Raw genomic sequence first — 56,220 nt, 5'->3', positions numbered from 1 at the left:
GTTCATCGACCGGGCGACCGGGCGCTTCGAACCGCTGTCGGTGCTCGCGCCGTGTCCCAACCTGACCGCCGCCCCGCTCGACTGGGACCGACTCGCCCCGGCCTACCTGCGCGAGGTGCTCGGAGTATTGGAGCAACGCGGCTACACCGGAATCACCGAACATTTCCGCGTCGACCACCTCGACACACCCGGCACCTGGGCCGCCCAGGGCATGATCGCGGGCACACCGTTCTCCCTCGCCCACGTATTCCGGCAAACCGGGCCCTTCCGGCCACGCAATCTGCCAAGGGGTGTGGACAACGTCGTTCTCGCAGGTTGCGGCACCACTCCGGGGGTGGGTGTGCCCACCACACTGCTGTCCGGCAAGCTGGCGGCGGCACGAATCACCGGCAGCCGGGCACACGCCGGTACCGACCACCGGGTTAGTGTTCCAACTTGAAGCCGTAAACTGACGGCCGACTTATCAGCTCGCGGTTGCGACCGCCGACCATCCGGGGGGACCGACCGAACATGCCGCCCTCCGAGACGACCGTAGGCACCATGGACAACACGCGCACACTCGAGCGCCAGCGTCACCTACCCGCCGGGAGCGACCCGGGCGTCCGGACCTGGCTGCGCACCGCAGGCGAGTTCGCCAGGAGCCCCGAAGGCCATGCGGCCCTGATGGGTTTCTTCGGCGCCATGATGATCACCTTCGGTGGCTTCGGCGCGGGGGCTGTTCGCAAGCGTGATCCGCTGCTCGAAGCGCTGCACCTGTCCTGGCTGCGGTTCGGCCACGGATACGTGCTGTCGACGATCGTGATCTGGATCGGCGTGCTGCTGATGATCACGGCGTGGGTGCGGCTCGGCCGCACCACCCTCGGCAAGGGCGGCTCGACGGTCACGCTCAACGAGTTGCGGGCGATCGTCGGAATCTGGATCACGCCCCTGCTGTTCGCGGCGCCGATGTTCAGCCGCGACTCCTACTCCTACCTCGCCCAGGGCGCCCTGTTGCGGGACGGTTTCGACCCCTATCAGGTGGGTCCCGTCGCCAATCCCGGTGTGCTGCTGGACAACGTGAGCCCGGTCTGGACCACCACCACCGCGCCCTACGGCCCCGTGTTCTTGTTGATGGGCCGTGCGATCACTTCGCTCACCGGCGACAATGTCATCGCCGGGACCATCGCGCTGCGCGTCGTCATGCTGCCCGGACTGGCGCTGATGATGTGGGCGGTGCCGTATCTGACCAAGCATCTGGGCGGCAAGCCGACGGTCGCGCTGTGGCTGGCCGTGCTCAACCCGCTGGTGCTGGTGCACCTGATCGGTGGCGTGCACAACGAGATGCTGATGGTCGGGCTGATGTGCGCCGGCGTCGCGCTCGTGCTCGAACGCCATCATGTGGCGGGCATCGTGGTGGTCGCCATCGGCGTCGCGATCAAGGCGACGGCAGGCGTGGCACTGCCGTTCCTGGTGTGGATCTGGATTCTGCACGAGAAGGAACGGCGAGCCGCCGAGCGCCGGGCCGCGGTGGATTCCGACGCCGCACTCGCCGAAGAACAGAAACACCCCGACGCTGCCAGACCGTCCGCGGATATGCCGCACCCGCTGTTCGTCTTCGCCAAGATCGCCGGTATCGGTGTCGGCGTGTTCGCGCTGGTGTTCGGCGCGGCGTCGGTGATCGCCGGGGTCGGCTTCGGCTGGGTCACCGCGTTGCAGGGTTCGAACAAGATCATCAACTGGCTGTCGCTGCCGACGATTCTCGCGCACATGGTCACCTGGGTGACCCCGCTCGATTTCAACTCCGTGCTGGATGTGACCCGCCTGCTGTGCCAGATCGCCATGGTCGCGTTGCTCGTCGCGACCTGGTGGCGGTTCCGGCACAGTGAGCGGGAGGCCGTGATGGGCATCATCATCGCGTTCGTCGCGATCGTGCTGCTCTCCCCCGCCGCGCTGCCCTGGTACTACTCGTGGCCGCTCGCGCTGGCCGCCGGGTTCGCGATGTCGACCCGCACGTTGATGTGGCTGGTCGGGATCTGCACGTGGCTGATGCTGGTGTTCCAGCCCGACGGGTCGATCGGCCTCTACAACTTCTGGCATGTCGCGCTGGCGACCTTCGCCGCCGTGGTCGCGGCGGTGTCGCTGCGCACCGTCGATCCGCTGCATCTGCGTTCGGCCGGTTCGAAGGCCGTTGCCACGGAATCGGCGCCGCCAGTTCGAGCATGAGCCGTCGCGCGCGGAGGCTTCGACGCGACACCGTGAACGTGCCCGGAGACGCCCGATCGCTGACCGGCGATCTGGACGCGGCCTACGCGAGTTGCCGGCGGATCGCCGCCGAGCACGGGCGCACCTACTACCTGGCCACCACACTGCTCTCACCGGAACGTCGGCGAGCGGTACACGCGCTGTACGCGTTCGCCCGGATGGTCGACGACATCGTCGACCACGCCGACAACCCCGCCCGCGTCCTCGACCCCCGCGACGGCGCCCAGCACAGCCGCATCGCTGGTCGACGCGCGCCTGCGCGGCTCACCGAAACCTCCCCCGCCCAGCACCTCGACCTCGTCGAGAAACAACTACGCCTCGCCCTCGAACACGGCGACCTCGACACCACCGACCCGCGCCGCCACCAGATCATCACCGCGGCCGCGGACACCATCACCCGCTACGACATCGCGCACACCCACCTCTGGACATTCCTCGACGCCATGCGCATGGACGTCCCCGGTACGGCCACCCACCGCACCCGCTACGCCACGATGAGCGAGCTCCGCGAGTACATGCGCGGGTCCGCCGCGGCCATCGGCCTGCAGCTGCTGCCGGTCCTCGGCACCGTCGTCTCCGTCACCGAGGCCGAACCGGCCGCCGCGGCCCTCGGCGAGGCCTTCCAGCTCACCAATTTCCTGCGCGATGTCGCCGAAGACCTCGACCGCGACCGGGTCTACCTGCCCGCCGACGAGCTGACGGCATTCGGCGTGGACGAAGCCCACCTGCGCGCCTGCCACCATCGGGGCCACACCGACGCGCCGCTGCGGCGCGCGCTGGCCCACCTGATCGCCGTCAACCGCGATATCTACCGGCAAGCCGTCCCCGGCATCGCCCTGCTCGCCCCCCGCGTGCGCCCGGCGATCACCACCGCCGCCATCCTCTACGCCGAAATCCTCGACCGCATCGAAGCGGCCGACTACCAGGTCTTCACCACCCGGGCCACGGTCCCTCGCCGTCGCCGAATCCTGGTCGCCGCCAAGGGTTTCACGACCCCCGGCGGCCACCGGTAGTCACTGCGGTTCGCTCGCGACGGCCGCAGCTCGAGCGCGATCCTCCGGTGTGACGATCAGAAGGGTTCGGCGTGCGCGCGGCGGACTACCTCGCGGGCCAACTGGCCGTGCAGAGCGTCCACGGGGCGACCGGGGAGGGAGGGGTCATCGGCGAAGAGCCAGCCGAGGATGTCCTCGTCGGTGTACTTGGCGTCGCGCATGACGGTGATCACGCCGGGAAGCATGCGGACGATCTCGTCCTCGGAATCGAAGAAGCGGGACGGAATGCCTACGACGCCGTCGCGGCGGACCGCGAGGATCTGGTGGTCACGCAGCAATTGGTGCACCGAGGTGACCGGGACGCCGAGTATTTCGGCCGCCTCGGGAAGCGAGACGATGGTTTCGGTGTCGGGCAGCACGTCGTTGCTGCAGGGGAAGGCACTCACTCACACAACGGTAGTACGTGTCGGCGCGCACGCATCGTCTGGCATGCCCACACCACCCGGTTACCATCGTGGTGGCCGCACACGGCGGCCGGTTGAATGCCGGAGGACATCACTTGATCGGCCAGATGCTGGAAGGGCGCTATCGCATCGATGCGCCGATCGCTCGCGGCGGGATGTCGATGGTTTTCCGCGGGACCGACACCCGGCTCGATCGCCCCGTGGCGATCAAGGTGATGGACCCGAAGTTCGCCGGTGACCCGCAGTTCCTCAGCCGTTTCGAGTTCGAGGCGCGGGCGGTGGCCAAGCTCAAGCATCCCTCGCTGGTCGCCGTGTACGACCAGGGCGTCGACGGCGAATACCCGTTCCTGATCATGGAGTTGGTCGAGGGCGGCACGCTGCGTGAGCTGCTGCGCGAACGCGGGCCGATGCCGCCACACGCTGTGCGCGCCGTGGCCGAGCCGGTGCTGCGCGCGATCGGCACCGCCCACGACGCGGGCCTGGTCCACCGCGATGTGAAGCCGGAGAATGTGCTGATCTCCGACGCGGGCGAGGTGAAGATCGCCGACTTCGGCCTGGTCCGCGCCGTGGCCGCGGCCAACACCACCTCCGCGAGCGTAATCCTCGGCACGGCCGCCTACCTCTCCCCCGAGCAGGTCACCACCGGCACCGCCGACGCCCGCAGCGACGTGTACTCCTTCGGCGTCCTGATCTTCGAACTGCTCACCGGACGCGTGCCGTTCACCGGCGACAACTCGCTGTCGGTGGCGTATCAGCGGGTCGAGAACGATGTGCCCGCGCCGAGCAACTTCATCGGCGGCGTACCGCCCGAATTCGACGCGTTGGTCGCCAAGGCCACCTCCCGCGACCCCGCGCAGCGCTTCGCCGACGCCAACGAGATGGCGGCGAAACTGCAGACGATCGCGATGGAGCTGAATCTGCCGCCGTACCGGGTGCCCGCACCGCGCGATTCGGCCGAACATCTCAGCGAGAGTTATCAGACCGGCGCCGCGCATCATCCCGGCGAGCGCCCGGCTACCCCGCCGGCGATGGCCGCGCACCGTTCCCCCGCGCCCGAACCGCACCACACCCGGGTGGTCACCGCACCGCGCCCGCGCCCGGAGGAGTACTCCCCCGCACCGGCGGCGAGCGCGTTCGGCGGTGGCGACGATCATTCTCGCCGAACGGGTTTGGTGTGGGTGGGCATCGTCACCGCACTGACCCTGCTGGTCGGTATCGGCGGCTGGTGGCTCGGCGTGGGTCGCTACGCCGCGGTGCCGCCGATCGCGGGCATGGACTCCGAGCGGGCCGTCGCGGTCCTGCAGGAAGCCGGTTTCGAGACGGAATTACGGCAGAAGGCCTCCGACACGGTCCCGGTGGGCGGGGTCGTCGGCTCCGATCCGTCTGCCGGGTCGCGGGTGACCAAGAGTTCCACGGTCGCGGTGCTGATCTCCAACGGCAAACCGCGGGTGCCCGATATCAAGCCCGGCGACCAGCTCAGCGCCACCAATCAGGCGATCCGCGATGCCGGTTTGCAGCCGATCGACAGCGGTGAGGCGGCCAGTACCGCACCGAAGGGTTCGCTGGCCAAGGTGGAGCCCGCGCCGGGCACGATCCTGCCGATGGGCGCGCAGGTGAAGGTGTACCGCAGCAAGGGTTCCCAGCCGGTGAACGTGCCCGATGTCCGCGGCAAAACCGCCGAGGAGGCAGCGAGTGCGCTGACCACCGCGGGCCTGGTCGTTCGCGAGACACGCGTGCAGTTCGACAAGAACGTCGAAGGCGACAAGGCGATCGCGACCGAGCCCGCCGTCGGCACCACCCTGCAATCGGGCGACACCGTGACGCTGATCGTGTCGAACGCGGTGAAGGTGCCCAATGTGATGGGTCAAAGCGTCGGCAACGCCCGTTCCAAACTGCAACAGCTCGGCCTGCGGGTAGAGGTCAAGTCCCTCACCGACTCCGACAGCTCCCTGGTCATCGGCCAGGTCCCGGGTTTCAACTCGAATGTGGAGGCGGGCAGCGTCGTGACGCTCACCGCCCTGCCTTGAAGGGGCAAGGATCCCGAGAAGGACAAAGAAAAACCCGGGCGCGGTCCTCGCTGACCGCCCCGGGTTCGTCCCGCTGATTCAGCGCAGCATTTCCGCGACCAGGAACGAGAGTTCCAGGGATTGCTGGGTGTTCAGGCGGGGGTCGCAGGCGGTTTCGTAGCGGCCGCCGAGGTCGAGATCGGAGATGTCCTGGGCGCCGCCGAGGCACTCGGTGACGTTCTCGCCGGTCAGCTCGATGTGCAGGCCGCCGGGGTGGGTGCCGAGGGCGTGGTGCACCTCGAAGAAGCCCTGGACCTCGTCGACGATGCGGTCGAAGTGGCGGGTCTTGAAACCGGTCGAGGACTCGTGGGTGTTGCCGTGCATGGGGTCGCACTGCCAGATGACCTGATGGCCGGTGGCCTGCACCTTCTCGATGATCGGCGGCAGCACATCGCGCACCTTGCCGTTGCCCATGCGGGCGACCAGGGTGAGCCGGCCCGGCTCGTTGTTCGGGTCGAGCCGCTCGACGTATTCCACGGCCAGGTCCGGCGTGGTGGTCGGCCCGATCTTGAGGCCGATCGGGTTCGCCAGCAGTTCGGCCAGCGCGATGTGGGCGCCGTCGAGCTGGCGGGTGCGCTCACCGATCCACAGGAAGTGCGCGGACAGGTCGTAGAGCAGCGGTTCGCCGGTCTCGGACTCGCTCAGCCGCAGCATCGCGCGCTCGTAGTCGAGGACGAGCGCCTCGTGCGAGGCGTAGATGCGCGCGGTCTTCAGGCTCGGGTCGTTGACCTGGCAGGCGGCCATGAAGCGCAGGCCGCGGTCGATCTCCTCGGCGAGGGTCTCGTAGCGCGCGCCCGCGGGCGACTGGGCCACGAAATCGCGGTTCCAGTCGTGCAGGCGGTGCAGGTCGGCGGTGCCCGCGCTGGTCAGTGCGCGGACCAGGTTCATCGCGGCGCTGGCATTGGCGTAGGCGCGGACCAGGCGTGACGGGTCGTGGCGGCGCAGCGCCTCGTCGGCGACGAGCGAGTTGACCATGTCGCCGCGGTAGGACGTCAGGCCGAGCGCGTCGGTGTCGGACGAGCGCGGCTTGGCGTACTGGCCCGCGATCCGCGCCACCTTCACCACCGGCATGCTCGCGCCGTAGGTGAGCACCACGGCCATCTGCAGCAGCGTGCGGATATTGCCGCGGATGTGGGGTTCGGTGTTGTCGGCGAAGGTCTCCGCGCAGTCACCGCCCTGCATGAGGAACGCCTCACCGCGCGCGACCGCGGCCAGCTGCGCCTTGAGGTCCTCCACCTCGGCGGGCAGGCAGATCGGTGGCACGCTCTCCAGCACGGTGCGCATGGTGGCGGCCTCGTCGGCGTCCCAGGACGGCTGCTGCAGAGCGGGCCTGGCCAGCGCGGCATCGAGGCGACCACGCAGCTCGTCGGGCAGCGGCGGCAGTTCCGGCAGGCGGTCAATGGGTACGTCGACGGTCCAGGTCACCAGATCAGAATACGACCCGCGCGCACGGGCGACTATCCGGCGTACCCGCGAAGCCGGCGCCGACCCGTGCGAAACACGCACAGGACGCCCACATAGGGTTTCGTCGACCCATCGTGGGGTCCATCGCCCGGCGCGCCGGAGCCCCACGAGCAACCCACCGGCACGAAGAGGCGATCTCCCTGCGATATTTCTACGATTCGGAATTCATCGAGGACGGCTCGACGATCGACCTGATCTCGATCGGCGTCGTCTGTGAGGACGGGCGCGAGTACTACGCGGTCTCCACCGAATTCGATGCGAAGCGGGCCGGGCCGTGGGTGCGCAGGCATGTGCTGCCGAAGCTGCCTGCCGCCGGGTCGCCGCTGTATCGCACCAGGGAACAGATCCGCGACGACCTGTTCAAGTTCTTCCTGCCCCGGCCCAGCGTGCAGCCGGAGCTGTGGGCCTGGGTCGGCGCGTACGACCACGTGGCGCTGTGCCAACTGTGGGGTGACATGACAGCGTTGCCCAAGGGCATGCCGCGTTACACCAACGAACTGCGCCAGCACTGGGCCGTCAACGGCAGCCCCGCCCTGCCGCCCATCCCCGATGACGCGCACGACGCACTCGCCGACGCCCGCCACAACCTGGCCAAGTTCGAGGCCATCGAGACATATCGGCGCACTCCGCGCCTGTAGAACACCGCGCCGGTAGGACAAAAGCGAAGGCCCCGAGTCGAATTCGACTCGGGGCCTTCGTTGTTCGCGCTGTTCGATCAGTGACCGAACGGCTCGCTGTTGTTCGCGATCGCCTGCTGCTCGGCGAGAACGGTGAGCATCCGGTGCTCCTCGTTCTCCTCGATCTCGGCCCAGGACTCGCCCTCGGCCTTGGGATCGGCCTTGAGGAAGCTACCGGTGCCGGGCTTGCCCGCCGAACCCAGCTTGTTCATCTTCTTGGGCACCGGAGCGCCCTGGTATTCCAGCGGGATGGCGTGGCCGTGTGCGTCGACCCCACCCAGCGGCTGGTGCACCTCGATGTACTCGCCGTGCGGCAGACGCTTGATCACACCGGTCTCGATGCCGTGCTCGAGCACCGCCCGGTCACTGCGCTGCAGACCGATGCAGAACCGGTAGGTGATGAAGTACGCGATCGGCGGCAGCAACAGCACGCCGATACGACCGATCCAGGTGGTCGCGTTCAGCGAGATGTCGAACTTCAGCGCGATGATGTCGTTGACACACGACAGCGTGAGCACCACGTAGAACGCGATGGACATCGCGCCGATCGCGGTACGCACCGGCACGTCGCGCGGACGCTGGAGCAGGTTGTGATGCGCCGAGTGGTCGTTGGTGAGGCGCTTCTCGATCCACGGGTAGGCGATCAGCAGCGTGAACACCAGACCCATGATGAGCGCGACCCAGAACACCGCCGGGATCGTGTACCGACCCAGGTAGAGCTCCCACGGCGGCATCAGACGCGCCATACCGTCGGTCCACATCATGTAGAAGTCGGGCTGCGAACCCGCCGACACCTGGGACGGGTTGTACGGACCGAGGTTCCAGATCGGGTTGATCTGCAGGACACCGCCCATGATGCCGACGATGCCGAGGGTGAACGCGAAGAACGCGCCCTGGTCGGCGGCGAACACCGGGATGATGCGCGCGCCGACGACGTTGTGCTCGGTGCGGGCCGGTCCGGGGAACTGGGTGTGCTTCTGGTACCAGACCAGCGCGACGTGCGCGCCGATCAGCGCCAGGATGATGCCGGGCAGCAGCAGCACGTGCGCGATGTAGAGGCGCGGGATGATGATGTCGCCGGGGAAGTCGCCGCCGAACATCAGCCAGTGCAGCCAGGTACCGACGACCGGGACACCGATGGTGATACCCGAGAACGCGGCGCGCAGACCCGTACCGGAGAGCAGATCGTCGGGCAGCGAGTAGCCGAAGAAGCCTTCGAACATCGCCAGGATCAGCAGCAGCGAGCCGATCACCCAGTTCGCCTCACGCGGCTTGCGGAACGCGCCGGTGAAGAAGATGCGGAACAGGTGGATGATGATCGACGCCGCGAACAGCAGAGCCGCCCAGTGGTGGATCTGCCGGACGAACAGACCGCCGCGCACCTCGAAGGAGATGTTCAGCGCGGTCTCGTAGGCCCGCGACATGCCGACGCCGCGCAGCGGCTGGTAGGCGCCGTCGTAGACCACGTGGGTCATCGACGGGTCGAAGAACAGCGTCAGGTACACACCCGACAGCAGCAGGATGATGAACGCGTAGAGCGCGATCTCACCCAGCAGGAACGACCAGTGGGTCGGGAAGACCTTGTTGATCGAACGCTTCATGAACGCGGCGGCGCGATACCGCTCGTCCATCTCATTTGCCTGATTGGCCACAACGCTCATGAACGACGCTCCCAGAAGGCCGGGCCGAGCGGCTCGATGAAGTCGCCCGCGGCGACCAGGAAGCCCTCGGAGTTGACGGTGATCGGCAGCTGAGGCAGTGCGCGGGCGGCAGGACCGAAGACCGGCTTTGCCCACTCGGTCGCGAGGAACTGCGACTGGTGGCAGGGGCACAGGATCCGGTTGGTCTGCTGCTCGAACAGCGAGGTGGGGCAGCCGAGATGGGTGCAGATCTTCGAGTAGGCGAAGTAGTCGCCGAAGTTGAAGCTCTCCTGGCCCTTGCGCTTGATCGCCTTCTCGGCGTCTTCGGTGCGCAGCCGGATCATCATGACCGCGTTGCGGATACCGCGCAGCGACTCGAGCGTGGCGTGCTCATCGCCGCGCCACTTCTCTTTCCACGGGAACACGGTTTCCATCGAGCCGGCGTCCAGGTCTTCGGGACGCACCAGCACGATGTCGCCGGGGCGGCCGGTGTCGCGGCGGATGTAGACGGTCTCGCCCGGGTAGTCCGGGGTCCAGCCCGAGACCCACAGCGGCGACTTGTCGCCCTTGGCCCACGGGTTCTTCACCATGCCGCCGACGAACACCAGCAGTGCGCCGATACCCAGCACACCGACACCGGCGCCCGCGGTACCGAGCATCATCTTGCGACGACCCAGGGTGGAGGTGTCGAGCGCGTCCTGCAGCTCGGCCGCCAGGGTGCGACGCTCGACCTCGTCCGAGGGGCCGTCGTGGCGCTGCTGGATCGAGATCTCGGCGGGGATGAACCGCTTGCGGATCAGCACCACCGCGACACCGATGACCAGCACCGAGATGCCGAAGGTCAGGCCGACGAGCGGGGTGAACAGCGAGTAGGCGCTGTGGCCCTCGTCGCCGTAGCCCTTCCACTCCCACGGCCAGAACAGGAAGACACCGATGAGCGCGGCGGCGGCGAGGCCGGAGATGGCGAACCAGAACGTGACCGCACGTTCGGCGCGCTTCTCGGCCTTGGTGCCCGGCACCGGCCACCGCTCGTTGCGGTAGACGACATCGACGTCGTCGCGATTGGTGCCGAGCTCGACCAGCTCGTCACGCGACATCGCGTCCAGTTCGTCTTCGGTGGGTTCGCGACCCATGTCGCTGTGCTCCTGTCCACTCATGATCGGGATCCGATCCACATCGCGGCGCCGACCACGGCGGTGATGCCGATGACCCAGATCGCCAAACCTTCGGTCGCCGGACCGAACCCGCCGAGATCCCAGCCGCCGGGTGACTTCTCCTCGGCCGAGTTCTTGACGTAGGCGACGATGTCGCGCTTCTCCTCCGACGTCAGCTGCCGGTCGGAGAACTTGGGCATGTTCTGCGGGCCGGTGACCATCGCCTGGTAGATCTGCTGCTCACTGGCCTCGGCCAGCGGCGGCGCGAACTTGCCACCGGAGAGCGCACCACCGCGACCGGTGAAGTTGTGGCAGGAGGCGCAGTTCATGCGGAACAGCTCCGAGCCACGGGCGATGTCGTCGCCGCGCAGCGACTCCTGGGCGATCTCGCCGTTGGCGTCGCGGATCACCGAGGGGCCACCGCCGTTGGCGGCGACGTACGCGCCCAGCGCGTCGGTCTGGTGCGCGTCGAACTTCTCCGGCTTGCGCAGCGCCTGGGCGCCGTTGGCGGCCATCGGCATGCGACCGGAGGAGACCTGGAAGTAGACCGCGGCCTCGCCGACACCGATCAGGCTCGGACCACGGTCGGCGACACCCTGCAGGTTCGCGCCGTGGCACGTGACGCAGGAGGTGTCGTAGAGCTGCTTGCCCTCGCGAATGAGCGCGGACTGGTCCTCGTGCGCGGTCGCGACCTGCGCCTGCGGGGTGAGCGCGGTAGCCAGGAAGCCGGCTCCGACCAAGCCGATCATCAGCGCGAGAGCACCCGCGATACGACGACGGGCGCGGCGCTGCTTACGCGCCTTGGCGGCCTGTGCGTCCTGCCCGGCGCCGGGGCCGGCGGGCTCTGGGGCCGACGGGGGAGATGAACTCATCTGTGTCCCTTTGGAGTAGACGGAACCGACTTGTGCAAATGCTGTGTGCGCCGCGCGCTATCGGACGAAGTAGATCGTGGCGAACAGCCCGATCCAGACGATGTCGACGAAGTGCCAGTAGTAGGACACCACGATCGCGGCGGTGGCCTGGGCGGGGGTGAACTTGCTCAGTGTGGTGCGGACGAGCAGGAACACGAACGCGATCAAACCGCCGATCACGTGCAGACCGTGGAAGCCGGTGGTGATGTAGAAAACCGAGCCGTACGAGCTGCCGGCGATCGAAGTTCCCTCCTCCACCAGGTGGTAGTACTCGTAGCCCTGCCCGGCGACGAAGAACGCGCCCATCAGCAGGGTGATCGTGTACCAGCGACGAAGGCCGAACACGTCGCCCTTCTCCGCGGCGAACACACCCATCTGGCAGGTGAACGAGGACGCGATCAGCACGGCCGTCACCGGAATCGCGAGCTTCATGTTCAGCTCGGTCGGCTCCGGGGGCCAGTTCCCGTGCGCCTGCGCGCGAGCAACGAAGTACATGGCGAACAGTCCGGCGAAGAACATCAGCTCGCTCGACAGCCAGATGATGGTTCCGACGCTGACCATGTTGGGCCGGTTCAGCGAATGCACACGCTGAGTAATGGCCGATCCTGGGGTGCCTACTGCGGTCGTCACGGGGTAAGTATGACTCTTCGTAGTACGACACATGTACCCGGGTACGAAAGTTTGTGGCGCAAGTCGGAAAACCCACGCACAGAGGGGGTCCACGACATCCGTCGGCGTGTTGGCGACGACCGCGCGACAACCCATTGTGACAGCGTTGGATGTGGATAGGCTGAGACGAGGAGGCGGCGATGGTCGTGGTGCGGATGTGGCGGCGGCTGTTCGGTGGGTCGGCGCGGGAGTTGGACCCAGGGCGCGACGATCTCGTGGTGGTCGCGTCGAGTTTCGACGATGTCGAGGCTTGTTCGACCGCGCTGGATCGGGCGAGCGAGCTGGATCGGGAGGCCGACGCGGTGTTGCGCCACCATCTGCGGCTACCCGCCGGGCAGATCGAGGCCGCGTGCGAGATCGCCGGGTACGACGGATACGCACGCGCCGAGGCCGACGGGCAGGCCGAGGACCTGGTCCCGATCATCCTGCAACGGGTGCAGCGGCTCGATCCGCTGACCTGCTCGCAGGAACGCTCGCGGATGGCCGGACTCGCCCAGCGCCACGACGGCGTCGCCGACGGTTGGGACGCGCTACAACCCCCGCGCACCGCCCCGTAAACTTTGCCCGACGGCGCAAAAGATCTTGCGCCACCTCCGCGCGCCCGATCTACAGTGGCGCAACGGTGTCGTCGAAGGAGAAGCAGAGCAGATGAGCGTGCGCAGCTGGGCCCAGGTGCTCGGAACCCTCGCCGACGGTGGCGACCTGGCCGCGGACGACACCACCTGGGTGATCGACGAGATCTTCACCGACAACGCCACCGCGGCCCAGATCGCGGCGTTCGGCGTCGCCATGAAGATCAAGGGCCCCACGCCGACCGAATTGGCGGGCATGGTGGCCGGGATGCTCGGGCACGCGCGGCTGGTCCACGTCGACGGCGACGCGGTCGACGTCGTCGGCACCGGCGGCGATCGTTCGGGGTCGGTGAACATCTCGACCATGTCCTCGGTGGTCGTCGCCGCGGCCGGGGTCCCCGTGGTCAAGCACGGGAACCGGGCGGCGTCGTCGAAGTCCGGTGGCGCCGATGTGCTCGAAGCGCTGGGCGTGAAGCTCGCGCTCGGACCCGAGTCGGTGGCGCGCTCGGTGCGCGAGGCGGGGATCGGGTTCTGTTTCGCGCCGCTGTTCCACTCCGGGCTGCGTTTCGCCGGGGCCGCGCGCAAGGAGATCGGCATTCCGACCGTGTTCAACGTGTTGGGGCCGCTGACCAATCCGGCGCAGCCGCGCGCCGGGCTGATCGGGTGTGCGTTCGCCGATCTCGCGCCCGTGATCGCGGGGGTGTTCGAGGCGCGTGGGTCGAGTGCGCTGGTAGTGCGTGGGCGTGACGGGCTCGACGAGATCACCACCTCGGATCTGACCGACGTGTGGGTGGTCAGTGGGGGTCGGATCCGTCAAACGCTGATCGATCCGACGCGGCTCGGCATCGCGAGGGTGGATCTGGACGACCTGCGTGGCGGGGATGCCGAGGTCAACGCCCAGGTCGCGCGCGATGTCTTCGCGGGGACGGCCGGACCTGTTCGTGACGCGGTGCTGTTGAACTCGGCCGCGGCGATCGTGGCCTACGACCTCTCGCGCGGGGTCGGCGATGTCGATCTCGACCTGGACGCGGCGCTGACCGACGGGCTCGAGCGCGCCGCCGCCGCGGTGGACAGCGGGGCGGCGGCGAAGCTGCTGCAGAGCTGGGCCGAACTCACCAGGACGCTCGACGAGAACTGACCCGCAAGGCTCACTCCCCCAGCGAGAATCCGGCTTCCACGTCGGCGCTGGAATAGGACTTGAAGGCGATGTGAGTGGTGGTGCGGACCACGCCCTCCACCTTGTCGATGCCCGCGGTGACCACTTCGGCGATGCGCGCGTGGTCGCGCACGCGCACGATCGCGATCAGGTCCACGTCACCGGCGCAGGAATACACCTCGGCGACTCCTTCGGTGTCGGCGAGGGCCTGCGCGGTCTCGGGGATGCGAGAGTTCTGCGCCTGGATCATCACGATCGCGGTAATCATGGGATCACTCTAGAACTTCGGGCCGCTCGGTGGCCGCTTTGAACCGTCGCATCAGGTCATAGCTCTTCACCCCGGGTGCCGTTTCCACCGAACTGGAGACGTCGACGCCGTAGGGCCGGTGCCGGGCGATGACATCGGCGACGTTGTCCGGGTCGAGGCCGCCCGCCAGCACCACCCGGCCCGGTTGCGCGCGGACCCAGTCGGGGAATTCCTCGAACACACCGGAGCCCGCGCTGGCGTCGTAGAAGAAGTATTCGCTGGTCTGCCCCGGTTGCGGCGGGGTCGAGGAGCAGAAGGCCAGGTTCGGCAGGTCGGTCCACTGGTAGAGCTGCACGACGTCGAAGGCGTCCACTACGCCGGCGACCTCGCTCGCCTCGAGGGCGACGGCGAAGGTGGTGATGCGGCCGCGCGCGTAGCCGGCGAGCGCGCGTGCCTGTTCGGGGGTGCGGTACCGCTTGCTCTTCGTCGTCACCATGACGCCGATCGCGGAGTACCCGAGCTCGATCGCCCAGTCGATCTGTTCCTCGGTGGTCAGACCGCACACCTTCACGAACATCCGCCGCTACTCCTTGTCCTCGGGCCCCGCCACGGGTGCACGGAGTCGACGTCCATGATCCAGGACCGTGCCGTCGATGCTGTGCCAGGCCCGCTTCGGTCGCCCGTCACCGCTCGGCCAGATACTGCTCCTGCTCGCTCCGGGTGGTCGCGGCCGTGCGCGCCAGCTGCGCCCAGCCCACCCACCGCGCGGCGCCGTGCAGCGGTTCGCGGTAGCCGTCGCTGGTCCGCACGATCCGGGCACCGGGTTTGGCGAGCCAGCGGGCGATGACCCCGACTTCCTCCGGGGGTGCACCACGCAGCGGCGGGATGTCGTCGTCGAGCTCGACGATCAGGCCGTCGATCGCGGCCATCGGCAGGTCGCTGTGAGTTCCGCCGCCTGAGGTCGAGGCGCCCAGATCGGGAATCACGGTTTCGGCCGCGGCGACTATCTGGTCGACGACCGCCATCGGCGGGGTGCCGCGTGCGGCGGTGCCCGCGGCGGCCAGACGGCCGTAGCGGATGACGGAGAATTCCCAGCCGCCCGCGCCGTCGGGCAGGGCGATGATCAGTTCGGCGAGGCGGGCGAGGGCCGCCAGGCGCTGGGTGCGGTACAGCTTGGTGACAACGGTGGCGGTGCGGTCGCGGAGGCGGGCCGCGGCTTCGAAATGCTGAGCGGCCGAATGGGTTTCGATGCGATCGATCATCGCGCGGAGCAGCGTGTCGGCGCGGCCGGTGAACAGGTTGCGGACCGCATCGACGGCCGGTGCGTAGCGCGTCGCGTCGAGGTCGCCGTCGTGGCGTGCGGCGGGGCAGCCGCCGACCACCGCGGGCGGGCAGGTGTGTTTCGCCGTGCGGGTGAGGCGGGTGGCGCAGGTGCGGATTCCGGCGAATTCGGCGATCGTCAACGCCACGTCGACGGCGTCGGTCCGGGAATTGAACGGCCCCATCGCGGTTCGGGTCGGGGTGCGCACCGCGGTCAAGCGGGGGAAGGCCTCCTCGCTCAGGGTGAGCCACCACCCTCGCTTGGGGAACTTCGAGCGGCGGTTGTACGGCGGCGCGTGCGCGGCGAGCAACCGTAGCTCGCGCACCCCGGCTTCGAGGCCGTGCGCGCACACCACGTGGTCGACCCGAATCGCCAGTGCCACCATCTCTTTCATCCGGCCACGGGTCTCCGAGCCGGTGAAGTAGTTGCGTACGCGACGGCGCAGATTCACCGCCGTCCCTATATAGAGGACTTCGTCCGACGGTCCACGGAAGAGATAGACGCCGGGCGCGGCAGGCAGATCGGTCGCGAAAGTGCGCTTGGCGCGCTGGGTTCCGGTGACGCCGGGCAGATAGTCGAGCAGCTCGGTCAGGCTGTGCACGCCCTGATTGCCGACCCGCCCGATCAACGCGTGCAGCACGTCGACGGTGGCGCGGGCGTCATCGAGCGCGCGGTGTGTCGGTGTCGTCGACGCACCGAGGATCTGTGCCAGCACTCCGAGCCGCGCCGACGGGGCCTCGTCGCGCGTGAGCACCCGCCGCGCCAGCTTCACGGTGCACAACACCTGCGGATTGGGCCACGCGATGTCCTGACGCGCCGCGGCCGCTTTGAGAAACGCGGTGTCGAAGCGCGCGTTGTGCGCCACCAGCACTGCCCCGGCGGCGAACTCGAAGAACCCCGGCAACACCCCCTCGATCCGCGGCGCCCCGTACACCATCGCCGTGGTGATCCCGGTGATCTGCACGATGGCTGGCGGAATCGCGTACCCCGGATTCACCAGCGTCGCGAACTCCCCCAGTACCTCGCCGCCGCGCACCTTCACTGCCCCGATCTCGGTGATCGCGTCCCGATCAGCGCTGGTCCCGGTCGTTTCGAGGTCGACGACGACGAAAGTGGTGGCATACAGCGGGGTATCGAGCTCATCGAAGGCCAACTGCCGCGCGGCAGCCGGGAGCGGAACGGGATCGGGCACGGCCAGCAGCGTAGGACGGGGGTCCGACAAGCTCGGGCCCGAACTCGGTGACCACCCAGCCGATCAATCGCCCGGCCTCAGCGGTGCCGGCGTGAGATACGGCCGCGGCGGCCAGGGATTTTCGGTAGGCCATCCGCCCGGCGGCGGCTTCGACGGAGTCGGCAGCGCCTCGGCGCAGCCCGGATCGAGGTGTAGCGCGCAGTCCGCTGACATCGGATCCAGTTCCACACATCGGTCCGCGGCCCGCAGGGCGCGATCACTGCGCGCGGCGGCGGCCTGCTCGGTGTCGGCCCGCTCCCTGAGCTGGTTCTCGGCCAGGACGATGATCTTCCACGCGAACAGGTTGTCCGGCTCGACGCGCAGCGCGGTGCGTGCGGCCTCGAGCGCGCGGGTCGGCTCGCCGTCCTGCGACCAGGCGTAGCCGAGAAACGCCCACGCCATCCCGTAGTCGGGTTCGGCGGCCACCAGCGGACCGAGCAGGTCACGCGCGGCGGCGTGGCGGCCGAGTTCGAACAGGATCTCGGCCTTCCGGAGCTCGTCGCTCATCGGTGACGAATCCGCTCAGCGCTTCCTGATCCCCTGCAGATGCCGTGCCAGGTCGTCGTAGCTGCCGTCGCCGTTGGCGAATTCGACCACATTGCGGGCGGATTCGAACCACGCCCCGGTGCTCGGGCGAGTGCGGGCCAGCGCTGCCTGAATGTCGGCCATGCCGACCGGGCGCACCTGCCCCGAGCGCATCGAGTCGGCCATCGCCAGCTGGGTGGCCGAGGTACAGACGTGGGCGAGGTCGGCGCCGGAGAATCCGCCGGTGTGGGCGGCGAGGGTGTTGAGGTCGATGCCCGCTACGGGGCGGTCGCGCAGATGGTAGTGCAGGATCGACTTGCGGGCGGCCGGGTCGGGCAGGCCGACGAAGATCATGCGGTCGAAACGGCCGGGCCTGCGCAGCGCGACATCCACATCCCACGGATGGTTGGTCGCACCGAGCACGAACACCCCTTCGTTGCTGTGGGTGGCCGAATCCAACTCGGTGAGCAGCTGGTTCACGACCGTGCGCATGGTCGACGACCCCTGCATCCCGCTGCGCTTGTGGCCGAGGGCGTCGACCTCGTCGAGGAACAGCACGCAGGGAGCGTTGCGCCGGGCCATCTCGAAGATGCTGTGCACGTTGCGTTCGCTGGCGCCGGTATAGATGTCGAGGATGTCGGTGATCTCGATCGGATAGAAGTTGGCACCGAGTTCGCCCGCCACCGCCGCGGCGATGAAGGTCTTGCCGCAGCCGGGCGGGCCGTAGAGGAGCAGGCCGCCACGCGCCGAGGTGCCGAACGCCTCGGCCAGCTCGGGATTGCGCAGCGGACCGAGCAGGGTCAGATCCAGTTGCTGCTTCACCTCGACCATCCCGCCGACGTCGGCCAGGCGCAGAGTCGGGCGTTCGACGGTGGCGGCATCGTCGTCGGTGACGAACTCGGTGGGGACGCCGTGCACGAACGCCGGTTCGATGATGTCGCCGACCTCGTTCTCGGCGGCGGCCCAGTCGAAGTCCGACTGCGCCGCGGCGGGTGCGGCGGCAGAGCTGGGCGCGGGGGTGGCCGTCTCAGGGACCGAGGCGGCGGGAGAACCACCCGACAACGCTGTGGTGCACCGCATCATCAGCCCCAGGACCTGGGCATTCCCCGGGTTCGTGGCCGAGCGCGGTCCCGCAGTGGGCCAGCGCGTCGGCATAACGTTCCCGCTCGATCAGCAGCTCGATGACGCACACGCGCAGCGCGAGCACCTCCGGACTGCGATCGAGCATCGTCAGCATGTCGGTCAAAACCTGGTCGTCGGCCACCCGCGCCCCCTTCGAACTGCGAACATTCGGCCGTACCCTAACCGCCACAACAGCTTTCCCGTCAAGCGGTGAGTGGGCGGATACCACGAGGGGACCCGTCCCGCGACCCGGCACAACACGGGGCCGCGATCTTCGGAGCCGACAATTCGGCGCGAGACTTTCGTTCTGATGCGAACAAAATGCCCAAGATCAAACTGAATTGTGACCGGGCTCACATATTTATGAAATTCACATGAGTCCCTCAGATTTCAACGGGTAATCAGCCTTACCGGTCTGCGCGCGCCGCGGCTTACGGCACGCCGCCCGCGAGGCGGACCGCCCGACATCCAGAGGAAGAGCGCCCCGAGCACGTGCGACCTGCGTGTTTACCGATTCGAGGCACGAAAATCACCGCCCGGACGCTATTGGCGACGCGCCGGTAGCACTCGAAAATCTCGGTCGACGCGACCTGGCGTTATCGTTTCGTGATCGGGTGTGACTCAGCTCGCACACATTCTTCGGTGATATCACCCGAAACCCCCTTTGGACCGATGTCCGACTTTACAAACCCCCGTGATGTCTTCGTAACCTTTTTGAGACCTCACGGAGTCCCGCCGATCGGAAACGGTCAGCGAGACGAAGCCCGCCGCGTCAAACGGACACGGCGTCGTGGGGCAGATTGGAAGTTCCGCATCATGGCGAACAACACCGTCAAGCGTCAGGCGCAGCGTGCCGTTGCCGTCGGAGCCGTCGGCGCTGCCACCATCGGCGCGTTCCTCCTGCCGGCCGCCCCGGCATCGGCCACGCCCGTGACCGTGCCCGGCATCGGCACCTTCGAGGTTCCGAACGAGATTCCGCTGCCCCAGGGCGTCCCCGGTATCGAGATCCCGGCCGCGCCGCAGGTTTTCACCGCACCGCGCGCCACCGCCGCCGACATCGCCCTCGATGCCGCGCTGAGCAAGATCGGCTCGCCCTACGTCTACGGCGCCGCGGGCCCGAACGCCTTCGACTGCTCGGGTCTGGTCCAGTGGGCCTACGCCCAGGCCGGCATGGACATTCCGCGCACCAGCGATGCCCAGCTGGGTGCGGGGACCCCGGTCTCGATCGATGCCCTGCAGCCCGGCGACATGGTGTCGTTCTACGGTGGCGGCCACTCCGGCCTGTACGCCGGCGACGGCAACGTCGTGCACGCCTCCACCGCGGGCACCCCCGTGCAGATCGCGTCGCTGTCGTCGATGCCGTTCGCGGGCGCTCGACGCTTCTGAGCGAATGCCGCGTGATGCGCAATTCGCGGGGAAGTGCGCACCGTCACGGCATTGATCGTCCGGGTACGTGCGCCGTCCACTGGGTTGGACGGCGCACGTACCTTTACTGGACACGACTGCATGCGGTTCCGTAACCTGATCGAGACCTTCTCGGCTGACGAGGAGATCGCGCTCAGGTAGTGCGCTGCATCGGCGGACAACGAGAGAACGGGGCACGGGCCACTGTGACTGCACACCACCGGAATTCGCACGTCACGCGTGGTTTCGCCGGAAGCCTGTCCGCCGCGATCCTGGTGTGCGCGATCTACACCGCCGGTCCCTCCGGTGCCGACCCCGTGGCCCTGCCGACCACCGCGACCGACGCGATCTCCCGGATGGTCGACCTCTCGCGCCAGTCCGAGCAGCTCAACCAGCTCGCCCTCACCGCGCAAGGCGATCTCGACGCCAAGCTCGCGCTGCAACGCGAAGCCGACGACAAGGTCGCCGCGACCTCCGCGGTCGTCGAGGCCGCCCGCGCCGAAGTGCGCAAGTTCCAGCCGATGATCGACCGCACCGCCGTGGCCGCCTATACCGGCGTGCGCACCAACAGCATGTTCGCCGTGCTGTCGAGCGGTTCACCGCAGCAGCTGCTGGACAAGATGTCGACACTGGACGTGCTCGCCCAGCAGACCACCGACACGGTCCGCCAGTTCAAGCAGGCCGCCGACGCCGCCACCGCGGCCGACACCGTGGCCCGCACCGCCGCCGAGGCCGCGCACGCCGCGACCACCGCCGCCGACGCGGTGCGCGCCGATGTCGAACGCAAACGCCAGGACCTCGCCGCGTCGACCACCTCGGTGGTCGAGGCGTGGAGCCAGCTCTCGGCTCGCGACAAGTCGACACTGGCCGGTTCACCGTTCCCCCCTGGCTTCGACCGTGATTCGCTCCTCGCGGGTCTGGTTCCCGGCAGCGGCACCAGCGCGCTGGCCGCCGCCCTCACCCGCGTCGGTGATCCGTACGTCTGGGGCGCCACCGGACCCGATCAGTTCGACTGCTCAGGGCTCGTGCAGTGGGCGTTCAAACAGGTCGGCAAGAACGTGCCGCGCACCAGTTCCCAGCAGGCGGGCTACGGCACGCCGGTGTCCAAGGACGAACTGCTGCCCGGCGACGTGATCCTGTTCTATCCCGACATCACCCACGTCGGCATCTACGCCGGCAACGGAATGATGGTGCACGCCTCCACGTTCGGTGTGCCGGTCGCTGTCGCGCCGATCAACACCACCCCGTACCACTCGGCCCGGCGATACTGAGCAAGACCGGTGACCGATCCGTCCCCCCGCTCGGGCCTGCGTTCGTGGTTCTCGTCGAACGGCCGCCTGGAATTCTGCATCACGCTCGCCTCGGTCACGCTGCTGACCGGGGCGTGCGTGGCACTGATCCTGGTGCCGCGCAACGCGGGTCCGTTGCAGCTGGCCACCGACGAGGCCGAAGTCCTCGACACCTCCGAGGGCATCGACAATCCGCGCTTGAGCCCGGTGCGCCGCGAGCTGCAACCGTACGGCCCGATCCTGGTGCGTGAAGTCGCCGACGGTGCCGCGGCCGAGGCGCTGCTGGTGGCCCACCCCAGCCATCGCGCCGACCTCGATGTCCTCGAACAACAACTGGGCCGAGCCATCTCGGATGTGAGCGCGGTGTGGGGCACCGAGTGGAATCGCGCGCCCGTGGTGGTCGTGGCGAGCACCCCGGCCGAATTCACCGCGCTGACCAGGTCCGCGGGCGCCACCGGCGCCGACGTGGCCGCCGTGTCGCTCACCGGCTCCTACACCCCGGGCACCCAGCCCACCGACCAGCGCATCGTGTTCAACCCCGACGCCCGCAGGCGGGTCGGCAACGAGGGCATGGCCACGCTGCTGCGCCACGAACTCACCCACCTCGCCACCCGCGCCGACACCACCGACGGCGCACCGTTGTGGATGTTGGAAGGATTCGCGGAGTACGTCGCTCAGCGTGATCAGCAGACCACCTTCTCCCAGATCGCGCCCACGCTGACCACCCGGTTGCGCGGCGGCGCCCTGCCCACCGAACTCGTCGCCGATACCGATTTCACCGGTGTCGACGCGGCCTACGCCTACGAAAGCGCGTGGAGCACCTGCGCCTTCCTCGCCGACCGCTACGGCACCACCGCCCTCACCACGTTGTACAAGCGCCTGGCCACCGGCCCGCAATCCCCCGCGGCCCAGGATGCGGCGTTCACCGCCGTGCTCGGGGCCTCGCGCGCCGAGGTGCTGGACGGGTGGCGGGCCTGGTTGCGCGGCCGCGCCGCATGACGGTCGCAGGCACAGGTACGCCTGACCACGTCCGCCCACCCCTCAGCCGACCGATTAGGTTGTTCTCTTATGGCCCGAACTCTGCTGGTGACCAACGATTTCCCGCCTCGGCCGGGCGGAATCCAGTCGTATCTGCAGGCGCTGTCGAATCAGCTGCCGCCCGAGGACCTGGTGGTGTACGCCCCGCGCTGGCGCGGTGACAGCCACGAGAAGTTCGACGCCGCGCAGAAGTTCCGGGTGGTGCGTCATCCCACGACGCTGATGCTGCCGACCCCCGCGGTCATCAAGCGGGCGGGTGCGCTGCTGCGTGAACACGACTGCGACACCGTGTGGTTCGGCGCGGCCGCTCCCCTGGCGGCGATGGCGCCGATGCTGCGGCGCGCGGGCGCGGAGCGCATCCTGGCCAGCACCCACGGTCACGAGGTCGGCTGGTCGATGCTGCCCGGTTCGCGCCAGGTGCTGCGGTCGATCGGCGAGCACACCGATGTGGTGACCTACGTCAGCAAGTACACCCGCGGCCGTTTCGCCTCGGCTTTCGGTCCGCACGCGGCACTCGAGCATCTACCGCCGGGCGTCGACCCCACCGAGTTCCGGCCCGACCCGGCCGCCAGGGAGGAGCTGCGCGCCCGCTACGGCCTCGGCGAGCGCCCGACGGTGCTGTGCCTGTCGCGGCTGGTCCCGCGCAAGGGTCAGGACATGCTCATCGTGGCGATGAACGAGATCCGCGAGCGCGTCGACGGCGCGGTGCTGGTGATCGCCGGCGGCGGACCGTACGAGACGCGTCTGCGCGCGCTGGCCGAGGCGCTCGGCGTGCAGGACAGCGTGGTGTTCACCGGGCGGGTGCCCTCGGGCGAGCTGGCCGCCCATCACACGATCGCCGATGTGTTCGCGATGCCGTGCCGCACGCGCGGGGCGGGCCTGGACGTCGAGGGTCTCGGGATCGTCTTCCTCGAGGCGTCCGCGACCGGGGTTCCGGTCGTGGCGGGTGATTCCGGCGGCGCCCCCGAAACGGTGCGCGAGGGCGAGACCGGCATCGTGGTGCACGGCCGGTCGGTCCCGCAGATCAGCGACGCCATCGTCGAGCTGCTCACCGACCGGGACAAGGCGGCCGAGATGGGCGCCGCGGGCCGGGCCTGGGTGGAGCGGAACTGGCATTGGGACCGTCAGGGCGCCCGCTTGCGGGAACTGCTGCGGTGACACCTTGCCCGGGCCCGGTGTGGCGTCCACTACGCTCAGCCGGGTGAGCAGTATCCAGGTCGCAGATCAGACCTTCCTCGCCGCACCCGGCACCGCGATCGCCGAGGTGCTGAGCGCCGCGAACAACTGGCGCCGCTGGTGGCCCGACCTGCGCCTCGACGTGCGCGAGGATCGCGGCGACAAAGGCATCCGCTGGACGGTGGCAGGCGCGCTGACCGGCACCATGGAGGTATGGCTCGAGGCCGTCCCCGAGGGCGCGATCCTGCACTACTTCCTGCACGCCGAGCCCACCGCGGCCGCATCGAAGTCGGCGCGCGCGCTGGCCGCGGCCAATCGGGCCCGCCGGGTGGCGGGTCGCGACATGGCCTTCGAACTCAAGGCACGACTCGAAGCCGGTCGCCCCGCGGGCGTCGCGCCCACCGCCTTCGTCTCAACCTGACGCACGTTCTCGGAGTTCAGCGCCGAGAACCGCGGCCCCGGCCGCCACGGACACAGAAAAGGGGTTTGGCTGCCATGGCCGACCGGACTCAGAGATCGATTCTCATCGACGCACCGTCGCAGCAGGTGATGGCCGTTATCGCGGATCTGGAGTCCTATCCGGAGTGGGTGGCCGCCGCGAAGTCGGTCGAAGTCATCGATCGCGACGCCGAAGGGCGCGCGGCCACAGCACGGTTCGTGCTCGACGCCGGCGTCGTCAAGGACACCTACGTGCTGTCCTACACCTGGCGCGCCGACGGCAGAGCGGTGAGCTGGCGGCTGCTCGAAGGTGACCTGCAGAAGGCCCAGGACGGCAGCTACGAACTCCGGGACCGACCGGGGGGTGGCACCGAGGTGGTCTACGAACTCACCGTCGACCTGAACATCCCGATGATCGGCATGTTCAAACGCAAAGCCGAGAAGGTCATCACCGACACCGCGCTCAACGAGCTCAAGAAGCGGGTCGAAGGCTGAGCGCCCCGGGCGGTACCCGCGTCGAACTGTTCGTCGGCAAGGGTGGTGTCGGGAAGACGACGCTGGCCTGCGCGACGAGCATGGCCTATGCCCGCTCGGGTCAGCGTGTGCTGATCGCCTCGCTGGATCAGGCCCATTCGCTCGGCGACGCGCTCGGTTTCCGTTTCCCGCACGATCCGGGCACCGTCGCCGGGGTGGCCAGGGTGGCGCCCGGCATCGAGGTGATCGAGATCGATTCCCTCGCGCTGCTCGAGGACCGTTTCCGCGATGTGGTGGCGATGCTGGCCACAGGCGGCGGCCACGATCACGGCTTCGACCTTGCCGCGCTGGACCCGGCCGAGCTCACCGGGCTGCCCGGTGTGCAGGAACTGTTGATGCTGGTCGAGATCGGCCAGTACGCCGAGGAGAACGACTGGGACGTCATCGTCGTCGATTGCCCGCCCTCGGCCGACATGTTGCGCATCGTCACCGCCCCCGACACGATGCTCAACTATCTCGAACGCCTCTGGCCCAAGCATGCCCGCACGATGAGCGCGATCGGACTGGATCTGCGCAAGGCGGTGCTCGCGGCCGCGGTCGAACGGGTCGTGGTCGCGGTGACCCAGGTCCGTGATCTCCTCGCCGACCGCACCCGCACCAGCACCCGCCTGATCACCGGACCCGAGCAGGTCGCTGTCGCCGAGGCGCGGCGGGTGCGTTCGGCGGCCGCGCTGCTCGGCCTGCGGATGGACGCGGTGGTGGTGAACAAGGTGCTGGCCCCGGTGCCGCCGCCGGGCGACAACGCCCACCCGGCCGTGCACTGGTACCTGAACCGCCGCGCCGAGCAACTCGAGGTGGTGGCCCGGCTGCACGAGCAACTCACCGATGTCCCGATCCTGATCGCCCAGCACGCCGGCGCCGAACCGGTGGGGGTGAATTCGCTGGCGGCCTTCTCGCATTCGGTCGACACGCTGCCCGCCCCGCACGCTGAGGGAGCGGATTCGGGCGAACCGATGGTTCGATGGGAGTCCGGCTCCGGTGTCGACTCCGTGTACGCGATGCGGATGCGGCTGCCGGTAGTCGATCCCGGCACCTTGCGGCTGGGCCGAGTGGAGGACGATCTGATCGTGGGAGCCGACGGGGTACGCACACGCGTACGGCTCGCGCCGGTGCTGCGACGCTGCACGGTGGCGGGCGCCGAACTCGACACCGGTCACCTCGTTGTCCGCTTCCGGCCCGATCCGCGGGTGTGGCCCGCCGATCCGAACTACACGAAGGCCACCGCAGATGAGCACTGACTCCCAGTCCGAGCGCCACGGCCACGACGGCTTCGCCGAGTTCACCGAGGAGCTGCGCCTACTCTCCGAAGTTCTCCTTGCCCGGGTCGAACCCGTGCTACGCCGCACCGCCGCCGACGGTCGAGCCGACCTGGGCGGTTGCGCCTGGTGCCCGGTCTGCGCGGCCGCGGCCCTGCTGCGCGGCGACCACCACGACGTCGTCGCGGCCCTCGCCGAACACGGCACGTCCATGGTGACGGTCCTGCGCGAAGCCCTCGCGGGCATTCCCGTCGAACCGGTCCTCCCGCCGGAATGGGCCGAGCACGCTGCGGGACACCCGAATTCGGCCGGCGACCACGCCGCCGCGCCCGAGCCCGCGGGGCAGCCCCCACGCCCGAACGGTGCCACGGGTCTGCAGGATTCGGGTTCCAGCCCGCGCTGGGGAGCCCCTCGCCCGGATCAGTCCAGCGCCCCGCGGACCACGCGCACACCGCACATCACCCCCGAACCGGACCGCGACGGCGCGAACGCGTCGGGCGCGGACGCTTTCGCCACCACCGCGCCGCCGGTGGCCGCCAACCCGAACCAGCGCCGCGCCGAGGACCGGTCGGCCACCGCCCGCGCGCCGCGCTCGCAATATGTCGACATTCCGGTGACGATCCGGGGATGACCAGCAGGATCGACCCTCAACACCTGCTCACCGTCGGCATCGATGTGGGCGGCACGAACATTCGCGCCTCGGTGGTCGACGCCGGCGGCGAGGTGCTCGACACCGTGCAGGCGCCCACCCCGCATTCGGCGCGCGCGCTCGAGGACGCGATCGATCGGTCGGTGCGCGAGCTGGCCCGACGGCATCCGATCGCTGCGGTCGGGCTGGCCGTCGCCGGTTTCATCTCGACCGATCAGTCGACGGTCCTGTTCGCCCCGCACCTGCCGTGGCAGAACGCCCCGGTCGCGCAACGGCTCACCGCGCGGCTGGGCCTGCCGGTGATCCTCGAGCACGACGCGAACGCCGCGGGCTGGGCCGAGTACCGCTTCGGCGCGGCGGCGGGCGGGCAGACGGTGGTGCTCGTCGCGATCGGCACCGGCATCGGCGCCGCGCTGCTCATCGACGGACAGCTCTACCGTGGCAGCCATGGCATCGCCCCCGAACTGGGCCACCTCCAGGTCGTCCCCGAGGGCCGTGCCTGTGCCTGCGGCAAACACGGCTGCTGGGAGCGCTACTGCAGCGGAACGGCACTGGCCGACACCGCCATCGAAATGCTCGCCACCGATCCCGTGCGTTCGGTGCTGGCCCGCGACGTGCTGCGCGACCCCGGCTCGCTCACCGGCCGCCGGGTCGCGGGCGCCGCGCAGGACGGCGATCCACTCGCGGTCCGGGTGATGGCCGACTTCGCCCGGTGGCTCGGGCTCGGCCTCGCCTTCGTCAGCGATCTGTTCGATCCCGACCTCGTGGTGATCGCGGGCGGAGTGAGCAGTTCGGCGCCGCTGTTCCTCGACGAGGCTCGCGAACACTACGCGGGCGCGGTCACCGGAGCCGGGCATCGGCCGCTGGCGCGCCTGCGCACCACCCAGCTCGGGGAGGCCGCCGGCATGATCGGCGCCGCGGAATTGGCCAGGGCGGCTGTCGATGCGCCGGTGGCCGGTCGCGCGGCGAGATAAGGGTCACAGCCATGTGCTCCAGCTACCAGCTCGGGTTGGTTGTGACCTGCGACCAGCGGTAAAGTCGTTGTCCGACGAGGCTCTACACGACCATTCACGGTCCCGGGGAAAGGACGCCATGTTCTACTGGCTGCTCAAGTTCGTTCTCGTGGGGCCGTTCATGCACGTGTACAACCGGCCCGAGGTCGAAGGGGTCGAGAACATTCCGACCGACGGCCCGGCCATCATGGCGGGCAATCACCTCTCCTTCTCGGACTGGCTGTTCGCTCCGCTGCTGAGCCCGCGCCGGATCAACTACCTGGCCAAGGCCGAGTACTTCACCACCCCCGGTTTCAAGGGTCGTCTGCAGAAGTTCTTCTTCAGCGGCACCGGCCAGTACCCGATCGACCGCAGCGGCGCCTCGGCCGCCGAGGACGCGCTCACCGCCGCCACCAAACTCCTCGACGAAGGTCGCCTCGTCGGCCTGTACCCCGAGGGCACCCGCTCCCCCGACGGCCGCCTCTACAAGGGCAAGACCGGTATGGCGCGCCTCGCGCTCGAGACCGGCGTCCCGGTGATCCCGGTCGCGGTGATCGGCACCGACAAGGTGAGCCCGCCCGGACCGTTCAAGTGGCGTCGCCAGAAGGTCACGCTGAAGTTCGGTGCGCCTCTTGATTTCTCGCGCTACGAGGGCATGAGCGGCAACCGCTTCGTCGAACGGGCCGTCACCGACGAGGTGATGTACGAGCTGATGCGGCTCACCGGCCAGGAATACGTCGACGTGTACGCGCACAGCCTCAAGAAGGGCGTCGCGCCCACCGACAACCAGATCGACGCCACCCGCATCCCCGAGACCAAGGCCGGCTGAGCCGAAACCTGGTGCGCCACACGATCAACCGGCGCACATCGACGCTGCGCGGATCGAGCCCCCACCCACGCGTCCGCCGTTGCCCGGACACCTTCGCGCCCGATTGGTAACCTTTGCCGGGCACGGGCGGGCGGCCACCACAGGTGGCGGGCGTCGGGGACAGCGAGGTAGACGATGGCCGGAGGCGAGTCCGACGAGGGTCGCGTCATGCCGTTCGTCCGGAGTACGACCCCTCGTGACGGCAATCCCCCCACCGGCCGGGTAGTACGCAGCGCGCGCTTGGCCGCGGTACCGGTGGCCTACGCGGGCCGCCGCATCGCGGGCTTCGGCAAACGCGCCGCGGGTCGCGATCCCGCCGCCGTGGACCGTGACATCCGCGTTCGCACCGCCGAACACCTCTTCCAGGTACTCGGTGAGCTCAAGGGCTGCGTCGCGAAACTGGGCCAGCTTCTCGGCTTGCTCGAACTCGGCCTTGCCCCCGACCTGGCCGAGCCGTACCGCCAAGCCCTTGCCCGACTGCACGATTCGGCGCCGGCCATGCTTCCCGGCGCGGTCCACGCCGAACTCGCCACCCACCTCGGCCCGCACTGGCGCTCACTGTTCCTCGAATTCGACGACCGCGCCTCCGCCGCCGCTTCGGTCGGCCAGGTCCATCGGGCCCGCTGGCACGACGGCACCCAGGTCGCGGTCAAGGTCATGTACCCCGGTTCCCGCCGTGCGGTCCTGGCCGACCTGCAAGCCCTGCGTCGCGCGACACCGCTGTTCACCGCACTGCTGCCCGGCGCCGACACCCGCCCGGTGGTGGAGGCGCTGTGCAACGAGATCCGCGACGAACTCGATTACGCCCGCGAAGCCGTCAACCAGCGCGCCTTCGCCACCGCCTTCGCCGACGACCCCGATGTCGTGGTGAGCCGGGTGATCGCCCAGCGCGGCGACGTGCTGGTCACCGAATGGCTCGACGGTGTCCCGCTGTCCCGGTTGATCGTTCACGGCAATGCGAACGAACTCGACCGGCTCGGCGTGCTGATCATGCGCTTCCTGTTCTCCGCCCCCGCCCGCGCCGCCCTCGTCTACGGCGACGCCCACCCCGGCAACTTCCTTCGCATGCCCGACGGCCGGCTCGGCGTCGTCGACTTCGGCGCCTGCACTCCCTGGCCCGGCACCTTCCTCGACGTCGCGAGCGACGTCGGCGCCGCCGTGATCGCTGACTCCCCCGCCGATCTCGAGGCCGCCATGCGCCGTCACGGCTTCGTCGCCCCCGACCGTGACCTCGACATCGCCACCGTCGCCGCCCGCCTCCAACCGGTCCGCGAAGCGCTCCTCGCCCCCACCTATCCCCTTTCCGCCGACTGGCTCCGCGAACAGGTCCGTCTCGCCACCGACCTGCGCCTGACGAACATCCTGCGCCAACTCACCATGCCCCCCGCCCACACTCCCATTCTCCGCTCCTTCCTCGGCGGCCTGGCAGTCCTGTGCCAACTCCACACCGCCGTCCCCCTCCGCGCCGAATGCACTCGCTGGTACCCCGAAACCGCCGCCGCCGCAGGGCTGTAGACGCGTCACCCGAGTTCGGCCCGTCGTACGGCATCGTTCATGTTCCGTTGCCTTGCTAACGACCGCGCGTTCCGACCGGTGGCGCACCGTGAGGTTCATGGCTGTCTCGGATTTCGCGATGTCTCGGCGCACGCTGCTGCGCGCAACCGCTCTCGGTGTGGTGACCGCTCCCGCCCTGGTGGCCTGCGGTGACGATGGGCCCGCTCTGGTGCGAGCCAGGCCTTCGCTCACGCACGGAGTCGCGGTCGGGGATCCGCGCAGTGATGGTGCGTTGATCTGGGCTCGCTCGGACACGCCCGCGACACTGGTGGTGGAGACGTCGGCGACCGAGAAGTTCACCGACGTCAAGCGATTCACCGGGCCGCTGCTCACCCCGGCTACCGATGGCACCGGGCGGGTGCGGGTGAACGGTCTGCCCGCCGGGCAGCTCGTGCACTACCGAGTGCGCCTCGATGGGGAGGGCGGCGCGAGCTCGGAGACGCTCACCGGCGTATTCCGTACGGCGCCGACCGCGCCCGCCGACATCTCGCTGCTGTGGTCCGGTGACGTCGCGGGCCAGGGCTTCGGGATCAACCCGGACCTCGGCGGCATGAAGGTGTTCTCCGCCATGGCCGCTCGCGACCCGCACCTGTTCCTGCATTCCGGCGACTGCATCTACGCCGACAACGCGCTGAAGGAATCGGTGACGCTGCCCGACGGCCGGATCTGGCGCAACATCACCGCCGAAGCGAAGAACGCCCCGGCGGAAACCCTCGACCAGTTCCGCGGCAACTACGCCTACAACCTCACCGACGACAACTACCGCCGGTTCAACGCCGCCGTCGCCCAGATCGTCCAGTGGGACGACCACGAGACCACCAACAACTGGTCCCCCGGCGGCACGGTCGCCGCCGACAAGGGCTACACCGAGCGCAGCATGGACACCCTCGCCACGCGTTCCTGGCAGGCCTTCCACGAGTGGATGCCGTTGGAGCCCAAGGAAGCCGTCGACGGCCGTCTCTACCGCAAGATCTCCTACGGCCCGCTGCTCGACGTGTTCGTCCTGGACATGCGCGCCTACAAGGACGCCAACACCGCCAACACCGCGCCCCAGGGCCAGATCCTCGGCGCCGCCCAGATCGCCTGGCTCACCGAGGGGCTGAAGAACTCCGAGGCCACCTGGAAGATCGTCGCCGCCGACCTGCCGCTGGGTGTCGTCGTCCCCGACGGCAAGACCGCCTTCGAAGGCCCCGCCAACGCCGCCCCCGGCGCACCGTCGGGCCGCGAGACCGAGATCGCCCAGGTGCTCTCGGCGATCAAGGCGAACAAGGTCAGCGACGTCGTCTGGCTCACCGCGGACGTCCACTACACCGCCGCGCACCACTACTCCCCCACCCGCGCCGCCTTCACTGATTTCGACGAGTTCTGGGAGTTCGTCTCGGGCCCGCTCAACGCGGGCGCGTTCGGCCCCAACCCCCTCGATCCCACCTTCGGACCCGAGGCGGTCTACGTCCACGCGCCGCCCACCGCGAACACCTCCCCGATGGATCCGGAGTACCAGCACTTCGGCGAGGTGAAAATCGACGGCCGTACCGGAGAAATGACCGTCAACTTGTGCGACGCGACCGGAAAAGTCCTGTTCACCAAGCAACTCGCGCCCACGCGGAAATAGGTGCGAAGTACCCTGCGCAAGAACCGCGCACCTATGGTTAGCTATGCGGTCATGGGCACGCCGCAGACCGTCATCTCCGAAGAATATCTCCCCACCGATACGGCGGATGTCGTTCGCACTGTGCGTGATTCGCGCGGTCGGTCGGAACGGTTGACGGTGCGCGGCGGTGAACAGACCGAAGAGTCCTATGGCCTGACCGATCAGCGCGGGGCGCTCTCGCTGCGCAAGATGAACTCGGTGCTCGACATCAACCTGGGTCGGCGCACCGTGCGCGTGCAGGCGGGCGCGAAGCTGTCCGAGATCGACCGCCGCCTCGGCGCGCACGGCCTCGGCCTGCCGGTGGTCGGCGATCATCGCGACATCACCGCGGGCGGCTTCGCCTCCGTCGGCGGGGTGAGCACCGCCTCGCACCGCTACGGCATGTTCATCGACCAGATCGTCGACCTCGAGTACGTCGACCCGGACGGCCGGATCGGCACCTGCGGGCGCGGCCACCACACCGAGCGGTTCCACCGCATCCTCGGCGCGGGCGGGCGCGCGGGCATCATCACCGCCCTCACCCTGGACGTGGTCGAGGTCGACAAAGACCACACCATGCTCACCACCGACGCCGACCGGTTCCTCGACTTCGACTCCTTCGTCGAGCACGCGACCAACGAGATCACCAACCCCGGCAGCGCGGCGCTGCAGGTCGGCCGCTGGGTCGACACCGCCCCGCTGAAGGTGGCGCGCCCGGTCGGCACCGGCCAGGTGACCCTCGGCGCCGTCCGTTTCGGCCAGTGGTCGAGCCTGTACCCCACCGCCCCCACTCGCGGCCTGCGGGCCCGGCGTGAGGTGGGCACGCGGACCCGGAAGTCGTTGGGCGCCATCGCGTCCGCCGCGGGCGGGCGCGCGGGCATGCCGGTCCGCAACGCGGCAGCGGGCGCGCTGATGTTCGCGCCGAAGGTCCTCACCATGCGCGACGCCGAGTACCTGGCCGACACCGTCATCAACTCCTCCGAGCGGGGCCCCGCCTACCGCGTCGGCGTGTTCGCCCCGCTGGCCAACTACGGTTCGGTCTTCTACGGCCTGCACGACCTGTTCTCGGCGCACCGCGAACGCTCGGGCTGCTTCACCGTCATCTCCGCGATGACCTACGGCGTGCGCTCGGAGTACCTGCGCGCCGAAGCCGCCGCCCGCGGCCTCACGCCGGCCGACTACGGCCTGATCACCTTCACCTGCCGCCTGCGCCCCTCGGCCCTGCCCTCGGAGCAGCTGCGCGAGATCGTCGCCGGTATCGACGACATCTGCCGCTCGGAGCAGGGCCTGCGCTACAGCGTCTGAGGAAGGGCTCGACGGGTTCGGCGTTTCACCCGGCTGCGCGTGTTCGCGCGCTGTGTTACCCGCCGAATCCGCTGGTCATGTCGGGTTCGACAGCGGCCATCTGACTATCAGGCATATCCATCTCCCAGTGGATGGGATAGTCGGGTCTATGGCTCACCCGGAGAAAGTGTGATGTCGGTTACGCATTCCGATCGTTCGTCGGATGCGGGCCCCATCCTCGAAAGGACCTCTGATGGTCGCTCCCACTCCGACACCCGCCGCGGACCGCTGGACCCCACGCCTGATCTTCTCGCTCGCCTCGATCGTGCTCCTGCTGGAGATGCTCGCGGTGAGCTACATGATGATCTCGACGGCGCTACCGTCGATCGCCGCGCACTACCAGACCACCCAGGGCGCCTGGCTGCTGACATCGTTCCTGCTGGTCGGCGCCGTCACCGCGCCGCTGATCGGCAAGCTGGCGGACATGTACGGCAAGCGCAAAGCCCTGCTCGGTTGCGTGACCGTGGCCGCGGCGGGATCGCTGCTGTCGGCGATCGCGGGCAGCTACGCGGTCCTGATCGCGGGCCGTGCGCTGACCGGCCTGCTCATCCCCTGCCTGTTCCTGAGCTATTCGCTGATCCGGGACGTGTTCCCGGCGAAGACGATCGCGCTGGCGGTCAGCATCGCGACCAGCGGCATGGGGTTGATCGCGATTCCCGCGCCGTTCCTCACCGGGTGGCTGATCGACAACCACGGATTCCGCAGCATCTTCTGGTTCTTCGTCATCGGTCTCGCCGTGCTGGGCGCGCTGATCTACTTCACGACGGCCGAATCGTCGGTGCGGCTGCGCTCACGGATCGACCCGCTCGGCGCTGTTCTGCTCGGCGGCGGTATCGCCGGCATCCTCATCGCGGTCAGTTTCGGGCCGACCTGGGGCTGGCGTGACAGCACGACCATGGCCTACCTCGCCGGTGGCGTGGTGCTGCTGCTGGCGTGGCTGGCGAGCGCGCGGATGATCCGGGAACCGCTGATCGACCTCGACGTGCTCGGCCGTCGTTCGGTGCTGCTGACCACCATCGGCGCCGGACTCTGCTACGGCGCCAGCGGGCTGTTCACCATCCTGCTGCCGATGATGGCCATGACACCCGCCGTGTTCGGGCTCGACTACGGATTCGGCGTCACCGCGGAGGGTTTCGCGATCTTCCAGGCGCCGGTGGGACTGATGGTGGTGGTCGGCGGTGTGCTCGTCGGCGTCCTCGTCGGCCGCCGCGACGTCCGCCCCCGCATCCTGATGACCTGCGGCATGCTGCTGATGGCCGTCGGATTCGTGCTGACCGCCGCCGTGCACGACAGCAAGCCGCTGCTGATCGTCTTCGCGGGCGTCTTCGGCACGGGCATGGGTATGGCCTACGCCGCCATCCCGAATCTGCTGATCGAGGCCGTGCCGCCGCAGTTGCAGGCAGGCACCGCGAGCATCGTCGGCGTCTCGCAGAGCGTGTTCCCCGCCGTCCTGCCGGTCATCGCGTTCACGATCATGAACAACTCCTACATCGCGCCGATCCCGCCGGAGATGACGCAGGGTGCGGTCTTCTATCTGGACCGCGGCTTCACGATCGCCTTCCTGATCGGTGGCGCGACCGCGCTCATCGGTGCGGTGGTCGCGGCGGCGCTGCCCCGCCGGATCGTGCAACTGTCCGCTCCGCGCAAGGTGGAAGGGCCGGAGGAAGGACTGGTGTTCGCGCACTGAGGCATTCGATGCCCGAGCCGGCCGTGCGCTCGCACGGCCGGCTCGGTCGTTCTCGGGATACACCCTCCGACAACGAAAACGGTCGCCGCGACTCCCTCGGCTCGAGGGCGTCGCGACGACCGTTTCTCTGCTGGATCAGTGCTTCTCGGCACCCAGGTAGTACTCGAAGACCAGGCCTGCGGCGGCGGCGAGCACGAGCACCACGCCGAGGCCGATCAGCCAGAACTGGAAGAACGCCAGGCCCAGCGCGGTCACCGAACCGGCGCCCGCGAGGAGGATGGGCCAGAAACTACCGGGCGAGAAGAAGCCCAGGTCACCGGCGCCGTCGACGATCTCGGCCTCTTCGTAGTCCTCGGGACGCAGGTCGATGCGACGCGCGACGAACCGGAAGTAGGTACCGATGATCAGCGACAGACCCGCGGTCAGCACGATCGCGGTGGTGCCTGCCCACTCGACGCCGGTGCGCGACTGGGCGGTGAAGAAGCCGTAGACGATGCCCACCAGGATGAAGAACGCCGTGAGCAGTTCGAAGATCCGCGCTTCGATCCTCATATCAGAATCCTCACTTGCTCTCGTTCACCGAAGCGCTCTTGGCATCACGCTTGGTGTTGAAGGGGTACGTGGAGGTGGCCACCGGCGACTCGCCGATCGATGCCAGCGCCTCACCGTTGGTCTTGCCCTCGATGCGCGCCTGCATGTACTTGGCGTACTTCTCCGGCGAGACCGCGCGGACCTCGAAGTTCATCATCGAGTGGTAGGTGCCGCACATCTCGGCGCAGCGGCCCACGAACGCGCCTTCCTTCTCGATCTCGGAGATCTGGAAGACGTTGTCGGACTGGTTTTCCTTCGGGTTCGGCATCACGTCGCGCTTGAACATGAACTCCGGCACCCAGAAGGCGTGGATCACGTCGGCGGCGGCGAGCTGGAACTCGATGCGCTTACCGGTCGGCAGCACCAGGACCGGAATCTCTTCGCTGGAGCCGAAGGTCTCGACCTTGTCGTAGTGCAGGTACGAGAGGATGTCGTTGGCCGGCTTGCCGTGCAGGGGACCCGGCTGCGGGTGACCCTTGTCGTTCTTCAGCTCACGGTATTCGGCGAGCTGCTCTTCGTTCAGCAGCTCCTTCTCCGTGTCGATGCCGTTCCAGGTGAGACCGCCGACGTCGTTGATGTTGCGGTAGCCGAACTTCCAGTTCCACTGGAAGGCGGTCACGTCGACGGTGACATCCGGGTTGTCGGTCTTCTCGTGCACGTAGTTCTGCACGACCACGGTGAAGTAGAACAGCACCGCGATGATCACGAACGGGATCGCCGTGTAGGTCAGCTCGAGCGACACGTTGTAGCCGGTCTGGCGCGGGAACTCCGGGGAGTTCTTGCGCTTGCGGTGGAAGATGACCGTCCAGAAGGTCAGACCCCAGACCAGCACGCCCATGGCGAGCGCGGCCAGCACCGACCAGGTCCACAACTCACGCATCCGGGTGGCCTGCGGGGTGATACCCGACGGCCAGCCGAACCGGAGCCAAACATTGTCGATCGAGCAGCCCGAGACGAGCATCGCGGTGATCCCCAAGGACACCGCCAGCCCGGCCCGCCGAAGGACCCGGCCCTGCCGGCCCTTCTCGGGTCGTGCCCCGATCTCTTCGCTCGCCTTGTGCGCCACGCTCACGCCTTCCTGGTCGCCACACATTCCGACACATTGCGTCGTCCGGGCGGCGATTCGCCCGTTCCGACACCTCTTCAAAGCAGTTTCAGGCCTCTCGAAGTATTGCCGCTGTGACGCCTGCACACCTGAGAAGGACCTGAGTACTACGCAGCGTAGACCAAAGCGGGCACTGTCTTGTCGCGGGGTCACTTTCGACACTCCGCCGTGACCGCACCGGACATCGCGACCTGCGGTTTGGCCCTCGTCCGGCGGCTACGCACCCCGCGCGAGCGGGCGAGCGCGGCGTGTCGGGCAGGCGTGCGGCATACTCGGACACAGCGTTTCGGCCCGTTGCGGCCACCCATCATCGAACGAGAGAAGGTTGGGCGACACCGTGTGCGGACTGCTCGGATTCCTGACAGCTGATTCCGCGACGACCGCGGTGGTCGATCAGGTGTACGACGCGCTGCACTGCCAGCGGCATCGTGGCCCGGACGAGAAGGGCACCTGGCACGACGATCACATGATCTTCGGGTTCAATCGCCTGTCCATCATCGATATCGAGCACTCGCACCAGCCGCTGCGCTGGGGCCCGGCGGACAACCCGCAGCGCTACGCGATGACCTTCAACGGCGAGATCTACAACTACCTCGAGCTGCGCGAGCAGTTGGCCGCCGAGCACGGCGCCGAATTCCCCGAGGGCAAGATCTTCGCCACCGACGGCGACGGCGAGGCCATCGTGGCCGCCTTCCACTTCTGGGGCCCCGAGGCCGTGCGCAAGCTGCGCGGCATGTTCGCCTTCGCGATCTGGGACACCGAGACCTCGGAACTGTTCCTCGCGCGCGATCCGTTCGGCATCAAGCCGCTGTTCATCGCGACCGGCCCCGGGGGCACCGCCTTCGCCAGCGAGAAGAAGAGCCTGCTCGAACTGCTGAGCCCGCTGGAACTGTCCGACGAGCTCGACCCGCGCGCGCTCGAGCACTACACGGTGCTGCAGTACGTGCCCGAGCCCGAGTCGCTGCACAAGAACATCCGCCGCCTCGAGTCCGGCAACTACGCCACGGTGAAGGTCGGCCAGGAGCCGGTCACCACCCGCTACTTCCGCCCCGACTTCCGGGTTCGCCCGTTCGTCGCGGGCTCGGAGAAGGCCCGCTACGCCGAGATCGCCGCGGCGCTGGAGGACTCGGTCGCCAAGCACATGCGCGCCGACGTCACCGTCGGTTCGTTCCTGTCGGGCGGCATCGACTCCACCGCCATCGCCGCGCTGGCCATGCGCCACAACCCGAAGCTGATCACCTTCACCACCGGGTTCGAGCGCGAGGGGTACTCCGAGGTCGACGTGGCCGCCGAGAGCGCCGAGCTGATCGGCGCCCGCCACATCGTCAAGGTGGTCTCCCCCGCCGAATTCGCCGCCGCGATCCCCGAGATCGTCTGGTACCTCGACGACCCCGTCGCCGACCCGGCCCTCGTCCCGCTGTACTTCGTGGCCAAGGAAGCCCGTAAGCACGTCAAGGTGGTGCTCTCCGGCGAGGGCGCCGACGAGCTGTTCGGCGGCTACACGATCTACCGGGAACCGCTGTCGCTCAAGCCTTTCGAGTACCTGCCCGCCGGTGCCCGCAAGCTGCTCGGCAAGCTCGGTGACAAGATCCCCGACGGCAAGCGCGGCAAGTCGCTGCTGCAGCGCGGTTCGCTCAGCCTCGAAGACCGCTACTACGGCAACGCCCGCAGTTTCAACGACGCCCAGCTGCGCGCGGTCCTGCGCGACTTCCGTCCCGAGTGGACCCACCAGGACGTCACCGCGCCGATCTACGCCCAGTCCGCGGGCTGGGACCCGGTCGCGCGCATGCAGCACCTGGACCTGTTCACCTGGCTGCGCGGCGACATCCTGGTCAAGGCCGACAAGATGACCATGGCCAACTCCCTCGAACTGCGCGTGCCGTTCCTGGACAACGAGGTCATGCGCGTCGCCGAGGGCATCCCGTTCGATCAGAAGATCACCAAGGAAACCTCGAAGTACGCGCTGCGTCAGGCCCTGGACGGCATCGTCCCCGACCACGTCCTGCACCGCGCCAAGCTCGGCTTCCCGGTCCCGTTGCGCCACTGGCTGCGCGGCACCGAACTCTACGACTGGGCCGAAACCCAGATCGCCGAGTCCCAGACCGACCACCTGCTGCACAAGCCGGCCATCCTCCAGATGCTCCGCGACCACAAGGCAGGCATCTCCGACCACAGCCGTCGCCTCTGGACCGTCCTGGTCTTCATGGTCTGGCACGGCATCTTCGTCGAGGACCGCATCAAGCCCGAGATCCAGGAGCCGGTCTACCCGGTCTCGCTGTAAACCCACGAAAAACGCCCCCTGGCTCGAAAGAGCCAGGGGGCGTTCGTGTTCCGTAGGTCAGAGCAGCGGGGCCAGTTCGTCGGCGGCGTCGCTGCCGTAGGCCTTGGTGAGGCGCTCGAGGGCGTCTTCGGTGTTGAGGGTCCATTCCTGGGTGCCGGTGGTCTCCAGGATGAGCACGGCGATCAGGGAGCCGAGCTGAGCGGCGCGTTCCAGGGTCAGGCCGGCGCGGTGGGCGGTGAGGAAGCCGGCGCGGAAACCGTCGCCGACGCCGGTCGGGTCGACCTTGGCCACCTCGGGCACCACGCCGACGCGGACCTCGGTGCCGTCGGCGTCGACGACGAGCACCCCTTCGGAACCCAGCGTGGTGACCCGGATGCCGACCTTGGCGGTGATGTCGGCTTCGCTGAGGCCGGTCTTCTGCTGCAGCAGGGCCCACTCGTACTTGTTGGTGAACAGGTAGGCGGCGCCGTCGACCAGTTCGGTCGCCTGCTCGCCGTCGAGGCGGGCCAGCTGCTGGGACGGGTCGGCGGCATAGGCGATGCCCTGCGCCTTGGCCTGGCGGGTGTGGGCGACCATCGCGTCGGGGTCGTTCGCCCCGACCAGCACCAGGTCGACATCGTGTGCGGCGACGATCGCGGCGATGTCGATATCGCGCGCCTCGCTCATCGCACCCGGGTAGAACGACGCGATCTGCGCCATCGTCTCATCGGTGGTGCACACGAACCGGGCGGTGTGCGATGTCGCGGACACGTGTACCGCCGAGCAGTCGACGCCGCTGGCCTCCAGCCACTGGCGGTACTCGGCGAAGTCGGCGCCGACAGCACCGACGAGCACCGGGCGCTGCTTCAGCAGTCCCATCGCGTAGGCGATGTTGCCCGCCACTCCGCCACGGCGGATCTGCAGATCGTCGACGAGGAAGCTCAAGGACACATGATCGAGTTGATCGGCGAGCAGCGCATCGGCGAACCGGCCGGGGAAGCGCATGAGGTGGTCGGTGGCGATGGATGCGGACACGGCAACAGACACGAGGCAGGGCCCCTTCGACGCTAGACGAGGAAAACAGAAAGTCCGGGATCACCCGATCCCGGACTTCAACGTTAGCAAGCGCTACCGCCTGTGGTTCACCTGTTCGCTACCTCGCCACGCAACCACAATGATCCCGGGCGCGCCCTCGAAGGCGAGGTTACGGCGCCGCTAACCCGCGGCGCCGAACATCAGTTGAACGAATCGCCGCAGGCGCAAGAACCGGTGGCATTGGGGTTGTCGATGGTGAAGCCCTGCTTCTCGATGGTGTCGACGAAGTCGATCGAGGCGCCGTCGATGTACGGGGCGCTCATGCGGTCGACGGCCAGCTTCACGCCGGAGAACTCGACGACGATGTCACCGTCGAGGATGCGATCGTCGAAGAACAGCTGGTAACGCAGACCGGCACAGCCACCGGGCTGCACGGCGATCCGCAGGGCCAGATCGTCGCGACCCTCCTGGTCGAGCAGCGCCTTCGCCTTGATGGCGGCAGCGTCGGTCAGCGTCGCACCGTGGGTCTCGGTGGCGGTCTCGTTCTGCACAGTCATGGACACTCCTAGTTCGACTCAGCCCGTCAACGGACCTCAGGTGCACAGCGCACGACTGATTCCAACGCTGTCGCAGCAACTGCTATTCCTATTTTGCCACCCTCGGCGCAGCCAGTAGACGCCACCTGGGTGCTTGTGCCCACACTACGCCCTGTGACGGCGTGATCTGTATCGCAGCCCGGGCGCGGATGAGACGGGGCCCACCGCTGAGTGGACCGCATTTCCCGATGGTCGGCATCATCGAATAGCCTGGTGAACGTGAAATTGTTTCGTCGCGACGAGTCCAGCACCATCGACGAGTCCGTCGACCCGTCGGTGTCCGACTCCGAACAGGCCGCCGCCACGGCGTCGACCACTCCCGGTAAGGGCAGGCCGACGCCGAAAAGGCGTGAGGCCGAAGGCAAGCGGCGCGGTCCGATCGCGCCCGCCCCGCTGACCGCCAAGGAAGCCCGCGCGCGCCGCAAGGCTGTCAAGGGCACCAAACAGGACCGCAAGGCCGCCGCCGCCGACCGCCGCGCCGCCGTGCAGGACCGCCGCGCCCGCATGCTCGCCGGCGAGGACAAGTACCTACTGCCCCGCGATCAGGGCCCGGTCCGCGCGTATGTGCGCGACCTGGTGGACGCCCGCCGCAACCTCGTCGGGCTGTTCATGCCGATGGCGCTGGTGTTGATCCTGTCGATGTTCGTCGCCCCCGGCCTGCAGACCATCGTCACCCTGGCCATGCTGGTGATGATGGTCTTCATGATCATCGAGGGCTTCGTCCTCGGCAAGATCGTGAGCAACCGGGTGATCGAACGGTTCCCCGACACCACCGATACCGGCTTCAAGCTCGGCTGGTACGCCTTCGTCCGAGCCTCGCAGATCCGCAAGATGCGCGCCCCGAAGCCGCGGGTCGGCCCCGGCGACGCGGTCTGAGTTCGACCGAACTCCCGAATGCCGTCTCATCCATCCGGATGGGGCGGCATTCGTCTTTTCAGTGATGGCTCGGGCGGATGTAGTCGGCGTAGCCCGCGATGGCCTTGAGTTCGATGTCCATGCGCTGAGCGTCGCGGTCGACGATCCCGGTGGATCCGGCGGTGCCGCGACCGATCAGTACGGCGAGTCCGATGATGACGGTGAGGACGATCAGAAAAGTAAGCATGGCAGTAATTTTGCGCTCGATGATTTTCAGCCGAAAGTGGCTGTTCCGTCATTGTGCGTAAAGATTCAGCCAGCTACGATGAGGCATGCTCTCGAAGGTTGCCGTGGTCCTCAGCGACCGGCTCGCGATGTTCGAATTCGGTGTCGTCTGTGAGGTTTTCGGCCTCGATCGCACCGCGGACGGCCTGCCCGGCTTCGATTTCCGGGTCTGCGGCGCCGACCCCGGCACACCGCTGCGCTCCACCACCCCCGGCATCTCCGTCACCCCGGAATTCGGCCTCGACCAACTCGCGAAGGCCGACCTGGTCGCCATCCCGGCCTCCCCGATCGACCAGTACGACGACCGGGTGCTCGAGGCGGTGCGCGGGGCCGCCGACGCGGGCGCGACCGTCCTCACCGTCTGTTCGGGCGCGTTCCTGGCCGGCGCGGCCGGTCTGCTCGACGGCCGCAAGTGCACCACCCACTGGCGTTATGTCGACAGGCTCGCCGCGATGTTCCCCGAAGCGACCGTCGACCCCGATGTCCTGTTCGTCGACGAGGGCGATCTGATCACCAGCGCGGGCACCGCCGCGGGCATCGACGCCTGCCTGCACCTGGTCCGCCGCGAGATCGGCACCGCCGCCGCCAACGGCATCGCGCGCCGCATGGTCGTCCCGCCGCAACGCGACGGCGGCCAGCGCCAGTTCATCGAGCAGCCGGTCCCCGAGTGCAGTTCGATCGGCCTGTCCACCACCCTGGCGTGGCTCACCGAGAACCTCGCCCACCCGCACACCGTCGACGAGCTCGCCGCCCGCTCCAGCATGTCCACCCGCACCTTCGCCCGCCGCTTCGCCGCCGAAACCGGCACCACCCCGGTCAAATGGCTCACCACTCAGCGCGTCCTGTTCGCCAAGCACCTGCTCGAAACCACCGACATGGCCCTGGAACGGATCGCCGACGAGTCCGGCTTCGGCTCCGGCGCCCTGTTGCGCCATCACTTCCAGCGCCAGGTCGGCATCGCCCCCACCGAATACCGCCGCCGCTTCGGCGCGGCAGGCTGAACAACCGTCCGTTATTGTGCGTGGAATACCGATCCGGACGCTTTTCCGCAAAAAGGCGACTAACTCCACAGTGCACGAATGAAATGAGTCGGCTACGCTGATACTGACAGGTGAAATCCCGACCGCCCGTAGCAGTGTGGTCGTCAGCGTGGCATTTCGATGCCCAGGACGGTAGGGTATTCGAGCCATGCGTAGCAGCGAACTCAAGGAAACCGATACCGAGCTCGCCCCGAATTTCCCCGAGCCTCGTCTCGTCGCCGTGGAACGGTCATGGCGCATTCTTATCGCGGCGGGTTCGGATGCCGTCGGATCGCTCGACAGCGAACTCCCCCGATATGGCCACCAGGTTGCCACCGTCGATACCGGAAGAATGGCACTGAAGCTGTTCGACCGTGCCGATCTGGTGCTGCTCGATCCCGATCTCCCCGATTTCGACGGATTCGAGGTATGCCGTTCCATCCGTGCGCGCCATACAGTTCCGATCATCGTTGTCACCGATCGCGATTCCGAATTGGACTGCGTACTCGGCCTGCGCTCCGGCGCCGACGACTATGTCACCCGCCCGTTCGGCATCAGGGAGCTGGTCGCCCGCATCGACTCGCTCATGCGACGGGTCAGCCCGCAGTCCGAGAACGGCGCGTCCCCCTCCGGATGCGGCGCGCTGCGCGTCGACGAGTGGGCCCGCGAGGCCACCCTGCGCGGACGCCCGCTCGCGCTCACCAGAAAAGAGTTCGACCTGCTGCTGATGCTGTCGCGCCGCCCGGGAATCGTGGTGGCGCGCAAGCAGATCCTGGGCGAGATCTGGGATGGTTCCTGGTCGCAACACACGGTGGACACGCACGTCAGCAGCCTGCGGGCGAAGCTGGGCGCCAGCAATTGGATCGTCGCCGTTCGCGGAATCGGCTTCAAGTTGATGCCGCGCGACTGAGGGGCAACGACGAAGCCGCCGACTCCGAGGAGTCGGCGGCTTCGCTGTCTCAGCTACCGACCGCGACCACGTTCAGGTTCTCGTCGAACGCGAATCCGGGCGGCGCCTCGCCGGTGCGCAGCACCTTGATGAACTTCATCCGAGCGATCCGCCAACCCGCGGCGGTGCGCGCGACATCCGCGTCGAGGTAGCCCCAGACCAGCAGCGGCGCCTCGCCCGGCACCACGTGCTTGTGGGTCGCGGTGAGATTGAGCCGCACCGCGGCGGTGTCACCGTCGATATCGGCATGACAATCGGTGGTGGTGTGATGGGTCGGACCGAACAGGTTGACCACATAGGTCATATGCGCGGCGATTCCCTCGATACCGCGATAATCCTCGGGCGGCAATTCGAGAAGAACATCGTCGGTGAAAATGGCTTGCGCCCACGCGTCGTCCATCGATTTACGATCTTCGAAAAAGAAGAAGGTATCGAAGAGTGCCGCGATCTCACGATGGTCGCGCAATTCACGGACTTCCGCGCGAAGCGATTCGAGCTCAGCACGGAGAATGGTCTCGTTCATCATTTATCCCTGAGATTCCTCGCTACCGACGGTAGCGGTTCGATTTTCCGATTTCGACTTGTCGAAACGGCCGGTGATGCGGAAGCCGTCGCGAATATTGAGTGACATGAGCACGATATTTGTAGCACCGGCGACGAGTTCGAGCGCTTGCACGCCGTAGAACAACGGCCCGAACTCGTCGCGGCCCGCGAGGATGGAAAGGGTGATCGCCGAGGGGATCAGCACGAGCAATCCGTTACCCGCGATGAACGGCATCCGGCGCTTCTTCGCGAGGATCGGGGGCATCGTGGAGTCCCCGGCCAGCCGGAAGCCGGTGCCGCCGGTGGCGGCGAGGGCGAGCACCAGGATCGGCAACGCCCACGGGATGGCCTGCTTCACCGCGATGATCGCGTCCTTGGAACCGCTGAGCTCACTCACCACAGTCGAAGTCCAGAAGGTGAGAATGGTGAGCAATCCGATCGTGCCCGCGACGGGATGGATGCGGGAGAGCATGGTTTACCTCTCTTCGATGGTCATGTGGCCCGATCGGCCTCGAGGTTGCCGATCGCCTGTCGAACCATGCGGATGAAGTCGTCACCGCGGACCTCGGGGAAACCCGCGGTCGCGATGTCGTTCACCTCCCCGGCCGCGGCGATCAGCGCGGTGCGCAATCGACGGGACCGGTCGGTGAGGTAGATCAGCGCTCGCCGGCCGTCATGCGGGTCGGCGGTGCGCTGGATGAGGCCGTCGCGCTCCATCCGCTTGAGCGTGTGGGCCATCGTCGACTGGTCGATCCGGACCTTCTCGCAGAGTTGCAGCTGCGAGATCCCCTCCTCCTCGTACAGCGCGAGCAGTTGTGCGAACTGCCCGGGCACCACACCGTGCCCGGCGATTCGATCGCGCAGTGCCTGTTCCATGAGCCGCGCCAGATGGTTGATCACGTACCCCAGGGAGTTGCTCCGATCCATCGGTAGCGTCTCGAGCGGTTCCATACCCACCTTCCATCGTCGTTGATCTGCGGCTCCTTTCAGATTACATGGCAAGCCATGTAATCGCGACCGGTAGCGGACACCCGGTCGACGCGGAGACAGCGCGCGATGCTAGGGCCGACGCACACCGTCGGCAACCGGGCGGAGCGAAACCTGAACCAGCCCGGATGAATTGGACGAACTCCACAGACTGCGGCGCCCGGCGCGCGCAGCTCCTGAAGATTTCCGGAGGTTCCGTTCACCATATGGTGATCTCCGCTACGCACGATTAGTGAAGCGTCCCAACAACTTTCAGGAGGCATCGTGCGAAAAGTGCTGATCGCCAACCGCGGTGAGATCGCCGTCAGAATCGCACGAGCCTGCCGCGACGCGGGCATCATCGCGGTGGCGGTGTACGCCGATCCCGACCGCGACGCACTGCATGTGCGCACCGCCGACGAAGCCTACGCACTGGGCGGCGACACGGCGCAGTCCAGTTACCTCGATGTCGAGGCGGTACTCGCCGCAGCGCGAGCCGCGGGTGCCGACGCGGTCCATCCCGGCTACGGCTTCCTGTCGGAGAACGCGGATTTCGCCGCCGCGGTCCTCGCGGCGGGACTGATCTGGATCGGCCCGCCGCCCTCGGTGATCCGCGATCTCGGCGACAAGGTCACCGCCCGCACGATCGCGGTCGCGGCGGGCGCGCCGATCGTGGCGGGTACCCCGGGCCCGGTATCGGATCCGGACGAGGTCGTGGCGTTCGCCCGTGCCCACGGCTTGCCGGTCGCCATCAAGGCGGCATACGGCGGCGGCGGTCGCGGACTCAAGGTGGCGCGCACCCTCGCCGAGATCCCGGAGTGCTTCGCCTCGGCGGTCCGCGAGGCGACGGCCGCGTTCGGTCGAGGCGAATGCTTCGTGGAACGCTATCTGGATTCCCCGCGGCACGTGGAGACGCAGTGCCTCGCCGACACGGCAGGCACTGTGGTCGTGGTCTCGACCAGGGATTGTTCGCTGCAGCGCCGTCATCAGAAGCTCGTGGAGGAGGCGCCGGCGCCGTTCCTCACGCCCGCGCAGCACAGCGCGCTGGTCGAATCCTCCAAGGCCATCCTGCGTGCCGCGGGCTACGTGGGTGCGGGCACCTGTGAGTTCCTGATCGGCGCCGACGGCACGCTGTCCTTTCTCGAAGTCAACACCCGGCTCCAGGTGGAACACCCGGTCTCGGAGGAGGTCACGGGCATCGACCTGGTCCGCGAGCAACTGCGCATCGCCGCGGGCGGACTCCTCGACTATCCCGATCCCCCGACACGTGGTCACTCGATCGAGTTCCGCGTCAATTGCGAGGACGCCGGGCGCAACTTCGCGCCGATGCCCGGCACGATCACCGGCTACCGGACCCCGAGCGGTCCGGGCGTGCGGGTCGACTCCGGGGTCGAGGCGGGCACCGAGGTCGGCGCGAACTGGGATTCACTGCTGGCCAAGCTCATCGTCACCGGCGAGAACCGGACCCAGGCACTGCAACGGGCGGCGCGCGCGCTCAGCGAGTTCGCGATCGACGGCATCGCGACCGTGCTGCCGCTGCACCGCGCGGTGGTCGCCGACCCCGCCTTCACCGACGCGCCGTTCCGCGTACACACCCGCTGGATCGAGACCGAGTTCGACAACACCATCGAGCCCTACCCCGATACCGCCGCACCGCCCGGTGCCACGGCGCCGCGCGAGACCGTGGTGCTCGAAGTGCGCGGTAAACGAGTGGAGGTGACCCTGCCCGCGCGCGGCAACAAACCGGCCTCCCGACCCTCGCCTCGCCCCCACCGCGTGAGCGCCGCCGCTACCCCCAGCGGCGACTCACTGACCGCCCCGATGGCCGGAACTCTCGTGAAACTCGCTGCCGCCGAGGGTGATTCGGTCACGTCCGGGCAGCTCATCGCCGTGATCGAGGCGATGAAGATGGAACAACCGGTCACCGCCCACAAGGCGGGCATCGTCGTCGGCCTGATCACCGACATCGGCACCAGTATCGGCAGCGGCGCCGTGCTGTGCCGGATCCAGAACTGAACCGCAGAGGAGCCGACACCGGATGCATACGACAGTCACGGTCGCCAGGACGACCACTACCGCGGCCCGCGCACGCGTGGCGGGCAGGTTCGCCGAGCACGATGCCACGGCGGCCCCGACGGACGCGAAAATCGTTCGCCGCCAACTGTTCCACTATCACGACGACCTGCTCATCCACATCGTCGACAGCGACACACCGCTGCCGGGCGAGCCCGAGGGCCCCGACCTCGGCGCCGACATCGCGCCCTTCGACACCACCGTGCTCGCCGAGCGCTACTACCACTGGCTGCCCGGCCCGGTGGACCCCGCCATGTTCAGCACCCTCGTCGTCAATCGCCTTGTCCCCGAACGCCGCCCGCAGGTCGCGCAGCTGTTCGCCGATTTCGACACCACCGACGTCCCCCACCGGATGGGCACCCGGCGCAGGCAGCTCTTCGCCCTCGGCGGCGTCTATTTCCACCTGCAGGACTTCGAGACCCCCGACGGCGGTGCGGTGATCGCCCAGGCGTGGAAGCAAGCCGACCCGCGCTTCATCCAGATCTGCGATGACCTCGACCCCTTGATCGACAAGTACGACTCGTCGACCTGGCGCAAGCCGGCCGACGCGGTCGCACACCGCTTCTACCACTGGGAGGCACAGTGAACACCCGGCGCGTCGTCATCACCGGAATGGAGGTGATCGCCCCCGGCGGAGTCGGCACCAAGCAGTTCTGGGAACTGCTCACCGCCGGCCGCACCGCCACCCGGCGGATCAGCTTCTTCGATCCCGAGCAGTTCCGGTCCAGGGTCGCGGCCGAGGTCGACTTCGACCCCGAACTGCACGGCCTCACTCCCCACGAGATCCAGCGACTCGACCGCGCGGCACAGTTCGCCGTCGTCGGCGCGCGCAGCGCGGTGGCCGACAGCGGGCTCGAGTTCGACACCATCGACCCGTACTCGATCGGGGTGGCACTGGGCAGCGCGGTCGGCGCGACGATGCGCCTGGAGCAGGACTACCGCGTGATCAGCAATGGCGGACGCCTGGAACTGGTCGACCAGAAGTACGCCGACCAGCACCTCTACCACCATCTGTCGCCCGGCTCGTTCGCCGCCGAGGTGGCTTTCGCGGTCGGCGCGCAGGGGCCGGCGACCGTGGTGTCCTCGGGCTGCACGTCCGGTCTCGACTCGGTCGGGTACGCCGCCCAGCTCATCGCCGAGGGCTCGGTGGACATCATGGTCACCGGCGCCTCGGACGCGCCGATCTCGCCGATCACGATGGCCTGCTTCGACGCGATCAAGGCGACCACCCCGCGCCACGACTCCCCCGAAACCGCCTCCCGGCCGTTCGATGCCTCCCGCACCGGCTTCGTCCTGGGTGAGGGCGCGGCCCTGTTCGTCCTCGAGGAACTGTCCGCGGCCCGGCGGCGCGGTGCGCACATCTACGCCGAGATCGCCGGCTACGCCACCCGCGCGAACGCCTATCACATGACCGGGTTGCGCCCCGACGGCGTCGAGATGGCCGAGGCCATCCGGGTGGCGCTGCACGAGGCCCGGCTGCCCGGCGACTCGATCGACTACATCAACGCGCACGGCTCGGGCACCAAGCAGAACGACCGGCACGAAACCGCCGCGTTCAAGCGCAGTTTGGGTTCACACGCCTATGACACCCCGGTGAGCTCGATCAAGTCGATGGTCGGGCATTCGCTCGGCGCGATCGGCTCGATCGAGATCGCGGCCTCGGTCCTGGCGATCGGCGCCGACGTGGTGCCGCCGACGGCGAACCTGCACACCGCCGACCCCGAATGCGATCTCGACTACGTGCCGCTCACCGCCCGTGAGCACCGCACCGACACCGTGCTCACGGTGGGCAGCGGCTTCGGCGGCTTCCAGAGCGCGATGGTCCTCACCACGGCGAAGGGAGTCGCGGCATGAACGCGGTACTCGACGACACCCGCGCGGTGGTCACCGGCATCGGCATCACCGCGCCGAACGGCCTCGGTACTCAGCCCTATTGGGATGCGGTGCGCGCGGGCCGCAGTGGCATCGGCCGACTCACCCGCTTCGATCCGGCGGGCTACCCGGCCACGCTGGCCGGTGAGATCGACGACTTCGATCCCAAGCAATACCTGCCCAATCGCCTGCTCCCCCAGACAGATCAGGTGACCCGCCTCGCTCTCGTCGCGGCCGAATGGGCACTGGCCGATGCCGGCATCGATACCGGCGAGCTCGACGACTTCGACATGGGCGTGCTCACCGCCTCGTCCTCGGGCGGTTTCGAGTTCGCGCAGAAGGAGCTCGGAAATCTCTGGAGCCGGGGTAGCCGTTTCGTCAGCGCCTATCAGTCCTTCGCCTGGTTCTACGCGGTCAACAGCGGCCAGATCTCCATTCGTCACGGTATGAAAGGGCCCAGTGGTGTCCTGGTCAGCGACCAGGCGGGCGGCCTCGACGCGATCGCCCACGCGCGCAGGCAGATTCGCCGAGGCACCGCGCTGATGGTGTCGGGCGCGATGGACGCCACGCTGTGCCCGTGGGGCTGGGCCGCACTGTGGACGAGCGGCCGGTTGCACGCGGGCGCCGATCCCGACGCCGCCTACCTGCCGTTCGACGCGCGGGCCGCGGGCCATGTCCCGGGTGAGGGCGGCGCGATCCTGATCCTCGAGTCGGCGGCGGCGGCCACCGCCCGGGGAGCGCGCAACTACGGCGAGATCGCCGGATACGCGGCAACGTTCGATCCCGCGCCCGGCACCGGTCGCGAACCGGCCCTGCGCGCCGCGATCGAACGGGCGCTCGCCGATGCCGGGCTCGCGCCGAGCGATATCGACGTGGTGTTCGCCGACGCCGCGGGTCTGCCCGAGCACGATCAGATCGAGTCCGACGCCATCACCGCGGTCTTCGGTCACCGCGGCGTCCCCGTCACCGCACCGAAAACCATGACGGGACGGCTGTATTCGGGAGCGGGCCCCCTCGATGTCGCCACCGCCCTGCTCGCCATGTCGACCGGCGAGATCCCACCGACGATCAACGTCACCCCGAACGCCGACTCGCCACTGGACCTGGTGGTCGGTGGGGTGCGGCACGCGACGGTGCGTGCCGCACTCGTCCTGGCACGCGGCTACGGCGGATTCAACTCCGCCATGGTCGTGTCCGCACCCGAAGGAAGGGAAATCTCATGACATTCACCCTCGACGACCTGACCCGGATCCTCCTCGAAGGCTCCGGCGAACCCGAGAACGTCGACCTGGAGTCCGACATCCTCGACCTCACCTTCGACGATCTCGGCTACGACTCCCTCGCGATGCTCGAGACCGCCAGCCGCGTCGAACGCGAATTCGGGGTGACCCTCGACGACTCGACCGTGATCGAAGCGACCACACCGCGCACCTTTCTCGACGCGGTGAACGCCCTTCTCCCCGTTCGCACCCCCTAGAAGGAGTCATCATGTCGAAAATGCACGCAGTGGTCACCGGCGCCACCAGCGGTATCGGGCTGGCCGTGGCCCGGCTGCTCGCCGGCAACGGGCACACCGTCTACCTCGGCGCCCGCACCGCGGAGAACGTCGCCACCACCGTCAAGGAGTTCACCGAAGCCGGCCTCGAGGTGGACGGCAGCGCCGTCGACGTGCGTTCGGGTGAGTCGGTGCACGAGTTCATCGAAGCCGCCACCGCCCGGTTCGGCCCGGTGGACGTGCTGGTCAACAACGCGGGTATCAGCGGCGGCGGCGTCACCGCGGACCTGGTGGACGAGATCTGGGACAACGTCATCGACACCAACCTCAACAGCGTCTTCCGGATGACGCGCGAGGTGCTCAACACCGGCGGGATGCGCCACCGCAGCCGCGGCCGGATCATCAACATCGCCTCGACCGCGGGCAAGCAGGGTGTGGTCCTCGGCGCACCGTATTCGGCGTCCAAGCACGGTGTCGTCGGGTTCACCAAGGCGCTCGGCAACGAGCTCGCGCCGACCGGCATCACCGTCAACGCCGTCTGCCCCGGCTATGTGGAAACGCCGATGGCACAGCAGGTTCGGCGTAACTACGCGAGCCTGCAGCAGAGCACCGAGGACGCGGTGATGGCGAAGTTCACCGCCAAGATCCCGCTCGGCCGCTACTGCACTCCGGAGGAAGTGGCGGGCCTGGTCGGCTATCTCGCCTCCGACACCGCCGCGTCCATCACCGCCCAGGCGATGAATGTCTGTGGCGGACTCGGGAATTACTGAAAGGGGATCGACCATGTCCGCATCCGTATCCGTCACCACCACCGGCCATGCCGAGCATTCGATCGAGATCGCCGCGCCCGCGGCGACCGTCTACCGGCTGCTCGCGGAGGTGGAGAACTGGCCACAGTTGTTCCCGCCCACCATCTTCGCCGACTACCTCGACAACGACGACCGCGAGCAGCGCATCCGGATCTGGGCCACCGCGGGCGAGAGCGTCAAGCACTGGGTGTCGCGCCGGGTACTCGATCCGGAGCAGCGCCGCATCGAGTTCCGCCAGGAGGTCAGCAGCGCGCCGATCGCCGCGATGGGCGGCACCTGGATCATCGAGGCGCTCTCGGTGAATCGGAGCAACGTACGCCTGCTGCACGACTACCAGGCCACCGAGGAAGACCAGCTGAGCTGGATCGACCAGGTGGTCGACCGCAATTCGACCACCGAGCTCGCCGCGCTGAAGCGCAATATCGAACTCGGCGACGCGGGCACCGACGCGACGTTCTCCTTCGAGGACACCGTCGAGGTGGCGGGCAAGGCCGCCGATGTGTTCGGGTTCATCAGCCAAGCGCAGCTGTGGCCGGAGCGGCTGCCGCATGTGGCGGGGGTCGAGCTGATCGAACCGGGTCCCGGCATCCAGTCACTGGCGATGGACACGGTGGCGATGGACGGTTCCCAGCACCGCACCATGTCGTATCGCATCGTGTTCCCGGACACCATGATCGCCTACAAGCAGCTGACCATGCCCGCGCTGATGACGCTGCACACCGGGTACTGGACCGTGCGGCCGGCCGAGGGCGGGGTGGCGGTGTCGTCACAGCACAGCGTGGTGATCAACACCGACAACATCACCGCGGTCCTCGGTCCCGACGCCGATGTGGCGACCGCGAGGGAGTACGTGCAGCGGGCGCTGAGCACCAACAGCATGGCCACCCTGGCCCATGCCAAGAAGTTCGCCGAGGAACGGTCATGAGCTCCGCGGAGGCGAGCGCGGCGCTCCTGTCACCGGGCGTGCACCGGATCACCCTGGACGCGGCGGGAATTCCGATGTCCGGCCTGCTCAGTACGCCCGCCTTGGCCCTGCCCCGTGCCACCATCGTCGCCCTGCACGGGGCAGGGATGTCCGCCGCGTACTTCCACGGCCGCGCCCACCCGGACGTGTCGCTGCTCAGCACCGCCACCCGGCTGGGCTACGCGGTGCTGGCACTGGACCGTCCCGGCTACGGCGCCTCGGTCGACGCCCTGCCCGACGGTCAGTCGCTGACCGACCAGGCCGAGACCGTGCGTGCCGCACTCACCGACTTCACCGCCGACAACGAGGTCGGCGCCGGGATGTTCCTGCTCGGGCACTCCTTCGGCGGCAAGCTCGCCCTCACCATGGCGACCGAGAGCGAGTTCTGCGGCGTCGACGTCTCGGGCTGCGGGCACCTCTACAACGAGGACACCGAAACCAAGATGTGGCAACGCAATTGGGGCGATCTCCAGTTGTATCCGCCCGGCACCTTCGCCCGGTCGGGCGCGGCGGTGGACTCTACGCCGATGCTGGAACTGGTCGACGCCGCCGCCTGGCCGCAGACCTTCGCCGAACTGGCCGATCGCATCCGGATTCCGGTGCGGTTCAGCTTCGCCGAGCAGGAGAAGTGGTGGCGCACCGACGATGCCGCGCTCGCCGACCTGTCCGCCCTGCTGGCCTCGGCGCCCCGCCGCGGCTTGACCCGCGTCCCGCAGGCGGGCCACAACATCAGCCTGGGCTGGGCGGCCAGGGCTTATCACACGAGTGCGCTGGCCTTTTTCGAAACCTGCCTGCTCGACCCCATCGCGGCCTGAGCGAGAGGACACCGCTGTGACCGAGGAATACACGCTGCCGTTCACCTCCGACGGTGACCTCGACCGGATCGACGAACTGCGCCTGCGTAAGGAACTGGCTGAGCTCGGCCCCGATCCGGCCGCGACCGAGCGCCAGCACGCCAAGGGCAAACTGACCGCCCGCGAACGGATCTCGCTGCTGCTCGATCCGGACTCGTTCACCGAACTCGAACCGTTGCGCAGGCATCGGGCCACCGGGTTCGGCCTCGAGCACAGCAGGCCCTACACCGACGGCGTGGTGGCCGGCTGGGGCACCGTCGACGGACGCACCACCTTCGTCTACGCCCACGACTTCCGGATCTTCGGCGGTGCGCTGGGCGAGGCGCACGCCGAGAAGATCCACAAAGTCATGGATCTGGCGATCACCGCGGGGGCGCCGCTGGTGTCGCTGAACGACGGTGCGGGCGCCCGGATCCAGGAGGGTGTCGCCGCCTTGGCCGGCTACGGCGGCATCTTCCGGCGCAATACCGCAGCCTCTGGGGTGATTCCCCAGATCAGCGTCATGCTGGGGCCCTGTGCGGGCGGGGCCGCCTACTCCCCCGCCCTGACCGATTTCGTCCTGATGGTGCGCGGCACCGCACAGATGTTCATCACCGGGCCCGAGGTGGTCACCGCGGTCACGGGCGAATCGGTGACCCTCGACGGATTGGGCGGCGCCGACATCCACGCCGAGCGCTCCGGTGTCGCGCACTTCGTCCACGACGACGAGGCGACCTGCCTCGCCGATGTGCGCTACCTGCTCTCCTTCCTGCCACAGAACAACCGGGAACTGCCGCCGGTGGTGCCCACCGACGACCCGGTCGACCGGTCATGCCCCGCGCTCGGCGATCTCGTCCCCGACACCGGGACCACGCCCTACGACATCCGCGCGGTGATCGCCGAAATCGTCGACGACGGCGCATATCTGGAGATCCAGGAACGCTGGGCCGCCAATATCGTCATCGCACTGGCCCGGATGAACGGCCAGACAGTCGGTTTCGTCGCCAACCAACCACAGTGTCTGGCAGGCACTCTCGATATCAGCGCCAGCGAGAAGGCCGCACGCTTCGTCCAGATGTGCGATGCGATGAACATCGCGCTGATCACCCTGCTCGATGTGCCGGGGTTCCTGCCCGGGGTCGGCCAGGAACACAGCGGCATCATCCGGCACGGCGCGAAGCTGCTGTACGCCTACTGCAACGCGACCGTGCCGCGGATCTCGATCGTGCTGCGCAAGGCCTACGGCGGCGCCTACATCGTCATGGACTCGCGCAGTGTCGGCGCCGATCTGGCGTTGGCCTGGCCGACCAACGAGATCGCAGTGATGGGCGCACAGGGCGCCGCGAACGTGGTCTTCCGCAAACAGATCGCCGCCGCCGACGACCCCGACGCGGCCAGGACCGAGCTCGTTGCCCGGTACGCCCGCGAGTTGATGCATCCCTACTACGCCGCCGAGCGCGGCCTGGTCGACGACGTCATCGACCCGGCCGACACCCGCTCGATCCTCATCAGATCACTGAACATGCTGCGCGCCAAGCATTCCGAGCCGCCGGTGCGCAAGCACGGCAACCCACCCCAGTAGGAGGACCACATGTCCGATTCCCTAGCGCTGGTCGATTCCCGAATCGATCCGAGCGAAGAGATGATCGCCGCCGTCGCCGCGGTGTTGCTGACCTATGACGAGCAGGCCGAAGAGCTGTCGCCGCCCCAGGCGGTGTTGCCCTACACCCGGTTTCGCGATCCGCGCGGCTGGCGCTAGCCCATGCCCCGACCCGACGATCTGATCGGCACCTGGCAACTCGCGTCGTTCCACGACACCGATCCCACGGGCACGCCGACGCCCGGCCCGCTCGGCGCCGAGCCCGCCGGGTTCCTCACCTACACCGCGTCCGGCCACCTCTCGGTCGCGATGATGCGCACCGCCCCCGGCGAACCCGCGTTCATGGGATACGCGGGCCGCTGGAGCGTCGACGACGGCGTCCTGCGCCATCACATCCTCGTCTGCTCACGCACCGACTGGGTCGGCGAGGAACAAGTCCGCATCGCCGAGCTGACCGACGGTCTGCTCACCATCCGCACCACCCCCGACAACGGCCGCGTCGTGCAGTGGCGCAGGGCCGAAGCAGCACAGGAGAAGCATGCGATTCGAAGGTAAGACCGCTCTGATCACCGGATCGAGCGAGGGCATCGGCTACGCGATCGCGGCGGCGCTCGTCGCCGAGGGCGCGAAGGTGGTACTCACCGGGCGCCGGGAGAAGGAACTGGCCGAGGCGGCGGGCACCCTGGGCGCGGCCTGGATCAGCGGCGACATCGCCGATCCGGACACCGCGCACCACGCCGTCGACCACGCGGTCGAGCAGTTCGGCGGCCTCGACCTCCTGGTGTGCAATGCCGGAATCCTCATTCCCGGTGCGATTTTCGCCCAGCCGATGGCGGAAGTGAACCGGATCATCGACGTCAACCTGCGCGGCACCATCGCCACCGTCGCCGCGGCGGTGCCCGCCCTGGCCAAGCAGACCGGTTCCTCGATCGCGGTCATCTCCTCCGCCATCGGCCGCAAGCCGGGACCGGGCACCGGCATCTACGGCGCTACCAAGGCGGCCCTGCAATACCTGGTGCCGACGTGGGCAAGTGAACTCGGCCCCAGGGGAATTCGAGTCAACGGCGTCTGTGCCGGCATCACCGAGACCCCGGGCTTCCGCGCGGGCGCCGAGGCGATCGCGGGACTGGAGGAAGGCGTCGTCGCCACGAACGTGATCAAACGCATCGCCACCGCCGACGAGGTCGCGGCGCCGGTACTGACCCTGCTCGATTCCACGGGCGCCGGTTTCGTCACCGGCTCGATCTGGGACATCGACGGCGGCTACGGACTCGGAGCACACCATGGCTGACCATGACGTGATCGTCGTCGGGGCGGGGCACAACGGCCTCACCGCCGCCGCCTACCTCGCCAAGGCGGGCCTGGATGTCGTCGTCCTGGAGGCCAAGCCGGAGATCGGCGGTGGCGTCGTCAGCGAGGCGGTGACCCTGCCCGGTCACCAGCACGACCTGCACGCCGCCGCGCACATCTTCATCCACGGCAATCCGATGATCCTCGACGACGAACTGGGCCTGCTCGCCGAGCACGGGCTGAGCTATGTCTATCCCGACCCCAGCATGTCGGTGGTGTTCCCCGACGACGACTTCATCGCCTTCTATCACGACGTGCACAAGACGGCCGAGACGATCGCGCGGATCTCCCCCGTCGACGCCGAGAACTATCTGCGTTTCTACGAATTCGCGAGCCCGCTGCTCGACCAGCTGCTGCCCGCGATGTTCCGCCCGCCTGCCCCGCTCGGCGCGCTGTTCGCGCAGCTGGAACAGTCCGAGATCGGTCAGGAGACGATGCGGGTGCTCATGATGAGCTACCTCGATGTCTGCCACGAGTGGTTCGTGCACCCGAAAGTCAAAGCGGCCCTGTGCCGTTGGGTGTCGGAACTGCTGATCTCACCGGACGAGGGCGGCACCGGCGCCTTCCTGCTGCTGATGGTGCCGTTCATCCATCGCTACGGCATGGGTTTCGCGGTGGGCGGCTCGCAGTCACTGTCCGACGCGCTCGCCGCCGCGCTGCGCGGCTACGGCGGCACCATCCACACCGGCGCGAAGGTCGAGCGGTTCAG

General features: G+C 68.2%; 56 protein-coding genes and 1 pseudogene (2 of these 57 only partly in view). 38 read left to right on the top strand and 19 right to left on the bottom strand.

Annotation, left to right across the window (positions count from 1 at the left end; genetic code table 11):
* The 3 genes from crtI to ACFVJ5_RS33970 form a co-directional block, all read left to right on the top strand.
* Positions 1 to 439, top strand: the 3' portion of a protein-coding gene (crtI, locus tag ACFVJ5_RS33980) for a phytoene desaturase family protein (protein ID WP_379226576.1). Its footprint begins 1,154 nt before the window's first position; only the last 439 of its 1,593 coding nucleotides appear in the window; its start codon lies off the left edge, out of view; the stop codon is at positions 437 to 439.
* 101 nt (positions 440 to 540) lie between these two features.
* A complete protein-coding gene (locus tag ACFVJ5_RS33975; RefSeq protein ID WP_379226574.1) occupies positions 541 to 2,202 on the top strand; it encodes an alpha-(1->6)-mannopyranosyltransferase A in 1,662 nt (553 codons plus the stop codon).
* 32 nt (positions 2,203 to 2,234) lie between these two features.
* Positions 2,235 to 3,254: a phytoene/squalene synthase family protein gene (locus ACFVJ5_RS33970; protein ID WP_379226572.1), complete on the top strand. Its 1,020-nt coding sequence runs from the start codon at positions 2,235 to 2,237 to the stop codon at positions 3,252 to 3,254.
* A gap of 56 nt (positions 3,255 to 3,310) precedes the next feature.
* On the opposite strand, the gene ACFVJ5_RS33965 is transcribed toward ACFVJ5_RS33970, so the two are convergent.
* Entirely contained in the window at positions 3,311 to 3,679 is a 369-nt protein-coding gene (locus ACFVJ5_RS33965; RefSeq protein ID WP_379226570.1) for an Rv2175c family DNA-binding protein, read from the bottom strand.
* 125 nt (positions 3,680 to 3,804) lie between these two features.
* Between ACFVJ5_RS33965 and pknB the strand changes: the two genes are divergently transcribed.
* Complete coding sequence (gene pknB, locus ACFVJ5_RS33960) at positions 3,805 to 5,724, top strand: Stk1 family PASTA domain-containing Ser/Thr kinase (RefSeq protein WP_379226743.1); 1,920 nt, start codon at positions 3,805 to 3,807, stop codon at positions 5,722 to 5,724.
* Between the two features lie 78 nt (positions 5,725 to 5,802).
* On the opposite strand, the gene ACFVJ5_RS33955 is transcribed toward pknB, so the two are convergent.
* Positions 5,803 to 7,188 carry a class II 3-deoxy-7-phosphoheptulonate synthase gene (locus ACFVJ5_RS33955; RefSeq protein WP_379226568.1) on the bottom strand — a complete coding sequence of 462 codons (1,386 nt, stop codon included), beginning with the start codon at positions 7,186 to 7,188 and terminating at the stop codon, positions 5,803 to 5,805.
* A gap of 179 nt (positions 7,189 to 7,367) precedes the next feature.
* On the opposite strand from ACFVJ5_RS33955, the gene ACFVJ5_RS33950 reads away from it, so the two are divergent.
* Positions 7,368 to 7,865 carry a polyadenylate-specific 3'-exoribonuclease AS gene (locus tag ACFVJ5_RS33950; protein WP_379226741.1) on the top strand — a complete coding sequence of 166 codons (498 nt, stop codon included), beginning with the start codon at positions 7,368 to 7,370 and terminating at the stop codon, positions 7,863 to 7,865.
* 77 nt (positions 7,866 to 7,942) lie between these two features.
* Here the strand turns inward: ACFVJ5_RS33950 and ACFVJ5_RS33945 are convergent, their stop codons facing one another.
* From ACFVJ5_RS33945 to ACFVJ5_RS33930, 4 genes are read right to left on the bottom strand one after another with little or no spacing between them, the layout of a single operon-like run.
* Positions 7,943 to 9,565, bottom strand: coding sequence for a cytochrome bc complex cytochrome b subunit (locus ACFVJ5_RS33945; protein ID WP_378636599.1), 1,623 nt, complete (start codon positions 9,563 to 9,565; stop codon positions 7,943 to 7,945).
* Complete coding sequence (locus tag ACFVJ5_RS33940) at positions 9,562 to 10,701, bottom strand: ubiquinol-cytochrome c reductase iron-sulfur subunit (RefSeq protein ID WP_379226566.1); 1,140 nt, start codon at positions 10,699 to 10,701, stop codon at positions 9,562 to 9,564. Before ACFVJ5_RS33940 ends, ACFVJ5_RS33945 begins: the two co-directional genes overlap by 4 nt.
* On the bottom strand, positions 10,698 to 11,570 hold the full coding sequence (locus ACFVJ5_RS33935; protein ID WP_379226564.1) for a c-type cytochrome: 873 nt from the start codon (positions 11,568 to 11,570) through the stop codon (positions 10,698 to 10,700). The genes ACFVJ5_RS33940 and ACFVJ5_RS33935 overlap by 4 nt, the downstream gene beginning before the upstream one ends.
* Before the next feature lie 57 nt (positions 11,571 to 11,627).
* Positions 11,628 to 12,239, bottom strand: a complete 612-nt coding sequence (locus ACFVJ5_RS33930; protein WP_301905794.1) for a heme-copper oxidase subunit III — start codon at positions 12,237 to 12,239, stop codon at positions 11,628 to 11,630.
* Between the two features lie 179 nt (positions 12,240 to 12,418).
* Between ACFVJ5_RS33930 and ACFVJ5_RS33925 the strand changes: the two genes are divergently transcribed.
* A complete protein-coding gene (locus ACFVJ5_RS33925; RefSeq protein WP_379226562.1) occupies positions 12,419 to 12,835 on the top strand; it encodes a hypothetical protein in 417 nt (138 codons plus the stop codon).
* 91 nt (positions 12,836 to 12,926) lie between these two features.
* The gene (gene trpD, locus ACFVJ5_RS33920) at positions 12,927 to 13,988 is read left to right on the top strand and encodes an anthranilate phosphoribosyltransferase (protein WP_379226561.1); all 1,062 of its coding nucleotides are present in this window, start codon (positions 12,927 to 12,929) and stop codon (positions 13,986 to 13,988) included.
* Between the two features lie 10 nt (positions 13,989 to 13,998).
* On the opposite strand, the gene ACFVJ5_RS33915 is transcribed toward trpD, so the two are convergent.
* The 5 genes and pseudogenes from ACFVJ5_RS33915 to ACFVJ5_RS33895 form a co-directional block, all read right to left on the bottom strand.
* Positions 13,999 to 14,274 (bottom strand): Lrp/AsnC family transcriptional regulator, encoded by a 276-nt coding sequence (locus tag ACFVJ5_RS33915; protein WP_378636588.1) that lies wholly within the window; start codon positions 14,272 to 14,274, stop codon positions 13,999 to 14,001.
* A gap of 4 nt (positions 14,275 to 14,278) precedes the next feature.
* Positions 14,279 to 14,830 (bottom strand): hypothetical protein, encoded by a 552-nt coding sequence (locus ACFVJ5_RS33910; protein ID WP_379226559.1) that lies wholly within the window; start codon positions 14,828 to 14,830, stop codon positions 14,279 to 14,281.
* Positions 14,831 to 14,936: 106 nt separating this feature from the next.
* Entirely contained in the window at positions 14,937 to 16,766 is a 1,830-nt protein-coding gene (locus ACFVJ5_RS33905) for a DEDD exonuclease domain-containing protein (protein ID WP_379226558.1), read from the bottom strand.
* 63 nt (positions 16,767 to 16,829) lie between these two features.
* Positions 16,830 to 17,312, bottom strand: coding sequence for a hypothetical protein (locus tag ACFVJ5_RS33900; protein WP_379226556.1), 483 nt, complete (start codon positions 17,310 to 17,312; stop codon positions 16,830 to 16,832).
* 15 nt (positions 17,313 to 17,327) lie between these two features.
* A pseudogene (locus tag ACFVJ5_RS33895) lies at positions 17,328 to 18,594 on the bottom strand (ATP-binding protein).
* Positions 18,595 to 19,268: 674 nt separating this feature from the next.
* Here ACFVJ5_RS33895 and ACFVJ5_RS33890 point away from each other — a divergent pair.
* The 14 genes from ACFVJ5_RS33890 (at position 19,269) to ACFVJ5_RS33825 (ending at position 34,311) form a co-directional block, all read left to right on the top strand.
* On the top strand, positions 19,269 to 19,838 hold the full coding sequence (locus tag ACFVJ5_RS33890) for a C40 family peptidase (protein ID WP_378636581.1): 570 nt from the start codon (positions 19,269 to 19,271) through the stop codon (positions 19,836 to 19,838).
* A 224-nt stretch (positions 19,839 to 20,062) separates the two neighbouring features.
* Positions 20,063 to 21,127, top strand: a complete 1,065-nt coding sequence (locus tag ACFVJ5_RS33885; protein WP_379226554.1) for an NlpC/P60 family protein — start codon at positions 20,063 to 20,065, stop codon at positions 21,125 to 21,127.
* Between the two features lie 9 nt (positions 21,128 to 21,136).
* Complete coding sequence (locus ACFVJ5_RS33880) at positions 21,137 to 22,144, top strand: hypothetical protein (RefSeq protein WP_379226552.1); 1,008 nt, start codon at positions 21,137 to 21,139, stop codon at positions 22,142 to 22,144.
* Between the two features lie 69 nt (positions 22,145 to 22,213).
* The gene (locus ACFVJ5_RS33875; protein WP_379226550.1) at positions 22,214 to 23,341 is read left to right on the top strand and encodes a glycosyltransferase family 4 protein; all 1,128 of its coding nucleotides are present in this window, start codon (positions 22,214 to 22,216) and stop codon (positions 23,339 to 23,341) included.
* A 43-nt stretch (positions 23,342 to 23,384) separates the two neighbouring features.
* Entirely contained in the window at positions 23,385 to 23,780 is a 396-nt protein-coding gene (locus tag ACFVJ5_RS33870) for a polyketide cyclase / dehydrase and lipid transport (RefSeq protein ID WP_379226548.1), read from the top strand.
* Positions 23,781 to 23,854: 74 nt separating this feature from the next.
* Positions 23,855 to 24,292, top strand: coding sequence for an SRPBCC family protein (locus ACFVJ5_RS33865; protein ID WP_378636569.1), 438 nt, complete (start codon positions 23,855 to 23,857; stop codon positions 24,290 to 24,292).
* Complete coding sequence (locus tag ACFVJ5_RS33860; RefSeq protein ID WP_379226739.1) at positions 24,289 to 25,569, top strand: ArsA family ATPase; 1,281 nt, start codon at positions 24,289 to 24,291, stop codon at positions 25,567 to 25,569. Before ACFVJ5_RS33865 ends, ACFVJ5_RS33860 begins: the two co-directional genes overlap by 4 nt.
* Positions 25,559 to 26,218: a hypothetical protein gene (locus ACFVJ5_RS33855; RefSeq protein WP_379226546.1), complete on the top strand. Its 660-nt coding sequence runs from the start codon at positions 25,559 to 25,561 to the stop codon at positions 26,216 to 26,218. The genes ACFVJ5_RS33860 and ACFVJ5_RS33855 overlap by 11 nt, the downstream gene beginning before the upstream one ends.
* Entirely contained in the window at positions 26,215 to 27,210 is a 996-nt protein-coding gene (locus ACFVJ5_RS33850) for an ROK family protein (protein WP_379226544.1), read from the top strand. Before ACFVJ5_RS33855 ends, ACFVJ5_RS33850 begins: the two co-directional genes overlap by 4 nt.
* Positions 27,211 to 27,328: 118 nt before the next feature.
* On the top strand, positions 27,329 to 28,057 hold the full coding sequence (locus ACFVJ5_RS33845) for a lysophospholipid acyltransferase family protein (RefSeq protein WP_379226543.1): 729 nt from the start codon (positions 27,329 to 27,331) through the stop codon (positions 28,055 to 28,057).
* Positions 28,058 to 28,264: 207 nt separating this feature from the next.
* Positions 28,265 to 29,611: an ABC1 kinase family protein gene (locus ACFVJ5_RS33840; RefSeq protein ID WP_379226541.1), complete on the top strand. Its 1,347-nt coding sequence runs from the start codon at positions 28,265 to 28,267 to the stop codon at positions 29,609 to 29,611.
* Positions 29,612 to 29,708: 97 nt separating this feature from the next.
* Positions 29,709 to 31,262 carry an alkaline phosphatase D family protein gene (locus tag ACFVJ5_RS33835; protein ID WP_379226539.1) on the top strand — a complete coding sequence of 518 codons (1,554 nt, stop codon included), beginning with the start codon at positions 29,709 to 29,711 and terminating at the stop codon, positions 31,260 to 31,262.
* Positions 31,263 to 31,313: 51 nt separating this feature from the next.
* A complete protein-coding gene (locus ACFVJ5_RS33830) occupies positions 31,314 to 32,585 on the top strand; it encodes an FAD-binding oxidoreductase (protein ID WP_379226537.1) in 1,272 nt (423 codons plus the stop codon).
* A 232-nt stretch (positions 32,586 to 32,817) separates the two neighbouring features.
* A complete protein-coding gene (locus ACFVJ5_RS33825; protein ID WP_379226535.1) occupies positions 32,818 to 34,311 on the top strand; it encodes an MFS transporter in 1,494 nt (497 codons plus the stop codon).
* A 135-nt stretch (positions 34,312 to 34,446) separates the two neighbouring features.
* Here ACFVJ5_RS33825 and ACFVJ5_RS33820 read toward each other — a convergent pair whose 3' ends face one another.
* Both ACFVJ5_RS33820 and ACFVJ5_RS33815 read right to left on the bottom strand, forming a co-directional pair.
* Positions 34,447 to 34,863 (bottom strand): cytochrome c oxidase subunit 4, encoded by a 417-nt coding sequence (locus ACFVJ5_RS33820; RefSeq protein WP_379226533.1) that lies wholly within the window; start codon positions 34,861 to 34,863, stop codon positions 34,447 to 34,449.
* 10 nt (positions 34,864 to 34,873) lie between these two features.
* Positions 34,874 to 35,863, bottom strand: a complete 990-nt coding sequence (locus ACFVJ5_RS33815; RefSeq protein WP_379226737.1) for a cytochrome c oxidase subunit II — start codon at positions 35,861 to 35,863, stop codon at positions 34,874 to 34,876.
* Positions 35,864 to 36,344: 481 nt separating this feature from the next.
* Between ACFVJ5_RS33815 and asnB the strand changes: the two genes are divergently transcribed.
* On the top strand, positions 36,345 to 38,288 hold the full coding sequence (gene asnB / locus ACFVJ5_RS33810; protein WP_379226735.1) for an asparagine synthase (glutamine-hydrolyzing): 1,944 nt from the start codon (positions 36,345 to 36,347) through the stop codon (positions 38,286 to 38,288).
* A gap of 57 nt (positions 38,289 to 38,345) precedes the next feature.
* On the opposite strand, the gene ACFVJ5_RS33805 is transcribed toward asnB, so the two are convergent.
* Positions 38,346 to 39,272, bottom strand: coding sequence for a carbohydrate kinase family protein (locus ACFVJ5_RS33805; protein WP_379226733.1), 927 nt, complete (start codon positions 39,270 to 39,272; stop codon positions 38,346 to 38,348).
* 230 nt (positions 39,273 to 39,502) lie between these two features.
* Entirely contained in the window at positions 39,503 to 39,859 is a 357-nt protein-coding gene (locus tag ACFVJ5_RS33800; RefSeq protein ID WP_067459056.1) for an iron-sulfur cluster assembly accessory protein, read from the bottom strand.
* A 315-nt stretch (positions 39,860 to 40,174) separates the two neighbouring features.
* On the opposite strand from ACFVJ5_RS33800, the gene ACFVJ5_RS33795 reads away from it, so the two are divergent.
* Entirely contained in the window at positions 40,175 to 40,774 is a 600-nt protein-coding gene (locus ACFVJ5_RS33795) for a DUF3043 domain-containing protein (RefSeq protein ID WP_378636811.1), read from the top strand.
* Between the two features lie 58 nt (positions 40,775 to 40,832).
* Here ACFVJ5_RS33795 and ACFVJ5_RS33790 read toward each other — a convergent pair whose 3' ends face one another.
* The gene (locus ACFVJ5_RS33790) at positions 40,833 to 41,000 is read right to left on the bottom strand and encodes a hypothetical protein (protein ID WP_379226531.1); all 168 of its coding nucleotides are present in this window, start codon (positions 40,998 to 41,000) and stop codon (positions 40,833 to 40,835) included.
* Between the two features lie 85 nt (positions 41,001 to 41,085).
* Here ACFVJ5_RS33790 and ACFVJ5_RS33785 point away from each other — a divergent pair, with 85 nt between their 5' ends.
* Together ACFVJ5_RS33785 and ACFVJ5_RS33780 are read left to right on the top strand one after the other, a co-directional pair.
* Positions 41,086 to 42,039, top strand: a complete 954-nt coding sequence (locus ACFVJ5_RS33785) for a helix-turn-helix domain-containing protein (RefSeq protein WP_379226529.1) — start codon at positions 41,086 to 41,088, stop codon at positions 42,037 to 42,039.
* A 187-nt stretch (positions 42,040 to 42,226) separates the two neighbouring features.
* Complete coding sequence (locus ACFVJ5_RS33780; protein ID WP_379226527.1) at positions 42,227 to 42,967, top strand: response regulator transcription factor; 741 nt, start codon at positions 42,227 to 42,229, stop codon at positions 42,965 to 42,967.
* Positions 42,968 to 43,016: 49 nt separating this feature from the next.
* On the opposite strand, the gene ACFVJ5_RS33775 is transcribed toward ACFVJ5_RS33780, so the two are convergent.
* From ACFVJ5_RS33775 to ACFVJ5_RS33765, 3 genes are read right to left on the bottom strand one after another with little or no spacing between them, the layout of a single operon-like run.
* Positions 43,017 to 43,529, bottom strand: a complete 513-nt coding sequence (locus tag ACFVJ5_RS33775; RefSeq protein WP_378992522.1) for a nuclear transport factor 2 family protein — start codon at positions 43,527 to 43,529, stop codon at positions 43,017 to 43,019.
* A 3-nt stretch (positions 43,530 to 43,532) separates the two neighbouring features.
* Entirely contained in the window at positions 43,533 to 44,021 is a 489-nt protein-coding gene (locus tag ACFVJ5_RS33770; protein WP_379226525.1) for a hypothetical protein, read from the bottom strand.
* Positions 44,022 to 44,041: 20 nt separating this feature from the next.
* Positions 44,042 to 44,500: a MarR family winged helix-turn-helix transcriptional regulator gene (locus ACFVJ5_RS33765; RefSeq protein ID WP_379226523.1), complete on the bottom strand. Its 459-nt coding sequence runs from the start codon at positions 44,498 to 44,500 to the stop codon at positions 44,042 to 44,044.
* A 300-nt stretch (positions 44,501 to 44,800) separates the two neighbouring features.
* Between ACFVJ5_RS33765 and ACFVJ5_RS33760 the strand changes: the two genes are divergently transcribed.
* The 13 genes in view from ACFVJ5_RS33760 to ACFVJ5_RS33700 are tightly spaced (at most 22 nt apart) and all read left to right on the top strand, a layout consistent with a single transcriptional unit that may run on beyond the window.
* Positions 44,801 to 46,531 (top strand): biotin carboxylase N-terminal domain-containing protein, encoded by a 1,731-nt coding sequence (locus ACFVJ5_RS33760; protein ID WP_379226521.1) that lies wholly within the window; start codon positions 44,801 to 44,803, stop codon positions 46,529 to 46,531.
* A gap of 22 nt (positions 46,532 to 46,553) precedes the next feature.
* Positions 46,554 to 47,174 carry a TcmI family type II polyketide cyclase gene (locus ACFVJ5_RS33755; protein WP_379226519.1) on the top strand — a complete coding sequence of 207 codons (621 nt, stop codon included), beginning with the start codon at positions 46,554 to 46,556 and terminating at the stop codon, positions 47,172 to 47,174.
* Positions 47,171 to 48,442: a beta-ketoacyl-[acyl-carrier-protein] synthase family protein gene (locus ACFVJ5_RS33750; RefSeq protein ID WP_379226517.1), complete on the top strand. Its 1,272-nt coding sequence runs from the start codon at positions 47,171 to 47,173 to the stop codon at positions 48,440 to 48,442. Before ACFVJ5_RS33755 ends, ACFVJ5_RS33750 begins: the two co-directional genes overlap by 4 nt.
* The gene (locus ACFVJ5_RS33745) at positions 48,439 to 49,683 is read left to right on the top strand and encodes a ketosynthase chain-length factor (protein WP_379226515.1); all 1,245 of its coding nucleotides are present in this window, start codon (positions 48,439 to 48,441) and stop codon (positions 49,681 to 49,683) included. Before ACFVJ5_RS33750 ends, ACFVJ5_RS33745 begins: the two co-directional genes overlap by 4 nt.
* Positions 49,680 to 49,937 (top strand): acyl carrier protein, encoded by a 258-nt coding sequence (locus ACFVJ5_RS33740; RefSeq protein WP_378992514.1) that lies wholly within the window; start codon positions 49,680 to 49,682, stop codon positions 49,935 to 49,937. The genes ACFVJ5_RS33745 and ACFVJ5_RS33740 overlap by 4 nt, the downstream gene beginning before the upstream one ends.
* Positions 49,938 to 49,948: 11 nt before the next feature.
* On the top strand, positions 49,949 to 50,725 hold the full coding sequence (gene fabG, locus ACFVJ5_RS33735; RefSeq protein WP_378992513.1) for a 3-oxoacyl-ACP reductase FabG: 777 nt from the start codon (positions 49,949 to 49,951) through the stop codon (positions 50,723 to 50,725).
* Positions 50,726 to 50,738: 13 nt separating this feature from the next.
* A complete protein-coding gene (locus ACFVJ5_RS33730) occupies positions 50,739 to 51,689 on the top strand; it encodes an aromatase/cyclase (protein WP_379226513.1) in 951 nt (316 codons plus the stop codon).
* On the top strand, positions 51,686 to 52,543 hold the full coding sequence (locus ACFVJ5_RS33725; RefSeq protein WP_379226511.1) for an alpha/beta hydrolase: 858 nt from the start codon (positions 51,686 to 51,688) through the stop codon (positions 52,541 to 52,543). The genes ACFVJ5_RS33730 and ACFVJ5_RS33725 overlap by 4 nt, the downstream gene beginning before the upstream one ends.
* A gap of 16 nt (positions 52,544 to 52,559) precedes the next feature.
* On the top strand, positions 52,560 to 54,143 hold the full coding sequence (locus tag ACFVJ5_RS33720; RefSeq protein WP_379226509.1) for an acyl-CoA carboxylase subunit beta: 1,584 nt from the start codon (positions 52,560 to 52,562) through the stop codon (positions 54,141 to 54,143).
* Positions 54,144 to 54,152: 9 nt separating this feature from the next.
* Positions 54,153 to 54,320, top strand: coding sequence for a hypothetical protein (locus ACFVJ5_RS33715; protein ID WP_379226507.1), 168 nt, complete (start codon positions 54,153 to 54,155; stop codon positions 54,318 to 54,320).
* 3 nt (positions 54,321 to 54,323) lie between these two features.
* Positions 54,324 to 54,716, top strand: a complete 393-nt coding sequence (locus ACFVJ5_RS33710; protein ID WP_379226505.1) for a lipocalin-like domain-containing protein — start codon at positions 54,324 to 54,326, stop codon at positions 54,714 to 54,716.
* Positions 54,700 to 55,452 (top strand): SDR family NAD(P)-dependent oxidoreductase, encoded by a 753-nt coding sequence (locus ACFVJ5_RS33705; RefSeq protein WP_379226503.1) that lies wholly within the window; start codon positions 54,700 to 54,702, stop codon positions 55,450 to 55,452. Before ACFVJ5_RS33710 ends, ACFVJ5_RS33705 begins: the two co-directional genes overlap by 17 nt.
* On the top strand, positions 55,445 to 56,220 hold the 5' portion of the coding sequence (locus tag ACFVJ5_RS33700; RefSeq protein WP_379226501.1) for a phytoene desaturase family protein. Its footprint extends 766 nt past the window's final position; 776 of the gene's 1,542 nt are visible here — the first part of the coding sequence; it begins with the start codon at positions 55,445 to 55,447; its stop codon lies off the right edge, out of view. The genes ACFVJ5_RS33705 and ACFVJ5_RS33700 overlap by 8 nt, the downstream gene beginning before the upstream one ends.

The organism is Nocardia sp. NPDC127606 (assembly GCF_042671725.1).
Lineage (GTDB): Bacteria > Actinomycetota > Actinomycetes > Mycobacteriales > Mycobacteriaceae > Nocardia.
This window is presented reverse-complemented; position numbering and strand designations above follow the sequence as displayed.

Coding starts and splice junctions, on each gene's coding strand:
- ACFVJ5_RS33975 (WP_379226574.1), top strand. CDS start 541: ATGGACAACACGCGCACACTCGAGCGCCAGCGTCACCTACCCGCCGGG.
- pknB (WP_379226743.1), top strand. CDS start 3,805: ATGCTGGAAGGGCGCTATCGCATCGATGCGCCGATCGCTCGCGGCGGG.
- ACFVJ5_RS33945 (WP_378636599.1), bottom strand. CDS start 9,565: ATGAGCGTTGTGGCCAATCAGGCAAATGAGATGGACGAGCGGTATCGC.
- ACFVJ5_RS33940 (WP_379226566.1), bottom strand. CDS start 10,701: ATGAGTGGACAGGAGCACAGCGACATGGGTCGCGAACCCACCGAAGAC.
- ACFVJ5_RS33935 (WP_379226564.1), bottom strand. CDS start 11,570: ATGAGTTCATCTCCCCCGTCGGCCCCAGAGCCCGCCGGCCCCGGCGCC.
- ACFVJ5_RS33925 (WP_379226562.1), top strand. CDS start 12,419: ATGGTCGTGGTGCGGATGTGGCGGCGGCTGTTCGGTGGGTCGGCGCGG.
- trpD (WP_379226561.1), top strand. CDS start 12,927: ATGAGCGTGCGCAGCTGGGCCCAGGTGCTCGGAACCCTCGCCGACGGT.
- ACFVJ5_RS33915 (WP_378636588.1), bottom strand. CDS start 14,274: ATGATTACCGCGATCGTGATGATCCAGGCGCAGAACTCTCGCATCCCC.
- ACFVJ5_RS33910 (WP_379226559.1), bottom strand. CDS start 14,830: ATGTTCGTGAAGGTGTGCGGTCTGACCACCGAGGAACAGATCGACTGG.
- ACFVJ5_RS33900 (WP_379226556.1), bottom strand. CDS start 17,312: ATGAGCGACGAGCTCCGGAAGGCCGAGATCCTGTTCGAACTCGGCCGC.
- ACFVJ5_RS33890 (WP_378636581.1), top strand. CDS start 19,269: ATGGCGAACAACACCGTCAAGCGTCAGGCGCAGCGTGCCGTTGCCGTC.
- ACFVJ5_RS33875 (WP_379226550.1), top strand. CDS start 22,214: ATGGCCCGAACTCTGCTGGTGACCAACGATTTCCCGCCTCGGCCGGGC.
- ACFVJ5_RS33865 (WP_378636569.1), top strand. CDS start 23,855: ATGGCCGACCGGACTCAGAGATCGATTCTCATCGACGCACCGTCGCAG.
- ACFVJ5_RS33855 (WP_379226546.1), top strand. CDS start 25,559: ATGAGCACTGACTCCCAGTCCGAGCGCCACGGCCACGACGGCTTCGCC.
- ACFVJ5_RS33850 (WP_379226544.1), top strand. CDS start 26,215: ATGACCAGCAGGATCGACCCTCAACACCTGCTCACCGTCGGCATCGAT.
- ACFVJ5_RS33845 (WP_379226543.1), top strand. CDS start 27,329: ATGTTCTACTGGCTGCTCAAGTTCGTTCTCGTGGGGCCGTTCATGCAC.
- ACFVJ5_RS33840 (WP_379226541.1), top strand. CDS start 28,265: ATGCCGTTCGTCCGGAGTACGACCCCTCGTGACGGCAATCCCCCCACC.
- ACFVJ5_RS33835 (WP_379226539.1), top strand. CDS start 29,709: ATGGCTGTCTCGGATTTCGCGATGTCTCGGCGCACGCTGCTGCGCGCA.
- ACFVJ5_RS33830 (WP_379226537.1), top strand. CDS start 31,314: ATGGGCACGCCGCAGACCGTCATCTCCGAAGAATATCTCCCCACCGAT.
- ACFVJ5_RS33825 (WP_379226535.1), top strand. CDS start 32,818: ATGGTCGCTCCCACTCCGACACCCGCCGCGGACCGCTGGACCCCACGC.
- ACFVJ5_RS33820 (WP_379226533.1), bottom strand. CDS start 34,863: ATGAGGATCGAAGCGCGGATCTTCGAACTGCTCACGGCGTTCTTCATC.
- ACFVJ5_RS33815 (WP_379226737.1), bottom strand. CDS start 35,863: ATGCTCGTCTCGGGCTGCTCGATCGACAATGTTTGGCTCCGGTTCGGC.
- ACFVJ5_RS33805 (WP_379226733.1), bottom strand. CDS start 39,272: ATGCGCTTCCCCGGCCGGTTCGCCGATGCGCTGCTCGCCGATCAACTC.
- ACFVJ5_RS33800 (WP_067459056.1), bottom strand. CDS start 39,859: ATGACTGTGCAGAACGAGACCGCCACCGAGACCCACGGTGCGACGCTG.
- ACFVJ5_RS33790 (WP_379226531.1), bottom strand. CDS start 41,000: ATGCTTACTTTTCTGATCGTCCTCACCGTCATCATCGGACTCGCCGTA.
- ACFVJ5_RS33785 (WP_379226529.1), top strand. CDS start 41,086: ATGCTCTCGAAGGTTGCCGTGGTCCTCAGCGACCGGCTCGCGATGTTC.
- ACFVJ5_RS33780 (WP_379226527.1), top strand. CDS start 42,227: ATGCGTAGCAGCGAACTCAAGGAAACCGATACCGAGCTCGCCCCGAAT.
- ACFVJ5_RS33775 (WP_378992522.1), bottom strand. CDS start 43,529: ATGAACGAGACCATTCTCCGTGCTGAGCTCGAATCGCTTCGCGCGGAA.
- ACFVJ5_RS33770 (WP_379226525.1), bottom strand. CDS start 44,021: ATGCTCTCCCGCATCCATCCCGTCGCGGGCACGATCGGATTGCTCACC.
- ACFVJ5_RS33765 (WP_379226523.1), bottom strand. CDS start 44,500: ATGGAACCGCTCGAGACGCTACCGATGGATCGGAGCAACTCCCTGGGG.
- ACFVJ5_RS33755 (WP_379226519.1), top strand. CDS start 46,554: ATGCATACGACAGTCACGGTCGCCAGGACGACCACTACCGCGGCCCGC.
- ACFVJ5_RS33745 (WP_379226515.1), top strand. CDS start 48,439: ATGAACGCGGTACTCGACGACACCCGCGCGGTGGTCACCGGCATCGGC.
- ACFVJ5_RS33740 (WP_378992514.1), top strand. CDS start 49,680: ATGACATTCACCCTCGACGACCTGACCCGGATCCTCCTCGAAGGCTCC.
- fabG (WP_378992513.1), top strand. CDS start 49,949: ATGTCGAAAATGCACGCAGTGGTCACCGGCGCCACCAGCGGTATCGGG.
- ACFVJ5_RS33730 (WP_379226513.1), top strand. CDS start 50,739: ATGTCCGCATCCGTATCCGTCACCACCACCGGCCATGCCGAGCATTCG.
- ACFVJ5_RS33725 (WP_379226511.1), top strand. CDS start 51,686: ATGAGCTCCGCGGAGGCGAGCGCGGCGCTCCTGTCACCGGGCGTGCAC.
- ACFVJ5_RS33715 (WP_379226507.1), top strand. CDS start 54,153: ATGTCCGATTCCCTAGCGCTGGTCGATTCCCGAATCGATCCGAGCGAA.
- ACFVJ5_RS33710 (WP_379226505.1), top strand. CDS start 54,324: ATGCCCCGACCCGACGATCTGATCGGCACCTGGCAACTCGCGTCGTTC.
- ACFVJ5_RS33705 (WP_379226503.1), top strand. CDS start 54,700: ATGCGATTCGAAGGTAAGACCGCTCTGATCACCGGATCGAGCGAGGGC.